The organism is Aliiglaciecola aliphaticivorans, assembly GCF_054782055.1.
In genome coordinates this window covers 1-57,671 of record NZ_BAAGTF010000016.1, presented here as the reverse complement: position 1 = coordinate 57,671, position 57,671 = coordinate 1, and the positions used below count along the sequence as shown (strand labels likewise).

Genomic DNA, 57,671 nt, shown 5'->3' with positions numbered 1-57,671 from the left:
AGACAATCTAGCGCGACTCACGGCTCCTTCCCATCCTACCCAAAAAAACTCAGCTAGACGCTGACAGTTGGCCTTTTTAGCAATTAAATTTTGCTGTTGCGCCTCAAGTAAGCAAGCTTCTATTCGCCCTTGCCAATCAATGAAGATATCGAGTAACAGCTGTCGATAACTTTCAGGCAAAACATCCACTTCTTGGCCAAGATTACCCACTAAACAACCACGCTTAAACTGATGTTTGCGCATGCCTGATTTAGCGTCTTCGACAAAATGGCAAATTCGTTGAATAGGGTCGAAATTCGTATTTAACAGGTGGCTGTCTAATTTATTAGCAAAGTAACTTGCATAGTTTTCTATCACTGCACGGCCAAACGCTTCTTTACTGGCAAAGTAATGATAAAAAGAGCCTTTCGGGACCCCCACTTTTTTGAGTATTTTATCAATACCCGAAGCGAAGAACCCTTGCTCGGTCAAAAGCTCTAAACCACTGCGAATGAGTTCAGCTCGTGTATCCTGATTTTCACGGGCCACTTTTGGTGGTCTTCCCCGCCTTGGCGTTTGTAATTTTGAAATGCTCATGGAAGTATAATAGACCGATCGTCTAGTAAAATGCAAATTAAAGCTTAAAATAACGCGAAGGGATACAATAGATGGAAAGATTGATGTGCTCTAATTTGACAGATTTTAGGTATCGTTTTGCCGTCAGGTGCGCAGAAACTACTGTCTTAACCACGCATATAGCCATGCACCTAAACCACTTCCCGCAACCAGTATGCTGGGGATATAACTGGAAACATAAAGGGGAAAAATTCCTGCCAGAATCAATAACGTAGAGCCGGTAAGAACGTAAAATAGGTTTTTCTGTGCCCGACGTTGCTGCAATTGCTGTTGCTCAAAATGTTTCTGTTGTAACGCGGGAAGCTGTTTAACTTGCTTCAAACTATCGTAGATTAAATCAGGGATCTCGGGCAACTTTTCTGACCAGAAGGGCAAGTTCGCATTAATTTTTTTCAGCATCGCCGCTACACCGATCTGTTCTTTCATCCACTGTTCCAAAAATGGCTTAGCGGTTTGCCAAAGATCTAGCTGGGGATAAAGCAATCTCCCTAAACCTTCCACATACAGTAAGGTTTTTTGTAATAGTACCAATTGCGGCTGCACCACCATATTGAAACGTCTGGCAGTATTGAACAGTTGCAACAACACATTGCTAAAAGAAATCTCCGCCAATGGCTTCTGAAAAATGGGTTCACAAACGGTACGAATAGACACTTCAAACGCTTCAATGTCTGTATCTGCAGGTACCCAACCAGAATCCACATGTAATTCGGCGACTTTGCGATAATCGCGATTAAAAAAGGCAATAAAATTTTCGGCTAAATAGCGTTTATCATCTCTGTTTAGAGTCCCTACGATACCAAAATCAATGGCAATGTATTGGGGATTATCGGGATTCATTTTCGAAACAAAAATATTGCCAGGATGCATGTCGGCATGAAAGAAGCTATCACGAAATACTTGGGTAAAGAAAACCTCTACGCCACGCTCGGCAAGCAATCTCATGTTGGTATTTTGCGCTTCTAGTGCTTGGATATTGGAAATGGGAATACCATAAATACGCTCCATAACCATAACATTGGTAGAGCAATAGTCGCTATATATTTCTGGAATGTATAGTGACTCCGCGCCTTCAAAATTACGCTTTAATTGGATCCCATTCGCCGCTTCTCTGGCTAAATCTAACTCTTCGACAATGGTTTTTCGATACTCATCAACCACTTCCACTGGTCTTAGGCGTTTGCCGTCAGGCAATAACTTCTGTACCGCAAATGCCAAGGAATGCATCAATTCAATATCAGCATGAATCGTTCCCGCAATATCCGGACGGATGACTTTTACGATAACTTCTTTTTGGTTACTTTTTAATACTGCACTGTGAACTTGTGCAATGGACGCTGAGGCCAATGGCGAAATTTCAAACTGGGAAAACAGCTCATTCAATTCAGATATATTCAGTGCGCGCTTAATTATATCTACTGCCACATCACTATCGAAAGGTTCGACTTTATCTTGCAAAATGGCTAGTTCATCTGCGATCTCTGCAGGCAATAAATCTCGACGGGTAGACAGCATCTGCCCAAATTTGATAAACACCGGCCCAAGGGTTTGCAGTGCTAAGCGAATTCGCACCCCTAGGGATTTATCAGGATGTTGATTACGCAACCAAAATTGACACGCCCTCCCCAACTTTGCGTACCACGGCAGCCAATGATCGGGAATTAACTCGTCCAAACCATGTTGCAACATCACTTTGTTAATTTTGTATAGGCGAAGGGTACGCATTGATTTAATTGCTCTGCTTATTAGGTGAGAGGGTGGATTGACTCTCCAACCGACTTATCTTTGCTGAAAGTCGATCGGTAGCGCTGCGCAACTCATTTACTTGGTCACAAAAATCAACGACTAAAATTGCGGGAGCGGCAATGCGCTTTTCTTCGATGGCTGCATCCCCTAAGGTAGCAGCTAATCGATTGGCCTGAGTTTTGGCGCTGTGTATAAGCTTTTTGCCGAGCCTAAATGTGTTGTGAGCAAGTAGATCCCCGGTATATTTTGATAGCTGCTCTTCCCAATCAATATCTAATTCAGTGATTAATTGGCTGAATTGTTGGGCAATGGCCACATCACCTTCCAGCACTAACTCACCATTTTGAATTAAACGAGTAATTTGGCTGGTGTCTTTTAGTTTTTGTAACGTGGAAAGAGATAACGCCAAATGACAATCGCTTAGGGGCTCTTCATCAGGCATCACAGTCAACACATCCACTTGATCAGAGAAACTAAACTTTAAAATCCAAGGTAATTCATGAATATCAACGCTAAGTTGTTTATTGCTCAATTTTTGCAACGGCAAAACTGAACTAGCATCCAGTTTCAGTAGTTGATTAATAATACGTTCAATGCCAGATGACACTAATTGAGCGGCTGGCATTAAAATTTAAACCCTCTATGCAGTGCCACTATTCCACCAGTGAGATTATGAAAGGTGGTTTGTTCAAAGCCCACAGATTCCATCATGGCTTTTAAGGTTTCTTGATCTGGGTGCATCCTGATGGACTCAGCCAAGTACTGATAACTTTCACTATCATTAGCCACTAATTTCCCCATTTTGGGCAGTAAATGGAAAGAATATAAATCGTAGGCTTTGCTTAACATCTCACTTTGCGGTTTTGAAAACTCTAGCACCAATAGGCGGCCACCGGGCTTTAATACACGATACATTGAAGCTAAAGCTTTGTCTTTATCGGTTACATTACGCAGTCCAAAAGCAATGGTAATGACGTCAAAATAGTTGTCGGGAAAGGGCAACATTTCAGCGTTAGCTTGAACATACTCCAAATTGCCAACCACGCCTTTATTGCGCAGTTTATCGCGCCCAACTTTTAACATCGCGTTATTGATATCGGCTAATACGACTTGACCTTTTTCACCCACAATTTTAGAAAACTTTGCTGCTAAATCACCGGTTCCACCCGCTAGGTCTAAGACTTTATGCCCAGCCCTTACGCCACTGCAATCTATGGTGAAGCGTTTCCATAAGCGATGAATACCCATGGACATCATGTCATTCATAATGTCATATTTGGCTGCTACAGAATGAAATACATCTGCCACCATGGAGGCTTTTTCGGTCTTATCAACTTGTTTAAAACCGAAATGAGTTTGAGAGTCGTCTTCTCCCGTGCCAGTTGGTTCCTGCGGTATAGGAGGTATGTTTGAATAATCCGCGTCCTTGGTTTTATGTTCAGACTGGGGGACTTGACTGTTGCTCATGGTATTTCCTTTTAAACTAATCTCGTCAGTTTACCGAAAATCTTCAAACATGACTATTAAAGCTGATACTAGAGTTAGTATTCAACTTGAACATGATTATCACCCACACTGTAAGAAATTATTTGGCTAATTTCCTGCAGTGAAAGATTACTTTGCTGATGAAAATCATTAAATGCTTGTTGAATCGCCGTCAAACTGCGTTTAGATGAAGCGGAACCGTTGATAAGGTTGCGTTGACTGAAATAAGCCACGACATCCTGGCTCAAAATAAAAGTGTCCTTGCCAACAGCGCGCAAAGCGTAGGGCCCCGTATTTCCACCTAAACGCGCACCATGCTTTTTGAGGTAAGCCCACAAGCCAATGATATCGTGACTGGGCCATTGAGCAACAAAGTTAGCAAAGCTACCTTTGTCCTGCTGCACGGCTTGGATCATTAATGCATTTTCGCGGATCGTTTTTACTTTGTTGTAATTGCGAATAATGCTCGGATCCTGTGCTTTTTTTTCAAGCATTTCATCTGGCATTAAAATCACTTTATCGATCTCAAAATTGAAAAATGCTTGTTCAAAATTAGGCCATTTATTGCGCACTACTCGCCACACAAATCCCGACTGAAAAACCTTTTTACTGAATTCGGCTAAGAAACGATCATCACCAATCTGTTGGATTTTTTTAGGCGGTAGAGGCTTTGACAACAATAAGCCTAAGTTTTTAGGACCACCTTTACGCTCACAGGCGCGTTGGTAAAGGTGGTCAAAGGTTTCTAAAGTCGGCAAAAGATATTGACCCTATTTGTAGATGTTTAAGCCGCAATGCCCGAATGGCGTAATAATGCGTCAACTTCAGGCTCTCGTCCGCGAAACGCGACAAATAACGCCATAGGCTCTTTACTTCCGCCCATTTCCAATACGTTATGCAAAAAGTCTGAGCCCACTTGGGGATTAAAAATACCTTCTTCTTCAAAGCGACTAAAAGCATCTGAACTCAATACTTCAGCCCACTTATAACTGTAATAACCTGCCGCGTAGCCACCAGCGAAAATATGCCCGAAACTATTTTGAAAACGATTAAATTCAGGCGCTTTGAGGACCGACACTTTTTCCCGTACTTTTTCAATAAAGCTTTGCACATTAACTGGGTTTTGCTGTTGGTATTGCTCATGTAAGCTGAAATCAAACAAGCTGAATTCCAACTGACGCATCATTTGCATCGCAGATTGGAAATTACGGGCTGCTAACATTTTATCTAGCAAATCTTTTGGTAGTGCTTCACCCGTTTCGAAATGCCCTGAGATAAACGCTAGCGCCTCAGGTTGCCAGCACCAATTTTCTAAAAATTGACTAGGTAATTCCACGGCATCCCAAGGTACTCCATTGATCCCGGAAACACCCGCCACATCAACCTTAGTTAACATGTGGTGAATACCATGGCCAAATTCATGGAACAAGGTTATCACTTCATCATGGGTAAATAGTGCGGGTTTGTTTCCCACTGGCCCGTTAAAATTACAGGTAAGATAGGCCACCGGATATTGTAATTGACCATCCACTCGGGTTCTACGAACCTGGCACTCATCCATCCATGCGCCGCCACGCTTGCGAGGTCTGGCATAAAGATCTAAATAAAAGCTTCCGCGCAATTCACCGTCGCTATCAACAATATCGTAGAATTTTACGTCTTTATGCCATACATCGACGTTTTCACGCTGCACAATGTCCACTTTGTATAAACGTTTGACGACTTCAAAGAGGCCAGAAACCACTTGTTTTTCAGGAAAGTAAGGACGCAATTGTTCATCGGAAATAGAATATTGCTGCTGCTTTAGTTTTTCACTGTAATAGGCAAGATCCCATGCTTGCAGGTCTGTAACTTGGAAGTGTTTTTTTGCGAATTCAGTGACATCTTGCAAATCTTTTTGGGCTTGAGGTTTCGAGCGTTTGGCTAAATCTTCTAAAAATCCTGTTACCTGCTGGGTAGATTCCGCCATTTTCGTTGCTAATGATCGTTCTGCATAGTTCTCAAAGCCCATAAGTTGCGCCAATTCATGACGCAACGCTAAGGTTTCTTCAATTATTTTCGTATTGTCGAATTCGCCCCCATTAGGGCCTAGTTCTGAGGCTCGGGTAGTGTATGCGCGATACATTTCTTCACGCAACGCACGGCTATCTGCATAGGTCATTACAGGTAAATAGCTTGGAATATCTAGGGTAAATAACCAGCCTTCTAGCTCTTTGCTTTCAGCCAATTGTTTCGCGGCTTCTAACGCTGAGTCGGGTAATCCAGCCAACTCTGCTTTATCAGTAATATGTTTTTGCCATGCCAAAGTCGCATCCATGACATTATTACTAAAGGTCGAAGATAAATCTGAAAGTCGGCTTTTAATCTCACCGTATCGTTGTTTTTTACTGTCTTCCAGGGCAACCCCAGACAGTGTGAAATCACGGATACCATTGTCGATCACTTTTTGCTGGGCAACCGTTAAGCTAGCAAATTCCGCTGAATTTTTAATCTGCATATAAGCGTCATAAAGACCTTTATGCTGGCCAACCCAAGTTCCATAAGAAGACAATAAAGGTAAACAAGCATCATGGGCTTCACGTAATTCATCATTACTCACTACAGAGTTCATATGTGACACTGGTGACCAAAGTTTCCCTAAAAGATCATCTATTTCGTCAATTGGTTGAATAACATTTTGCCAACTCACGGTCTCTTGCTCTAATACCCGATTAATGGTGTTTTTACAGTTGCTAATGGCCTCTTCTATTGAGTCTTTAATTTCAGCAATGTTAATTTGGCTAAATTGTGGCAAAGACTTGATATCTGATTGAGAATGTTGAGAGGCAATTTGATTCATAACTGTATCCAATAATATTTTAAGGGTTGGAACTTAGTAGGTGAGGCCTTATTAAGGTAATTACAAGAGATAAACAAAGATTTTTATTCCCTTCATGAACTTTTTGTTTGAAATTTGAATCTGCAGGCTTTGTACTTTTTGTTCATCTACAATAACCTAATGAAAATAACTAACTTCAGGATAAAACATGGCAGATTTTGATTATATATGTATCGGCGGAGGCAGTGGTGGTATTGCTTCAGCCAATCGCGCGGCTAGATATGGCAAGAAAGTAGCAATCATAGAAGCAACTGCCGTTGGTGGTACTTGTGTTAATGTGGGTTGCGTCCCTAAAAAAGTAATGTGGTTTGGTGCCCATGTCGCTGAAGCAATTAACTTATATGCGCCAGACTATGGTTTCGATGTCATCATCAATAAATTCGACTGGAAAACCTTAGTAGCAAGCAGAGAAGCCTACATTAAGCGGATCCATGGTAGTTATAGCAGCGGCTTTGAAAAAAATGGTGTGACCTTAATATCTGGTTTTGCCACTTTTGTTGATAAGAACACCGTTGAAGTAAATGGTAAACACTACACCGCGGATCATATTCTAATAGCCACTGGTGGCCGTCCCACCATTCCCAATATACCGGGTGCAGAATTAGGCATTGACTCTAACGGCTTTTTTGAATTAAACGAACAACCCAAACGCGCAGTGGTAATTGGCGCAGGATATATTGCTGTTGAACTAGCTGGGGTAATGCATGCCTTAGGCACGAAAACGGATTTAGCCGTGCGTAAACATGCTCCATTACGTAACTTTGATACCATGTTATCTGAAACCTTAGTGGAATTAATGGCCCAAGATGGCCCCACTCTGCACACCCATGCTACACCAACACAAGTGGTCAAAAATGCGGATAACTCATTAACCATTGAGTTTGAAAACGGAACAAAAATTGAGACCGATTGTGTGGTTTGGGCCATTGGACGTGAACCTGCTAATGATAAAATTGGCTTGGAAAATACCGGTGTAGAACTCACCGACCGTGGATACATCAAAGTCGACAAATTCCAAAACACCAATGTAGATGGTATTTATGCGGTAGGTGATAATATTGGCTATGTTGAACTTACTCCTGTTGCAGTGAAATCAGGACGTTTGTTGTCTGAGCGCTTATTCAATGGTCAAACAAATGCACAAATGGATTATTCTTTAATTCCAACTGTAGTATTTAGTCATCCGCCTATTGGCACTATAGGTTTGAGTGAAGACGAAGCAAAAGCACAATACGGCGAAGACAATATCAAAGTTTATACTTCTGGATTCGCGGCAATGTACACGGCAGTGACAAAACACCGTCAAATGACGCGGATGAAATTAGTCTGTGCAGGGAAAGAAGAAAAAGTCGTTGGCCTGCATGGTATAGGGGCTGGAATGGATGAAATACTGCAAGGATTTGGTGTAGCCATGAAAATGGGAGCAACTAAAGCTGATTTTGATGCCTGCGTTGCCATTCATCCGACTTCGGGCGAAGAATACGTGACTATGTAAACAAGCCAACTTAATTTTGAATGATGGCGTTTAACTCTAACTTTAGCGTATTTTCTAGCTAAAAATTAGAGTTGCCATCATTTTTTCGCTTTAGTTAAAAATCACTGAAATTATTCACTTTCGTTTAAATGCTTATTAATAAGACCAACGAAAATGTCATATTCCTGTTCCATTTTAACTAATAAACTATCAATCGCTGCAAAATTTGTTTTCAAGGCTTCAAGCTCTATATTGCCGAATATTCCATGCAATCTCATCCCCCCAAGATCACCGCTAACCCCTTTAAGTGAATGGCTTAATTGACTGGTTTGTTCTGCATCGCGATTAGCAACGCTTTCTCTAAGTGTTTGTATTTTTCCAGCCGAACTTTCTAAAAATATTCTGCAAATTTTGTTTAACAGAGTTTGATTATGCATCAATCGGGTAAGCGCCCCATCTTTATCCCACACTTCGCAAGTTGAGGCAGGGTGCTCTGTAGATAATCGATTCTCTTCACCTTCATCTATGACCTTCACGTCTGGTTTAAACACCGACAATACCCAACTAGTGAGTTTACTTATCAACTTTTCAGCAGAAATAGGTTTAGTCACATAGTCATTCATTCCTGCATCCAGACACTTTTGCCTTTCCCCTAGCATGGCATTTGCAGTCATAGCGATAATCGGAATATGACGATACTCTTCACCGGCTTCACCGTTTCGAATTTGTGTTGTTGCTTCATATCCATTCAACACTGGCATTTGACAATCCATTAGTACACAGTGAATAGCTTTCCCGTTAATCACCGATGCCTGGAGTTTTTGTATCGCCTCTTGGCCATTGGCGGCTCGCACAGTTTCGACTGTTGTCGGTTTTAAAATACCAACGGCTACTTCTACATTTATTTCATTATCGTCAACGACCAACACACGAGCGCCAGTCAATTTACTACCAGAATAGACGTCAAGGTTTAACATCTTATTTCTTTGTTGTTCAGTAACATTGCCTGGTGTTTGGTGTTTTTTATCTACGTACTTTAATAAAAACTCGGAAACTGAAACGGGTTTGGAAAGGTAAATAGGCTTCAAACGTTTAAACATTGTTTTCGCGTCAACAGCATTGAAAAGCATGACGACCTTTTCAGTATTCTTCGTTCCCTCATTAAGTTCTTCCCAACGATGTTCTAGCAATTGTGCACGCGGATCAACTTGGTCAACGATGACGATATCCGGCAACTGTTTGGGTATCTCAGCTTTTGATTCTAAATATTCACTAAGATCAGAATCAGGTAGCACAGTCGCCCCTAATTTATTGACTAAATTACTAAGGCTTTGATGGAGTTTCGAATTTTCTACTAAAATTGAAACAAATTGACCATTAAGGTATTTCTCGGCATTTTTAAAGGTCACATTGGCGTTTGGAATCTTTACTTCAAAACAAAAGGTACTGCCTTTACCCTTTTCAGATTCGAAGGTCACTTGGCCATTAAGTAAGTGACTTAACTGTTTACATATGGACAGACCAAGACCTGTCCCACCGTATTTCGAAGCAGTGCCACTATCTTCTTGAGAAAATGCATTGAATAAGCGTTGCTGATTTTCTTTAGCAATGCCAATTCCGGTATCAGATACTGAACATTCAAGAAGACAAAAACGACCATTCACTTGTTTTGATTTAGCTGTAACTAGGATATGCCCTTGTTCAGTAAACTTAATGGCATTGTTTAAAATATTAGTGACTATTTGTGCATAGCGATGGGGGTCACTTACAATGGATTCACACTCAATATCAATACTATCCAGTATAAATTCAAGCCCTTTTTCCTGGGCTTTGACCGCCATACTTCCACATAAACTTTCAATTAACTTACTCGGATTAAACGCTTTATGTTCAAGATCTAATTTCCCTGCTTCGATTTTCGACAGATCTAAAATATCGTTGATCAGCACCGCAAGAGAATTCACACTGACTTCCGTCATTTCCAGATACTGCATCTGCTGCTCACTAAGTGGCTCTTTTTTGATCAGATTTAATGTACCGATAATACCGTTGAGGGGCGTTCGCATTTCATGGCTTATATTGGAAATAAATGCGCTTTTAACGTTGCTGGCTTTTTCCAATTGTTCAGTCCGCTGCGCCACTTTAATTTCTAATTCAGCATTGGCTTTACGGATTTTTTCATCGGCTTTTCGCAAGCTAGTAATATCGCGAATAATGACGGCCACACCACTATACTCAACGCCGTCTTTTAGAATTTCAGACAATGATACTAGCAATTTAATATTTTCATTTTGTCGTAAGCTAGTTTCAAAAGGTTGCTGAACCTTACCTGCAGTTAATTTATTTAAGAGTTCAACAAAATTAAAATCTGGAAATAAAGATAGCTGATCAACAGGTTTACCTTTAACTCTGGCGAAATCTAATCCAAACAAACTTTTAGCCGCGCGATTCCAACTCGATATACGACCATCCTTAGTTAGGCCAAAAATAGCATCTTGGGAGCCGTTAACAATTGCATCCGATTCAGCCCTAGCTTCGGCAAGCTCTTGACTCTTCCGTAAGCCTCGCTGAAAAGCAGCTAAAACAACGGCTAAAACTGCGAGTATAATGAATAGGACAGTGTAAACATAAGTCCGTCTTTCCATTGCTAAAGCTTTGATAACCGACTCAGGGGTCATAATATGGGACACCAGAAAGCCGTCTTCAAAGTCCCCGCTGACAATTAACTTTTTAGCAGAAGAATAAAAATTTCCATTTGAGAAGTATTGCAAAGAGGAAAAGTCACTTTCACTGTCTAGCTCTAACTTTGCATTATGGTAATTATCCCAATTTGCGTCGGGGTTTAAATCTTTGCTAAACATTAATTCTGGTTTCGGATGAACTAAAAAAAAGCCATTACTGTCGGTCAATGCAAGCTGATTGGGCTTGTCGACAAGGGCTTGAATGGAGTTGAGAAACTCACTTGCATTGATATTAAGAATTAAAAAACCCAAACGTTCCATTTGATGATTAAAAAGTGGTATCGACAATCTGAGCATTGGGCGATAGGGAAATTCGATTCTGCCGAACTCGCGATTCAGTGAAATTCCGGACAAATAAATTTGTCCTGCCGATAATTGTGTACTTTGTGCGTAATAGTCTCGGTCACCTTTTTTCTGTAAATAGGCACTATTTACAACCTTTATCCCCCCGCCCGTGCGCTCAACTCGTACCAATTCTTTACCATCGTTTTCGGTGCCGATAAAACGCATTTGTTCATACTCTGAATTATTTTCGACAAAGGCCACAAAAATTGTTTCCAACCTTTTTTTCCACTGCTCATAGGTTGAACCATCGAATTGATTATTCTGTCCAATAGTATTTGCCACCCCTTCAATGGGTGGTGTACCAAATAAAAAACGTAAGTCGTTTCGATACTTAGACAAAGATTGCTGTATTTGTGTGTCTATTCGGTTGTTTGTTAGACGCTGAGTTTCTTCCACCGAAAGAAGAATATTGTTTTTGAGCTGAGTTTCAAAAATAACAACAGCGATCGCCATTATTGCTACAAACAGAAAAAAAGTAGGTACGAATAAGTTTTTTCTGTTGTACCAAGACTTTAATTTGGAGGGCCGAGGTTCAACTGACATTAATCACTCCAATGAAAAGCTACTGTTCAACATATAAAACTGTTGGAAAATTAAAAGAAAACGAAATTAAAATCGTAGGATTTCAATTCGCCTCTGCAAACTTTAGTTGCTCAGTAAAAACTAAGCAAATCAACAAACGAATTGATTACGTCCTTTTTGCTTTGCTAAATAAAGTGCTTTGTCAGCGCTACGAATAACTTCATTGGCCTTAAAACATTCATTGTGGACAGTAGAGCTATATATACCAATGCTTAAACTAACAATTCCATAAGGAGAAGATTCATGGGGTATGTTTAAATCTGCTACTTTTTGTAAGATTGTTTTAGCGATATGTTGGGCTCCAAGGCTGTCTGTATTAGGCAATAGACACAGAAACTCCTCACCACCATAACGAAATGACATGTCGACGGGTCGATGTAACACCTCTTTTAGTACTTTGCTGACCGCGATTAAGCATTGATCGCCGCTTAGGTGCCCATAACTATCATTAAATAATTTGAACCAGTCAATATCGAGCATAAACAATGACAAAGGCGATTGAGTCCGTTTTGACTGCAGAATAGACTTAGTCAACACTTCTTCAAGCAAATGCCGGTTATAAAGCCCGGTTAAACCATCAGTGAATGACATTCTCCTTAGAAAATCAGACTGCATTTTTAAGGTAAGATGGGCTTTAACACGGTTTAATAGGGTAATCCCATTAACCGGTTTATTTACAAAATCCACTCCACCAGCTTCCCAGCATTTATTTTCATCGTTTTGACTTTTTACAGAAGTAATAAAAATAACCGGTATATGTTGCAGACTTTGGTTATTTTTAATGGCGCGACATGTCTCTAAACCTGAAATCCCTGGCATCATTACATCCAACAAAATCAAATCTGGCGTCTGCTGCCGACAAAATGCTAAGGCTTCTTCCCCAGAATGAACCACTTTGGTTTGATACAAACTCGATAGCAAATCAGCGACCACCATCGCATTGATGGGTTCATCATCGACAATTAAAACCAGTGCCTCTTGCAAGGTACCTTGTTGAATATAATGTTTCCCAACCAACTACTTGACCTTTTAAAAATAGATTACGACGGTTTCTCTGCTTCTTATTGTAGTTCTGACAGATGAATTGTATGCCCCACGCACATTCAAAAATAAACTTCTTGGTATCTTTCATTACCATTGGACTGAGCTAAGAATTTAGCAACTCAATGTAATGATTTTATTTTGAAATTTCGAACCTCGACATAATATCAAAAAACACACTAAATTCCTGTGATATTGATCATATTATTACAAAGCTTCAAATAGAAACTTTCTCCAAAAGTTTGCATGAAAGCTTGGGGGTTTTATCGATTTTTCAGATACACAGAGGCCGGGGGAAATGACGTTTTATCCTGTTTGAGTTGAAGAGCTGAAATGATGAAATATTAACCCAAGGTCAGCGGGAAATTGAATTACCCAAAATATGAAGGTTATTAATTAAGCTATCTTGGTAAAACACAATGAAATCAATGAAAAAACTTTGAATTACACTCGTGAAGCGGTTGCAACATGTTCAAAATTCCACTAAGTTTTAAAACTCTGGTCTGCTCTTTCAATCAATCGATATGTAGATCAATAATTTGATTGTTCTGTCAGCAGTAGGAGACACGGTTGGGATGATTACGTCTGAGTATCTGGTAGACAGAATTGCCTCTGGCGAAACTCGAGCTGAACAACAATTAGTTAATAAATATTGGAAGAGCCTTTTTTTCATTTTAAAAAAGCAGTCTGATGATGACGAATTGGCCAATGATATTGCTCAAGATACCTTCCTCATCGTCATCGATAGTATCCGTAATGGTAAGATAGAAAATTCCTCTGCTTTGGGCGCATATATTCGTCAAACTGGCATTAATTTGCTGATTGCTCACTTTCGCAAAGAATCTCGCCGTAAAACCGAGTTTTCTGATTCCATCGACTTAGAATACCCGGATCCATCACAATCTCTAATCAATTCCCTTCATTCCGAAAAACTACTGGAAATAGTACAACAAATAATTAATGAGTTACCCGCTCAACGAGATCGCGATATGTTGTATCGCTATTTTGTATATGGCCAAACTAAAAAAGTCATTTGCAACGAATTTGATTTGAGTCCTGAGCATTTTGACAGAGTTTTGTATAGAGCACGCAATAGATTAAAACAACTAGTTCAACATAAGCTAGATATTGATTTCGATAAAACCAATTTAACCTCAATTTTTGCGTTTGCCTTGGCACTACAATTCTCAGCGTCTGAGCACAACCTTGCACTAGATATACCTGTAGATGATCCTTTATCTGCTCCCCCCCCTTCAATTGAAAAATTATTTCTCACTAAGGTGAGAGAAATTCAAGGCCCACAGCACTTAGTCATTAAGACCAACAAGGAAGATTAGTTCAGCCAGTTAATAACTATGTATATGTAGTTTATTGACCAGAGAAAATGAGAGGTGCTCATGAGACCAATGGATCAGGAATATATTCAAAATAACGATATTGCCAATCGATATATGCAAGGCAAACTTTGTGCAGAAGAAAGTGAAGAATTTGAAGTCTATTTAATGGAGAACTCTGAAATTGTTGATCAATTGGAGTTGGACTCAATGTTGATTAATACATTGCCATTAATTAATACAACTTCGAAACCTAAAAACAGTTTTTGGCAATCCTTATTTAAAACGCCAACTCGAGCAAGTTTAACGACCTTGGGCAGTTGTATTTTAGTGTTCACTTTAATGCTTAACTATAACCATTTTAGCTTTTTCGAGAAGACGCTAAGTTCGCCTTCAATGGTTTACGTTTCTTCGGTTAGAGGGAATACCACAAGTGTTGATGCAAGCTTCTCTCTTAATGAAATATCCTCATCAGTTTCTTTAGTCCTTCAAGACGAATTCAATGCCAACGATAAATATCAAGTTGATATTTACGCTAATACCGAAAAAAAGCCTTCGTACACAGGAACATACATACCCAATACCGATAGAGAAGTAATTATTTCTCTGTATAAAGAAATGTTGCAGCCTGGTTTGATGAAGATTGAATACTCTCTTGATGAGTCAAACACTAAAAAGAAAAAAGTACTGGTAGTAGTAGTAAGAGATTAGTTATGTTGGACTTTAGTTTCACCCATAAAATAAAAAAAATGTGGAAGAATGATTATTTAAGCGACCCTGTTTTACTGCAAATTGCAGAAAAGCTAATGGAAAATAACAACACGGTACCATCAAGTAACCTAGATGCGGGAATGACTTATTTTGGTCAAATGATCGCCCATGATATTGCTCCTCACACCACACTTCCTGAGCATGCAGTCAGAAATATCAGTAACGAACTTTTACTCGACAGCTTATATGGTGGTAATCAAAATATAGTTAACGATCGATTTGAAATGCGCTCAATTGAGTGGCAAGGAGTGAAAGGCTTCGACGTCGTAAGAGATGAACAGGGGCAAGCACTAATTCCAGAGCATCGCAATGATATAAACGATATTATTTGTCAACTTCATTGCTTCTGGCAAAATTTTCATAATCAACTCATTGAAGCGCCTTATCATTTTGATTTCGAAAATGCGAAATGTCATACCATTCTCAGTTTTCAGTTTGTGACTATCGAGTATTTTCTAAAGAACCTGTTGGATCCGCACATTTTTGACGTGTATTTTAATCAACAGGTAAAACCTGAATTGCCATTCAAGCCAGAGCAGCGTTTAGACTATTTTCATAATAGCGCATTTCGTTTTGGTCACAGTATGGTAAGAAATAGCTATGCACTTAGGCGTTTTCAACCTGAAGTACCGTTAACCTCACTCTTTACCTCTTCGCAAAAAATAAAAGATAGGCATGTCATCCAGTGGCATCGCTTTTTTGGTGACAATCAAAAAGCCAATAAAATTGATTTATCTTTATCCGATGCCATGTCGAGAATTCGATTTCCTTCGGATAATTCAGAAATGATTCGAATTATCTATAAAAATATGCTGGCTGGACTGAATAAGCAGCTCCCTTCAGGATATAACATCGTCAAAAAAATCAATTCTGATGACGCCCTTAGGGACATTTTCCAACTCATGCCCCTCACTCAACTTCCAAAGGAATTCGAGGGTATAGAAGAACTTAATATGCAAAATTTGCCACTATGGACATACATACTCCATGAGGCAGCAACTACTCATAATGGCGAGCGACTAGGTAAACTAGGGAGTATTCTTATTGCCGATGTTTTGCATGACGCCATAAATACTAAAGCATTAACCATCTTTAAAAATGGCACCTATGATAAACGCCACGCATTGAATGTACTGAGTGAAGTGAAAGATAAGTTGCTCGATGAGCACAACAATGTAGACTTGCAAAAGCTTTTCACTGTGAACTAAGGAAACTGCATGTCTGAACAAATTATAAGAGAGATCAAAGCGTTAGGTATTGAAGCCCTTGACCAATCCGCGGCAACTAAATCATTAGAAGAAATAGTTTCACAAATTAGTCCATGGTTTTTTGTTCCAGATCGAAGATACTTTATAGAGATCAGTAAGCAAAAAATAGGTGATTTGCTTTATGTACAGGAAACCGCTGTCAATCAAGATGGTTCAAGTGCTAATGAATGGCCGGAACTTTTCCGGCTAGCGTCGGATAATACAGTATTTGTGCTGAATGAAGATAAAACACAGCTCGTCAATATTAACGATGGTATCTCAACCATTATTTTCGACGATTTAGAGGGTTGGCATATTACAGAATGGACCAACTATCTACCTGCAGATGATAACCCCGAAAGTGAAATTGTGGCTCATGTGATTTGGCAAGATAAACATGGAAATATGGCTAAGTCTAAACACAGTTGGATCGTTTACCTCCTCGATTAAGTCTAGGTTATGATTAAAAGTGTCACTGTTTAATGGTGACACTTACCTCAAGTTTCTTATGGCAAACAGAATTTATAGGTTACAATGGCGCAACCATTGTTATATCAAGACGTGTTTTGCTAAGTATGTTTCGTATTCTGCCGTACTGTATTGTGTTGTTCTGTACCAGCTTTGTTTGCAGTGCAATGGAATCTACAACTTCCACCTTCACTCAAGTGAGCCAGTTTGCGCTATTCAAGCTTAGCGATGCAGAACAGCTATTAGATGTCGAAATTTTCGTAAATAATCAATCCATTGAGAAAAAACATCTCGATAATCGCGACCACCAGTACTTTTCTTTAATTCGATTACCTCAAACCAATATTGCACAGAGCTCTATCAGAGTCATTGTAAATTACAGTAAAGAAACGCCTAAAATAGAGGTAATACCGTTAGATAAAGAGGACTATGGCGCTCACAAAAATGCCTTAGCAGTGTTAACCGATTCATCGCCTAGCCATGATCAACAGCCTTATGAAATCATCTCTCGATTCACTACCCCAAATTTACAAACAGACTTTTCTGATTGGGCTCTTCGACACCTTTTGGTAGACGCGAACAAAGCTCAAAAAGGCCACCTTAGCTTTTTAATTAATTTTAATTTAAATAAGTTTAGAGCCGAAGACATTCTTGAACAATGTAATGCATGGACTAGGTACAGTGATCCAATAAAGCAATTAGAAACCGCTGTCGATGTAAAGTTTGCAGCGCAACTAGCCGCTACGCTTTATGTTTACTCTAAACACCACGGTAATCTAGTTGATGACCACAGCAGCCTATTTAATTCAGCAAAATTTATGTCCGGCTGCGGACGCATTTTCTCAGATATGCCCCCCAATCAACAAGCAGATATAGACCTTGATATCTACGCTAAAAATTTATATCAAAGGGTACTTGAAACGCTATCGAAAACACCGAATTGGTTAACTGCAGATATTCTTCATCACCTATGGTTTTATTATAATTTCGAAGATAAGCACAGTTTAGCCTTAGAAACCGTTAAAAGTGCGATTGCTAAAGCAGAAAAAGCCCCCCAATACCAGTTTTTGATGACAGAGCTGTATAGTAACGCGTTTTTGTCTTCTTATCGGCAAGGCGCATTCGCTCAAGCCCATAATTACTTAAATAAAGGGCTAAATATAGGCACTCCATCGAGTCAGTCCAATATCGCTCCATTGTTATATAGCAAAGGTTTTTTGCTCTTTCAAACCGGTGAGTTTGACACTGGCGAAAGTTACTTTTTCGATACCATAAAGCAAGTTCAAAAGACCTCGTCTAGTCAAAAATGGGAGCTCGCGAGCTGTTTAAAACTAGGCCCTCAGAACTTAATGATTGCACGAGCAGCGGTAATGATAGGAGCGACTAGTCGAGAACAGGGTAACTTTAAAGGGGCCAACCAATGGTTGCAGTGTGCTGAGCATTTATTAAAAGATCAGCACGATTATTATCAAATTGTATTGCAGGTAGAGCTTGCCAAAACAGCCATTAAACAGAAAGAGTTCAATAAGGCAAGCGCGCACTTAGATAAGGTATTCAATGATCCACGGACCCTTGACACCACTAAGATAGACGCCAAAATCCTACAATTGAAAGTAGATAATGTCCATTTAGCCAAACCAAGTAACCGCGAAGAACTAGATGAATTAGCCGCTTTGCTGGGCTACGATAGTTTTTACGATGAAAATGTTAGTAACATTAACGACGCCACACTTCCGATAAAGCAAATTGAAGTATTTACCCTATTGGTACAAATAAGTCAGCAAGAAAAATCCTTTAAATGGATAGATATATTTGCAGACAAAGCCATGTCATTAATAGAGAAAAGCCGCTCGAATGTGGCCAATCCTCAGGCTTGGAATGCTGCGAGGTTTAGCTTTATCAATACCTATATTAGTTCGTTACTCGACTCTAAACGATTTAAATACGAATCAAATACTCACTATTCGAAATTATTCGAAGTTTTAGAAAAGTTTTATTCTGTTGATCCTAAACAAGAAAAAAACCTATTTTCCATCGACGAGGCAGCCAAAGATAACGCCGAGCAAATTCAACTTTTTTATAATGTATGGCTAGCAGAAGAAAAACGAATGCTGTTAACCGACTCAGCAGATGAAAAGTTGCGTTTTTATGAAGCAAGAGATGACTATTTTGCCCAAGTGCTAAACCAACAAAATAATAACGTTGAAGTTTCGCATATATCATTAGATAGTTTTCAACAACTATTGCCACCAGAGCAAATGCTGGTTAGATATTTTTCTGATGGGCAATCCATGTATTCGCTTTATGTCACCCGCACTAGTATATCGGTCCAAAAAGTGGCGGAAATGACCTTACTTGCAAACATGGTAGAGAATTACGTCAAGGGTACTTCAGCATCAAGTAGGCCCTGGTTAAATGCCGAGTATCAAGATATTGCTTTGTTACCCCTAGATATCATTGAACAACAACACATCGATAAAATTCTAATTATTCCCGATGAAAGTTTACATAAGATGCCCTTTTCAATGTGGAATACCAATAGCAAAGGAGGTCGCTATAAGCCGCTAGTAGAAACATCACAATCTGTTTTTATTACATCTGCCACCTCATATTTTGAACAATTACATGCTTCTGACTCTGAAACCTTCGAAATATCGATATTTGCCAACCCTGATTTCAGCGGCTCAGAAAGTGAAGCCATGGGCACCTTACCTGAACGACTTTCTTTAGCATCGTTACCCGGCACGCTTAAGGAAGCAGAGTTTGTGGCGAATTTATTCTCTGAACAGCAAATTAATAAAGGTTTTGCAGAAAATGCAACTAGCCAATTTTTGATGTCAAATAAAGTACGAAACTCAAAAATATTACACATTGGAACCCATGGATATTTTGACAAGAAGTCGCCGGATATTGTGGGCGTATTAACTGCAGGGGAAACAATTGCAGGTAATATTACCCCCGGATTTTTGAGTTTGAGCCAACTTTTAAGCAAACCCGTATCTTCTGATTTAGTGTTTGTGAGTGGCTGCGAAACTATGGTAGGGAAGAATTATAAAGGCTCAGGAATGCGCAGTATTACCAGAGGCTTTTTAGCCCAAGGCGCAAAAACTGTAGTAGGAACTATCTGGGCAATTCAAGATAGACCTACCTCAGAGTTCGTTAAACAATTTTATGCAAATTTGCTGGAATTGAGTGGCGATGCACCAAAGGCCTTGCAGTTAACCCAATATAGGTTTCACTCATCAGGTAAATATAGACACCCTAAATATTGGGCTGGATTCGTTTTAACCTCGTCAAATCAGGGTGACAGTCAAATTTTTAGCTCAGCATTAGCGAAGAACACTCTGCACGATTAAAATCGTATAAAAATTTACCCTAAAACATTTCATAATTAATGATTTCAGACTAATCTATACTTACTTGTAATGTCCTAAACATTCCCTTTGTAATTGATTAATTTGGCTGAACTTTTATGAATGAACGGTTTTTATTTGCAGAAGATCTACCTGAAGAAAAAGATACCCTAGATAACAAATGGAATATTTTAGTTATTGATGATGAGCCTGAAGTTCATAATATTACCCGCATAGTTCTCAATGATTTGACCTTTGATAATGGCACATTACGCTTATACAGTGCTTATTCTGCTGCCGAAGCAAAAGAGCTGATCTTAACTAGTTCAGAAGACTTTGCCGTTGCCATTGTTGATGTGGTTATGGAAACGGTTCATGCGGGTTTAGATTTCGTTAAATGGGTCAGAGAAGTACAGAACGACCATAAAATTCGGCTGTTTTTGCGCACAGGGCAGCCTGGAGAAGCCCCCGAAGAAAGTGTGATCCGTGATTACGACATTAATGATTATAAAAACAAGACAGAGTTAACCGCCCTTAGATTAAAAACGTCAGTGTACTCTGCATTGCGCAGTTATAGAGATATATTAATCATTGAAAAACATAGGATTGGCCTTGAGAAAATCATCGCAGCCTCTTCCGAGTTTATAGAATGTGAAACCCTTCCCCAATTTGGCTCTGCTATCTTAAAACAAGTCGCCCTAGTGTTGGGTATTGATGAAGAAACTGTGATTTGTTGCGCAGTATCAAAAGACGCCAGTAACCATTTTAGCGACGTACATATACTCGCCATGAACCAAGCTCAATCTGATACTTCCTCGCCCTTAAATAAAGAGATTGAGGGACGTATCAAACGCGCCCTGGCCCTCAAGCAATCCATTTATGAAGAAGACTATTTCATTGGATATTTTACCACCAAACAGCATACCGAAAATGTACTTTACGTGGCTCAGAGTAAACAACTAGAGTCCATGCAACATAGCTTGTTGGAATTTTTTGCCAACAATATCGCCGTCATTCATGAGAATTTGAAGCTGCGTGATGTTATCAAAGAGTCTCAAAAGGAATTGTCTTATATTATTGGTGAAGCCGTTGAAATGCGAAGTAAAGAAACAGGTAGTCACGTTAAACGAGTCGCACAAACCAGTTTTATGCTCGCCAAACTCTACGGATTAAATGATTTCGAGTCCGAAATGATTAAACTGGCATCCCCTCTTCATGATGTAGGCAAAGTAGGTATTCCCGATTACGTGTTAAATAAACCTGACAAACTCAGTCAAGATGAATGGAAAGTCATGCAAACCCATGCGCAAATCGGTTATGAAATGCTTACCAGAACGGATAACCCCATTCTGCAGTTAGGTGCAACCATAGCCAGACAGCACCACGAAAAATGGGATGGTACGGGTTACCCTCAAGGTCTTAAAGGGGAAGAAATCCATATAGCCGGTCGCATTTCCGCACTGATGGATGTATTTGATGCACTAGGCAGTAAGCGTTGTTATAAAGATCCTTGGGGGCATCAGCAAATTATCGATTTTATTCAGGGGCAACGAGGTGAAGCATTCGAACCTAAATTGGTCGATTTACTACTCAGTAATATTAGTGAGTTTAATCAAGTTAGAGAACAATTCCCGGATAGCATTTAGTAAGTTGTTTACTCTAGTATTCAAGGTATTTTATCACCCCTTGATAATCTGAATGTTGCGACAGCCAGCAACCTCTAAGCACAAAGCATATCTTGTTGCGAACAGTAAACATAAAAAACGCATTCCTAGGAATGCGTTTTTTAATCTCAAAATAAGCGCTGAATTTATAGAATAAAGCGGCTTAAATCTTCATTATCGACAAACTTATCAAGATGCTCATTCACATACTGTGCATCCACAGATACCGACTCATCTTGCATTTCAGAAGCATCAAAAGAAATATCTTCCATCAGACGCTCCATCACAGTATGCAGGCGTCGCGCCCCGATATTTTCGGTTCGTTCATTAACCTGCCAAGCTGCTTCAGCAATGCGTCGGATGCCATCTTCAGTGAAACTGACGTTCACACCTTCTGTTGCCATAAGCGCGCTATATTGCTCAGTTAATGACGCATTGGGTTCAGTCAATATACGCACAAAATCTTCCACACTCAGGGCAGAGAGCTCAACTCGGATGGGTAAACGACCTTGTAATTCAGGAATGAGATCTGACGGTTTGCTCATCTGAAAAGCGCCTGATGCGACAAACAAGATATGGTCAGTCTTAATCATTCCATGTTTAGTCGAGACCGTAGAACCTTCAACTAAAGGCAGTAAATCGCGCTGAACTCCTTCACGGGAAACATCAGCACTACCAGTGCCTTCACGTTTACAAATTTTGTCTATTTCATCAATAAAGACGATGCCATTCTGCTCAGCATTAAAGAGTGCTTTTTCTTTCAGTTCTTCTTGATTCACTAATCGAGCGGCTTCCTCTTCTACAAGTAGTTTGAATGCTTCTTTAATTTTCAGTTTCTTTTTCTTTTTTTGCGAACCGGATAAATTCTGAAACATCCCTTGAAGTTGATTGGTCATCTCTTCCATGCCTGGAGGAGCCATGATTTCCACCCCCACTTGAGGCAGGGCAACGTCAATTTCGATTTCTTTATCATCCAGCTGACCTTCACGTAATTTTTTACGGAAAGTTTGACGAGTGCCTTTATCTTCAACTTTTTCTTTTTCACCCCAGGCATTTTCTGGCGGCGGTAAAAGTGCATCAAGAATACGGTCTTCAGCGGCTTCTTCAGCTCGATATTTCACTTTTTCAGTTTCTTGTTCTTTGGTCATTTTAATAGAGATATCCGCCAGGTCGCGAATAATACTCTCTACTTCTTTACCAACATATCCCACTTCAGTAAATTTCGTTGCTTCAACTTTAATAAAAGGCGCATTTGCCAGCTTCGCTAATCGACGGGCTATTTCCGTTTTCCCCACACCAGTGGGACCGATCATTAAGATATTCTTTGGTGTGACTTCTTGACGTAATTCAGCGTCTAATTGCATACGACGCCAGCGATTACGCAAGGCAATTGACACTGCTCTTTTGGCATCTTGTTGACCAATAATGTGACTGTCCAACTCGTGGACAATTTCTCTTGGAGTCATCTCAGACATAAAAAACCTTTAAAATGTGTCGCACTGAAGCAATTTAATCAGTGCTATTAAAATTAGTAATCTAACGTTTCTATAGTTTGGCTGTGGTTGGTAAAGACACAGATATCACCGGCGATCGTCAGGCTTTTTTCAGCAATTTCTTTGGCACTTAGATCTGTATTTGCTAATAGTGCAGTCGCGGCAGATTGAGCATAAGGCCCCCCGGATCCAATAGCGATAAGATCCTGCTCTGGCTGAACAACATCACCATTACCTGTGATAATAAAAGAAGCCGTATGGTCGGCCACCGCCAGCAGCGCTTCTAACTTACGCAGCATCCTATCTGTGCGCCAATCCTTCGCCAACTCTACGGCAGCTTTAGTTAAATGCCCCTGATGCATCTCCAATTTGCTTTCAAAACGTTCGAAAAGGGTAAAAGCGTCTGCAGTGCCTCCTGCAAAACCCGCGATGACTTTATCGTTGTAGAGTCTGCGCACTTTTCGTGCATTCCCTTTCATTACAGTGTTTCCTAACGAAACCTGACCGTCACCGGCGATGACGACTTGATTATTACGGCGTACGGATACTATGGTAGTCACGTCTGCTCCTTGTTTGGCTCAACTTTCGACTCACTTCATATGCGAGTCACGATTCATGCAGTATATGTGGGGAGCGGTAAGGAATTTTCAAGCGCTAAGGTCTAAGTATCTTAAAAAATGAAGGCGATATAGGTGGATTAGACTCGAATTTCTCTTTTTAGGCCTAACGACCATGCTACAAATAGGTAGGCGGCGACTTTAGCCCCGCGGCAATCATTACCGTGAAAAATCCCATGGCCTAAAGACCATGCTACAGGGGGGTTATAAATCCACGGGGAAATCTTGTAGGCGGGTGCTTTAGCCCCGCGAAAAAATCCATGGAATGTTAAACCTGTAGGCGGTGGCTTTAGCCCCGCGGCAATCATTGCCGTGAAAAATCCCATGGCCTGAAATCCATGGCCTAAAGACCATGCTACAGGGGGTTATCAATCCACTGGGGAATCTTGTAGGCAGGTGCTTTAGCCCCGCGAAAAAATCCATGGCCTAAAGACCATGCTACAGGGGGGTTATAAATCCACGGGGGAATCCTGTAGGCGGGTGCTTTAGCCCCGCGGCAATCATTGCCGTGAAAAATCCATGGCCTGAAATCCATGGCCCAACATCCCATGGCCTAAAGACCATGCTACAAATATGTTGATGAGTTTAAAGATCCCAATACCAAATTTGGCAAGATCCAATGCCGATGCGTTGGATAACATGTCGGTCGGTCTCAGCATCTCGTTTATAATCATAAGGACCCAGAATGACGCGATACCATAGACCACTTTTTCCTTCACTGGCTTTCACCAAAGATTCTAACCCTTGCAAAGCAAGCTGGGCACGCATTTTCTCGGCTTGTTGCTTCTGTCTAAATGAACCACATTGCATCAAATATGGGCGTGCTGACTTCTCTTGTTCTTTGCGATCTATCTCTACGCTACCGTGTTCCAGTTCTTCTGGATAGATATATTCCTCTTCTGGCATTTCAGGCAAGTCATCCTGCTCTTCGGTTTTTTCTTCTAGCTTTTGCGTCTGAGCTTTGTTTTGAGACGCTTTTGAAGATGCTTGCTGAATTTCAGTTTCAGGATCATCTTCTGAATTAGTTGGATGACTTATAGCCCATAAAAAATAAGCGAAACCACCCACAAGAATGACGGTAATGAAAAGCGGAAACCAAGGACGTTTTGGCTTTTCTACTTTTTTGGTGGGTTTCTTTTTAGGTGCTTGACCTCGTTTTACAAAATCTTTGTGTGCCATATTTTTAATTATTTTTATTAATGAGAGTCTGATTTCTAAGGTATTGAACTAATGAAAATGCAATTGAAATAGTTGAATTGGAATACCCAGTAGATGCATTTTACTTCTGAGTGAAGGCAAATAGTATCGTGAACCGCGTGATAAAACCAACAATAAAACCAAGATTTATATGAAATCCTGTGGATCTATATCAATTGACCAGCGAACTTTTCGAGCCGCCGGCAATGCTTCAATTTCAGCTGCAAAATGACCAATAATCTGGTTGAGTACAGCGCGACTTTGACTCTGCATTAACAGTTGCATTCGATACTTACCTTGACGTTTTTCCATAATAGCTGGAATAGGCCCAACCAGACGAACCTGCGGATGTTGCATCATCTGCGATACTTGCGATAGAAACTCAAACCCATCCTGGGCTTTTAAAGACTCAGTTCTAAACAACCCATGAAAACTAAACGGCGGTAGATTTGCTAACTTTCTTTCGCTGAGTGCAAATCGAGCAAAATGCCCATAGCCGTTATGAATTAAATCTTGTAAAAGTGGGTGTCCAGGTTGATGAGTTTGCAACCACATTTCTCCAGGTTTTTCTGCTCTGCCTGCTCTACCCGACAATTGCGTGATCAGCTGAGCAAGATGCTCTGAGGCTCGAAAATCTGCGCTAAAAAGAGCACCGTCTGCGTCTAGTATCACCACTAAAGTTACATTCGGAAAATGGTGGCCTTTAGATAAAATTTGGGTACCAATCAAAATCTGGTGCGCACCGCGATTAATTTCGGTTAGTAAATTATCTAACTTGGCTTTCCCTCTCACACTGTCGCTGTCAATGCGAACCGAACTGTATTGGGGAAATTGTTGCTGCAAATACATGGTTAGTTGTTCTGTCCCCACTCCCTGGGTGATTAATTCTTGATGGCCACATTCTTTACATTGCTTGGGTAACGATTTAGCCGCGCCACAATGGTGGCATTGCATCTTGTATAATGCTTTATGCACTGTGTAGGGTTTATTACATCGACGACATTCCTCTACATGACCGCATTGGTGACACAATAACGCCGGTGCAAATCCTCTGCGATTTACAAACAACATCACCTGATTACCGGCTTTTAGGTGCTGTTCAATACGTGTCAACATACCTGCAGCAAGACCAGCAGTAAGGGGTTGGTTAGTAATGTCTAATACATTCTGTTTTGCCGGAAGTGCATTTCCCGCTCTTTGATGGAGCTGTAATAACTGGTAACGTCCAGATAATGCATTGTTTAGAGACTCGAGGCTAGGCGTTGCAGAACCGAGTATAAGTGGGATCTGATGCTCTTTGGCACGAATTACAGCTAAATCACGAGCACTGTATTTCAGGCCATCCTGTTGTTTATAGGACGCATCATGTTCTTCATCAACAATTAGCATACCAGGACGGGCCATAGGTGTGAAAATAGACGAACGCGTGCCTATGATGATGCCTAACTTGCCTGAGCGGCTTTTTTGCCAAACCACTAAACGTTCGTTGTCAGTAAGATTGGAATGTAGAATGCCCACTTCAATCTCAAAACGCTTTTCAAAACGCTTTACGGTTTGCGGTGTTAAACCAATTTCAGGAACCAGTATTAAGACTTGCCGCTGTTTCTTAAGGACTTCTTCAATACTTTGTAAGTACACTTCCGTTTTACCACTGCCGGTAATCCCCTCCAATAAAAAGCATGTGTAACGAGATAACGATTGACTGATAGCAGTTATAGCTAAGGCTTGCTCAACATTAGGCTGAGGTTTTGAAATAGTTGCTGGGAGAATGAATTCTGCAGTCTCGCTTTGAGGATCTACAGAGTCTAATTTGGCGATATTCTTTTCAACCAACCCTTTGATCACGCCATCGGTGTATGTCTGTCGAATAGAACTTACCGCGATCGGATGCTCAAGTAGTTCAGTGTATAACTCTCGTTGTTTTTTAGCGCGATTAAGCTGTTCTGGAATTTCATCCTGATTAGCAACAATTAAACTTAGAACTTGGATAGGCTTTGGCTTGTCAGACTCGCCTTTGCGTAGTGCCACAGGCAAAACGGTGTGCATAACTTCACCAATGGGGTGATGATAATAACTAGCTAACCAATTAGATAAGGATAATAGGCTTTTGTCGATAACCGGTTGCTGGTCAAGAACCTGGCTAATGGGCTTCAATTTGTCTAAAAATGGCGAGTCATCTGTTGTAGAAATAACAATACCAATGAGTTCTCTTGGACCAAATGGCACTCGAACACGACACCCGGGCAGTAAACCACTCTGTTCACACAAATAATCGAATAATTGTCGCTTGGGCAATGGCAGGGCAACTTGATAAATGGGCATGGGCGAAATTCGATTATCCTAGACGGTTTAGTGCCATCAAAGACACTATATGGTTAACAAACAGTCAAAAAACAACTTGATCAATACAGTCCTTTACATTAATATGCGCGCCTCTTTGCGGCAAGCCGCTATTTAATTTAATTTGCGTATGGTGTGCAACTTCGGGTTGTATAGCGATACGGCCCAGAAATGAGGTAATCCATATGAAACAAGATATTCATCCAGAATACACTGAAATGACTGCAACTTGCTCTTGTGGCAACAAAATTGTTGTTCGTTCAACCCTTGGGAGAGACATGAACCTAGACGTATGTTCAGCATGTCACCCATTCTACACTGGTAAGCAACGTAACGTTGACACTGGTGGCCGTGTTGATAAGTTCAAGAAACGTTTCGGTGCATTGGGCAAAAAATAAGCCTAACTGCTACGAATTCGAAAAGGCGCTTCAAGCGCCTTTTTTTGTGCCTATTAGGTTTAGTCCAAAGGCAAGGTTATTGGGCAATTACATCATGAATATGTTTGAGTGATGGCAACTTTCTCTCTGATTGATAGAATAAACGATTTAATCGTCCTAACAAATTAATAGAGCGAGTCGGATCTTTCGGCTTGCGGCGATGTGAGCTTGCTGTTTGTAAAAACTCCCAAGGTTTTAAATTCATGCTAGCTATCTGCTCAGAAGTAATTCCCTGAGCATGAATGGCAGATAAAATACGTTCTGTCTTACTTTCTTGTATTGGAATTATCTGTTTGGTGTAAACCTGAGCAAGGGGATCGCCAATTGCTGAAAGTGTATTATTAATAACCTGCCAGACTGAATCATGCTCAAAGGGATGATTATGGGGTGCATAGTAGCCCATTATTTCCCATTCCAATTCAACATTGCTGATGGCTATTGAGCTTTGCAACTCTTGAGAAAAAGACAAATCTGGTCGGGCACCAATGTTGTACACATCAACAGAAAAACCTAAACAGATCACTAAATCACCAGTGACCTTAGGGTCATGATATAAGGCTTCAAATGCTGCCCGCTTTACCCCCATCCAGCCATGTACCATAGGTGTTTGGGTAGCAAAATCACGCACATCATCAGGTAAATCTTCGCCATACTTTTCAATATATAAAGGAAGTGGATCTTGCTGAAGCTGATCGTCTGGTACCCATATCTCATATTCCTGACGATTATCTCCTTTACCACGACTTTTGATCCCATAGGATAAATTTGTTGGTCGACAAATATTACGGTCTTCGCCCACACGGTGAAAATATTCTGAACGGAAACGTTTAATAAAAGGGGCATCTAAGCCCGCAAGAGCAGCGGTGGGATAACGAAAGCCTAAATCGCTTTTTGCCACTAAAGAGAGACCAGGTAATACCTTGGTCAGAACCGATTTAACCCCCTTTAGAATGGCCAAATTAGGCAAAACGATGCTACGTTCAGGCTCGATACATTGCCTCTGCCCATCTGAACTCATAAATTTAGGCGTTTTATGATAATCATATTCAGCAAAACCAAGTTCAGCAGCATGGGCATTTCTAATCAGCGCTAAATCGGTGAATAACGCATCATGGTTTTTTATGTGTTTGATTAACGGTCGGTTATCAGTCATAGGCTAAGGAAAATTAGATTAGTATTATGTTGCGTATGGTAATCACGTTATAAAGGGATATGGGTTCTAACACAAGTGAAAGATTTGAAGTATGACCTAATGAAACGATATATAAACAACTCAAACTTTTATAGCATAAAAGGATAGAATATGAGTCTGAATGTGCTTAGTTGCAAACTCATATCACATTCATGAATAGTATTCATAGTCTCATCTGATATGTGCTTTGGTTTGAGCTATGCTACATTCCATTAACAGGTGAAAGCCGCTTTGCCATATCTTTAAAGATATACAACAGCGTTAAAATTAAAATAATAAGCTGATACCAATTATTTACCCGTAACCAAACATACCACTAATGACTAATATAACAATAAGTGGATGTACCCTACAAAGTAAGGACCTAGACAGTTATGTCTGATTTTCGACAAAAAGCATTGGATTATCATTCCAAACCTATTCCGGGAAAAATTAGCGTAGAACTAACTAAACCAGCGGAAAGTGTAACAGATTTAGCATTGGCTTATAGCCCAGGTGTGGCTGAGCCGGTTAGAGAGATTGCCGCAGATCCAAGCGCAGCGTATTTATATACCGGCAAAGGTAATACTGTGGCAGTTATCACCAACGGCACAGCCATTTTAGGCTTAGGTAACTTAGGGCCGCTTGCATCCAAACCTGTAATGGAAGGCAAAGCATTATTGTTTAAGCGCTTCGCCGGTTTAGATTCAATCGATATTGAAGTCACTCACCGTACAACCGAAGAGTTCATCAATACAGTGGCAAATATCGCAGATACCTTCGGCGGCATTAATTTAGAAGATATTAAAGCCCCTGAGTGTTTTGAAATTGAACAAGAATTAATAAAACGTTGCTCAGTACCCGTGTTTCATGATGACCAACATGGTACAGCCATAGTCACGGCCGCTGGAATGCTAAATGCCTTAGAGATCCAGGGAAAAAATATCGGTGACGTCAATATTGTGTGCATGGGAGCGGGCGCTGCAGCTGTTGCCTGTATGGAATTATTGATTAAATGTGGTGCGCAACGTGAACGCATATATATGCTCGACACTAAAGGCGTTATTCATACCCGCCGTGACGACTTAACTCCCCATAAATTAATGTTCGCTAACAATACTGATAAACGTACTTTAGAAGATGTCATGGAAGGAGCAGATGTATTTGTGGGTGTATCAGGACCTGATGTTTTGCCAGCTGAAGCCCTTAAATTAATGGCGGACAATCCGGTCATTTTTGCTTGTTCAAACCCTGATCCGGAAATAAAGCCCGAATTAGCCCACCAAACTCGTGATGATATCATTATAGCAACGGGTCGTTCTGATTATCCCAATCAGGTTAATAACGTTCTGTGTTTTCCATTTATCTTCCGTGGCGCATTAGATGTTAGAGCCTCTAGCATAAATGATGAAATGAAGATTGCTGCCGTTAATGCCATTCGCAGTATTGCCAAAGAGCCCGTTCCACAACAAGTGCTCGATGCCAGTGACATAGACAGTTTAGAGTTTGGTCGTCAATACATCATTCCTAAACCTATGGATCCTCGCCTGTGTAAACGAGTGGCAACAGCGGTTGCACAAGCCGCAATCGATTCAGGAGTTGCAGCAATTACAGAGATTCCGGAAAACTATTTGGCTTGATGTTAGCCACAAAGGAAAGGCGCAATGCGCCTTCTTTTTTAGCTCATATAAGTGCGATTAGTTGCTTATGCGCCAATGTGCAAAAGCAACTATTGCGAATGCTAAAACATAACACTTGAATGGGCTTAGAATATCAGTGCACCCCAAGGGAATATGAGGTGCCTGATTTTAAGGTTTAATTAGTCTCTATTGCGACCAAACTTATCGTGGCTACTCACCCAATGACCGCCAATCACTGCACAGGCAAGGGAAATATCCCCAGCTAACACTGTTGCAGCAACTATCTCAGCAAGTTTATTGGCTTTACCTGTGCCGTAACAGCCCATTAATTCCAAACACTCTTTTTGCGTAGGCAACCCCGTACCGCCGCCGTAAGTTGCGACAATTAACGAAGGTAAAGTCACTGACAGGTAGAAGTCACCATTTTCTAGCAACTCATGAGAAAGTAAACCTGCGTGGGACTCCACCACATTAGCTTCATCTTGACCTGTAGCAATAAATAACGACGCGATCCCATTCGCTGAATGTGGACCATTATAGGCAGCACCCGCCATCAACGCACCAGTATTAGCCAGCACAGTAGCGCGAGCCAACATTTTAGTGTCTACCTTCATGATTTTTTTGAGTACGTCTTTTTTCAACACGATCTCGGCAATAACTCGTTTACCACGAGAATGCAGCATATTCAGATGAGAGTGCTTTTTATCCGTATCCATATTGCCTGACAACAGATATTCACATTTTTCAGGATAGTTCGCGACAATCCACTCGCAGGCAGCCAGAGTGGCCTTACCCACCATATTTTGACCCGCAGCATCTCCGGTGGTGTAGTTGAAACGTAGATAACGTGTTTTCGAAACAGACCACTGCATAATGTGTTCAAGCTTACCAATACTAGTGGTTGTTTCTGCGGCAGCTTTAATTGCTAGAAAATGTTCATCAACCCACTTGCCAAACTCTCGAGCTTCTCTGGCGTTTGCGAAGATAAACGCAGGGGCGCGTTGCATGAATTGTTCTACTACTGTGGTGTTAACCCCACCACACTCGTTAATCACCCGCATACCTCGGCTGTAACTAGCAACTAGCGTCCCTTCAGTGGTAGCTAGGGGTACATGAAATAATCCATTCGCATACTCACCATTTACTTGAACGGGTCCGGCAATGCCTACAGGCATCTGTACTACACCGATGAAATTTTCGATATTACCTGGGAGCGCTTCAGGGTCGATAGAAAAATGCCCTGTATGTGGCAGTTCCGTGCCAGTTTGCTCAGTAAGGTATTCACGACGTTTTTGGGCCCACTCGAGACTATGATCATTCATTGTGTTGCGCGGGATACGTGGTGTTTTTACCATGTTGGCTTGTCCTCAATTGGCGATATTTATATGACTATCTATTCATTTCGTTGATTTATAAATAAAACAACTCATGTCCTGTATCTAAATGCCTTGATGCAATCTACTTGCCAAGGCAAGATTAATACACAAAGATGAATAAATCATGAAATTCACTCGAATCTTGACTATTTTTGCACCAATATTGGGATTTTACAATTGAGTATTGACGCAAATAAAACATAGTTTACTAACTGAACCAATTATTCCTTGCTTTAGTCATCCACTTCTTTGACTTCTAACCCCATGGCTTCCATTAACTCTCTGGCTTCTTTTGGAATACGATTAGGGTTATCTTTGCGCAAATCGTCGTCATCTGGAAGCGGTTGCCCTGTAAAAGCGTGCAAAAACGCCTCACACAACAATTCCGAATTGGTTGCGTGTCTTAAGTTATTAACCTGTCGACGTGTTCGCTCATCCGTAAGGACTTTTAATACCTTCAACGGAATTGACACTGTCACTTTTTTTACGAGTTCACTTTTTTTACCGTGTTCAGCGTAGGGATGTATGTATTTTCCGTTCCATTTTGCCATACTGTTGCTCTTTTATCTTTCTTATAAGAGGAAAGTCTAACCTCAAGTCTATTAGATGTCTAAACATCTTGACGGCTTATCATTCTCAGTTTAGTTTAGACGTCTAAACGGCTAATATTAGTTTTCACTGAAAAGTACTGACTAATTGAATCGATATTATTATTTTTTTACCTATTGGAGTACAGCATGGTCTCTTACGCACAAGGTATTGAGTCACTCAATCAGTCGCTGTCTGAATTACGTGATATCAATGTTTCTTTTGAATTTTTTCCGCCTAAAACGGAACAAATGGAACAAACACTTTGGAAATCGGTAGAGCGCCTTGCGCCTTTAAAACCAGCCTACATGTCTGTGACCTATGGGGCCAACAGTGGCGAGAGAGATCGCACCCATGACGTGGTTAAACGAATTCAAAATGAAACAGGTATTGCAGCGGTTCCACATTTAACCTGCGTAGATGCGGGTAAAGAGGAATTAATCCAAATTGCGAAAGATTACTGGCAGTCAGGCATAAGACGAATCGTAGCGCTAAGGGGCGATTTGCCGGCAGGTACTGAAAAAACTGAGATGTACGCTGCAGATTTAGTCAGCTTATTAAAAGATGTCGCCGATTTTGATATCTCTGTTGCGGCATACCCGGAAAAACACCCAGAAGCCCCTAATGCGCAGTTTGATTTGCTCAATTTAAAGCGTAAAGCGGAAGCTGGCGCGACCCAAGCGATTAGTCAATTCTTCTTCGATGCTGAGGTATTTCTGCGCTTTAGAGACCGTGCTGCCGCAGCGGGAATCGACCTAGACATTGTGCCAGGCATCTTACCGGTGACAAATTATCAAACACTGAAGCGATTCGCTGGGTTTACTAATGTACACGTGCCTAGCTGGTTACATAAAATGTATGATGGGTTGGAGCAAGACGATCAAACAACGCGAAACCTGCTAGGCGCAAGTATCGCAATGGATACGGTTAAAGTATTGGCCAAGGAAGGAATTCGTGATTTCCACTTCTACACTCTCAATAGAAGTGAGTTAAGCTACGCCATTTGTCATTTATTAGGTGTTCGAGCACAAAACGGATAAACTAGTGCGGTGATAAGTTAACGACGAGAGTGGCATGACGGAGCAAAACGGGTTTGCACAATTAAAAGCATTCTTAGGGCACGTTTACATAATAGTGCGCAATGTGCTCTACCACTGCCAAAAAGACAATATCGGTGTATCCGCAGGCCACCTGGCTTATGTGTCTTTACTTTCGTTGGTGCCCTTTATTGTCGTATTTTTTAGTATTCTATCTGCTTTTCCTGCATTTTCAGAAGTGCGAGCTCACTTAGAAGAGTTTGTTTTTAATAACTTCATTCCTACATCAGGTGACGTTTTACAGAAACATATGACGGAGTTCGTCGATAACGCCTCTAAAATGGGGGCGTTGAGCATCGCGTTTCTGGTGGTGGTAGCGTTAACCCTCATTTCTAATGTCGATAAAACCCTCAATAGAATTTGGCAAGCTAAAAGTGAGCGCCCAGCCATTTACACCTTTGCCATATACTGGATGGTACTGACTTTGGCTCCTTTGTTAATAGGTGTCAGTGTTCTGGTCAGTTCGTATTTGGTTGGTTTGGCAAATTACGCCGATGAATATACCCCTGGTTTTAGTACGCTGTTGTTAAAAGTCGTTCCTTTTATCACCTCGGTAGTGGCCTTTTTTATCCTGTATATGGTGGTGCCCAACAAACAAATCAGTTACAAACATGCGTTGTCCGGAGCAGTATTGGCCGCCGGCTTGTTTGAGTTATCTAAAAAAATGTTTTCCATGTACGTCGAAAACTTTCCTTCATACCAAGTGATCTATGGTGCGATTGCAGTTATTCCCATACTATTCGTTTGGGTATATTTAAGTTGGATATTGGTGCTAGTGGGCGCTGAATTCACCCGCGCACTTGAGCGAGTGATGCCAGAAGAAGATACAGGCGAAGAACGTAATTTAATGCCGACTGACGAAAATTCTGAATAGACTATCTAAGTGAGAAAGTAAAATTCAGGGATAAACAACAGTGTTTAGTCAGCATAATTAAAAAGGGGCAACAGCCCCTTCTATTATGATTGAATGCTGCTGATAAAGGTATTGCTTTGGGAAATAGCGGAATTCATTTCTTGAATCAATACATCAATATCTTTTTTGATAAGATTAAACTCACCTTGTAAAGCCCCAACAGCGTTGGCATTAAGGTTATGTTTCAAATAAAGAACGTTATCTTGCAACGCTGAAAGCACAGGTGGCATTTTTGATTCAGCTTTGCGCATCGCAGTAATCAAGGTTTTATAACGTCGCTGTGTTTCTCTTAATTGTCTTTCACTGTCGCGTTTTAACTTAGCATTGGAATACTTTTCAAGTTCTTCAGCCCACTCGTCAAATAACGCTTCAGCAACGCTCTCAACCTTGTCAATACGGTTGGTCACGTTATCCGCAGCATCTTTGCTTGCTTCATATTGACTGCTGAGGTCTTCATAAACGTCTTGTAATTCACCACCGTCATAATTAATTAATTGACTGAATTCATCCAAGGCGGATGCAAATTGCTCTTGTGCATCTTCTTGAGAATCTTTTGCGTCTTCGACACGATCAACTAAGATATCGCGTTTCTCAACACCAAGTTTTTCCCAAGCTGCATAATATGCACTTTGGCAACCAAAGAGCACTAGACTAAAAAATATGATGATTAGTTTGTTCATATTATGGGCCTTTGTATTTAGCAGCATCAATGATAGCCCAAATATAAGCTATCCCCGCTATGACTCCTGGAACGACTAAGAACCACAAGGCCGCGCCACCAAAAAACACTATGGCGAAAATAAGCGCCGCCAAAATTCTGCCCTGCACCAGTTGTCCTAATCCAGGAAAAAAGATATTACAAATTGCAGCAATCACATTACCGCCAGATCCTTGTCCCGCCATTTTTGCCTCCAAAATCGCGTTATTGTTAAATAGAAAACTTATATTTTATCAATTAAGTGCTAAATTAAAGCAAATGGATTCAATAAACAAACAAAAGCGGAATTTATGAGCCATATATATCCACCTATAAAAACCTATCATAGCGAAATGTTAGACGTAGGAGATGGGCATCAAATTTACCTTGAACAATCTGGTAACCCTGAGGGCTTGCCGGTTTTGTACCTTCATGGTGGACCAGGTGCAGGTCTATCAGCAATGTATCGAAGTTTTTTTAATCCCGAAATTTACCGAATCATTGGCTTTGACCAGCGAGGTTGTGGTCAGTCACTGCCCTTTGCAAAACTCGAAAACAATACCACAAAGCACCTGCTCGAAGACATTGAACTTATTCGTCAACATTTAGCTATCAAAAAGTGGATGCTTTGCGGTGGCTCTTGGGGCACTACTTTAGCTTTACTTAGTGCTATCGCTAAACCAGAGACAGTGACTGCAATTATTTTACGAGGCGTTTTTTTAGGGCGAAAACAAGATTTCGAATGGTTCATTGAAGCAAATGGCGGTGCCGCCCAACTCTTCCCCGATTATTACACCGAATTCGTAGAGTTGGTGAAGAACGGCCCCAAAAACATGTCGATAACCGACCGCTTCTACCAGATTTTCTTGCATGGAGATGAACTCAGCCGCGTGCATGCTGCAAAATCTTGGTGTATGTGGGAAGAACGTATATCAGTGTTGAATAGCTCCATAAAGGAACACGACTTTCATCAAAACTTGAGTCGCGCTGCCAGTTTAGCGCTGCTGGAATGTCATTATATTAAAAATAACTGCTTCATATCGGAAAACCAAATTTTACAGAATATTCATAAAATCGATGCCATTCCAGGTACCATAATCCATGGGCGTTTTGATATCGTATGTAAGATGGAGAACGCATATACTTTGAGTAAAACTTGGCGTGAAGGCCAGTTGCTAGTTGTACCTGAAGCCGGACACAGTGCATCTGACCCAAGAATAAGCGATGCAATTTGTCACGCAACCGATAGAATGGCTAAATTTTTGAAAGAGAAACAATCTTGATAGCACTAATTCAACGGGTAACCCAAGCCCATGTAGAAATTGACAATAATATTGTTGGCCAAATAGACAAGGGCATGATGTTGTTGTTAGGAGTCGAAAAGTCAGACAGCGAAGAAACAGTTAAAAAGCTTGCCAATAAGCTGATGAAATTAAGAATATTTAGTGATGCTGAGGGTAAAATGAACCTTAATATTCAGCAATTTGGCGGAGCCATGCTAGTCGTTTCACAATTTACCTTAGTGGCTGATACTAGCAAAGGCAATAGGCCTGGTTTTTCCGATGCGGCTCCTCCAGAACAGGGGAAACATTTGTATCAACAATTTGTTGAATATTGCCAACAACAAGGTGTTGAATGCCAGACAGGCCAGTTCGGTGCCGACATGAAAGTATCGCTTACAAACGATGGCCCCGTTACATTTCATCTTCAAATAAATTAACCTATCTATTGTGCGTCGTCTGCGATTGCGTTTTAATGATGAACATTTTTCGCGGGCTAATATCTGTATCAAGTGAAGAGTTGACTGCGTCATTGGTTAAAATATCTTGCTTGAACTGACCTGTAATAAAAGAGACGACTTATTGTATGTATAGAATAGAAACACCTAAAACGGAGCAACAACTTGAAGAGTATTTCCATTTCCGCTGGGAAATGTTGAGAGAGCCGTGGAATCATCCATTAGGTTCGGAGAAAGATGAATACGAACAAGTAGGTGAGCATCGAATGGTGGTTGATGGAAACGGTAAAGTCGTTGCCGTAGGCCGAGTTCATTTGAACATGTCTGAAGAGGCCCAAATCAGACACATTGCCGTTGCAAAAGAATGCCAAGGCAAAGGATTAGGCAAGCTGATCTATTCTGCTTTAGAGGAAGTGGCGCGTCAGCAAGGTGCAAAGCGCTTAGTAACCAACAGCCGCCGTATTTCCATTGAGTTCTTCGAAGCGTGTGGATTTGTGGTTGAAAAAGAAGCGCCAACTGAAATGGGAAAACTAAAACGTTCTCAAATGATCAAAAAGCTGTCCGATGTAAACCAGGTCATGTTGCACCCCAAATGGTGCCAAGAGCTTCAAAACACCTGGCATGAAACTATTCCAATTAGTGAGCAAATGGGAATACAGCTTTATCAATATAGCGGCAAAACCCTAGAGGTTCGTGCTTCGTTAAATAAAAACATTAATTTGCATGGCACTATGTTCGCCGGCAGTATTTTCTCGTTAGCCACATTAACGGGCTGGGGCATGATCCACTTAAAACTCAAAGAAAAAGCACTAGATGGAGAAATAGTGTTGGGAGACGGCGATATTCATTACCACAAACCCATTACCATGCAACCTAGAGCTTTATGCAATATTGAGTCCCTAGAAGGTAAACTCGATTTGCTAGAAAGAAAGAAAAAAGCCGCCGTGAAACTACAGGTAGATATATTAGATGGTGAATCACCGGTAGCTGAATTTAAAGGGGTCTTCTGGATATTGCCGAGTAAAAACACTGAATTAGAACAAAAAGACTGAGCAAATAAGCAGACACAAAAAAGCGCGAATAATTCGCGCTTTTAAAAACTGCATTCAACCAAAATTGAACTCGTTAATTATGCTGCCATTGCAGACTGCAACTTTTTCATTGCATTCTTTTCAATCTGACGCACACGTTCAGCAGAGACTTCGTATTTATCAGCCAAATCTTGAAGTGTTAGTTTGTCATCTGACAACCAACGGGTTTGAATGATATGTTGACTACGTTCGTCTAAGGTTTTAATTGCCGAATGCAGACGTTTAGAAGCATTAGTATCCCAATCGGAATTAATCACTTCATTTTCTACATCGGTGGTTTTGTCTTCTAAAAATTGAACAGGAGCAAAACTGCCACTCTCATCATCATCAGCAGACAAATCGAAGGCTTGGTCTTGGCTACTCATGCGAGCTTCCATTTGCAGTACTTCTTTAGTACTTACACCTAGCTCTTCAGCTACTTTCTGCACTTCAGCATGGGTAAACCAACCCAAACGTTTTTTGTTTTTACGCAGGTTAAAAAACAATTTACGCTGTGCTTTAGTCGTTGCAACTTTAACAATACGCCAATTTTTCAGTACGAATTCGTGAATTTCTGCTTTTATCCAATGTACAGCAAAGGAAACTAGTCTCACACCCACAGTTGGGTCGAAACGTTTTACTGCCTTCATCAGACCAATGTTACCTTCTTGAATAAGGTCAGCTTGGGGTAATCCATAGCCAGAGTAAGATTTAGCAATGTGTACAACAAAACGTAAATGAGACATCACCAGCTTACGCGCCGCTTCAATGTCTTCATCTCGTTGCAACCGTTCTGCTAGCTGTCGCTCTTCTTCCACAGTGAGCATCTCAATGCTGCTAACAGCTTGAATATAAGATTCAATGCTACCACTGTGAGGAACGCTTAATGCCATAGCTTGCATATTTGTGCTCATGTTCACCTCGTTATTCGTTACAGCCCAGTATTCTATCAACACATACGGGCAAAGCCAATTATCTATTACGTATATAGACCGTAAAAGGTCAAAAATAATTCACTTAAACTGAAAAAATTTGTCTATATCACAGACATCCAAGTTATATGGGGACGAAGAATCATATTTAAAGGTTTAATTTTAAATTAAAATAGATCAATATACTCGTCTAAAATTCGATCAAGATGAACAAGTATTAGGCAAGGATAAATGTTTTCATACATTGCACGACAAGCTATTTTTGACAAACAGTTGCATGTATTTGCTTATGAGTTACTTTTCCGTGATGGTGAAGATAACGCGATCCCTGATATTGAATCTAATGAAAAAACGGCAAAAATAATTGCAAATAGTCATTTCTCCCTAGGGATCGAAGAAATCACTGATGGTAAAGGGGCCTTTATCAATTTTCAAACGGATACCTTACTCTACCGATTCCCCACCATGCTAGAGCCACACACTGTAATCGTTGAGTTAGCGAGTAATACAGAGGTATCAAAAACATTAATAGAAGCCTGTAGACACATTAAGGGTTTAGGCTATAGGTTCGCCATTAGCGAATATGATTTTGACGCCAAATGGGACCCCTTACTGGCCATAATTAACTTCATTAAAATAGATGTATCCAACACTGATTTAACATTAGTTGAAAATAATAAATCACGTTTTGATCAAGGAAAAATCAAGCTAGTCGCAACCGAAGTTGAAAGTCAGACGTTGTTTACACGCTGTTCGGAACTGGGGTTCGATTTTTATCAAGGGTACTTTTTCGCTAAACCTGAAACCCACAGACAAAAAAACATACCGAGTGCTAAGCTTAATTTACTCGATTTAATGCGTGAAAGCGCTAACCAAGAATTCGACTTCGATAAAATACGTCAGATAGTTGAAAAAGACGTTGCCCTTTCCTTCATGCTATTGCGCTTCATAAACAACCCAATTATGAATAAACGGAATAAAATTAACTCCTTAAGTCATGCATTGAATTACATGGGTGAAGTAGAAATCAAGAAGTTTATCGCTTTGGTCGCTATCGCAAATTTGAGTGATGAAAAGCCAACCGAATTAATTCAGTTATCTTTGGTGCGTGCTAAGTTATGTGAACTTATTTCTTTGGCTAAACAAAATGCTGACAATCCGCCCAAAGGTTATCTGGTCGGTCTATTTTCGCTGTTAGATGCGCTGTTAGATCAGGATATGTCAAAATTACTTAGAAAATTACCACTAAGCGACGACTTAAACGATGCGCTAAATGGGGTAAATGGACAACTTAGAGATTATTTAGTGGTTGCTCGCGCATTTGAATATGGTGATTGGAAAGGTGTCAGTCATCATTCAACTAAACTTGAACTTGATCAAGACATGTTGCATAGTTTTTACAATGAGTCGATAAAATGGGCATCCGCTTTAGCGAGCTCAATTCGTCAATGATCAGATGATCAGAAATAACAAATTAGATTTTGTATCAATGGAATAATAGGGGCTTTAGATGTTCGCTTTTGTGGCTCGGCAACCAATTTTAGACAGGGATAAAGAAGTATTTGCCTATGAATTGTTCTTCAGGGACGGCAAAAATAACTGTTTTCCTGACAAACTTGTTGATCCCTCTCAACCTCAACCACAAAATCAATCAAATTTAAAATTAGCCTTAGACGATATTTCCTGTCAGAAAACGTCTTTTATCAATTTTACCAATGAAACTATTTTAAAAGGTCTACCAAATAGCCTGGATCCCAACACCGTGGTGGTGGAAGTATCAGAAGCGAGCGATGGCGAAGATTCAATCATTGAAGCCTGTCAAAATATCCGCAACATGGGCTTTCAAATAGCCCTAAATGAACCAAAATTAACCACTAGTAGCGAGTTATTGAGCTTAGTTGATATTGTTAAAATTGACACTTTCCAACACTCCTTTCCTAATATCGCGAAACAAATGCCGCGGTTTTCCCATGCCAACGTGAAAATGGTTGCAGATAATGTAGATACACTTCAAAACTTTATATCATTCAATGATTTAGGATTTGATTATTTTCAAGGTTATTTCTTTTCGAAGCCGCTTAATATTAACCAAGCCCCTTTGCCTGTAAACAAATTGTCACTGGTCGAATTAATCGGCGAAACGGCCAATGAAAGTTTTGGTATTGATCGCATAAATGAAATTATTGAAAGAGATGTGGGGTTGTCATACATGTTGTTGCGATTCATCAACAACCCAATGATTAATAAACGTTTTAAAATCACGTCTTTGAAACATGCTTTAAACTACATGGGTGAAGTTGAGATTAAAAAATTCATCGCTTTGCTGGCATTAGCAAATCTTGCTGATGATAAGCCGATGGAGTTACTGCATATGTCTCTGGTGCGAGCCAAGTTCTGTGATTTAATTGCAAAGCACCGCAAAGTTGGAGATAACCCACCCACTGGATTCATGGCTGGATTATTTTCCTTATTAGACGCTTTGTTAGATCAAGACATGCAGGAACTCGTCACGAAAATGCCCATTGTAGATGAAGTGAAATTTGCATTGTGCGGCGGAAAAAACGATTTTTACCTGTACATTTTATTGGCCAGAGCATTCGAAAGTGCAACTTGGATGAAAGTCAGAAAAATCTCTGAAGTACTGGAAATTGAGCAAAAATACTTACATCACATGTTCAATCAAGCCGTTTTATGGGGCAATACTATTCGCCAGTCCATCTCTCCCCATTATCCCAAAGCAATCGCTTAGATAGTATAGAGCCATAATAGCTTTAACTATGTGACTAAGGGCCGAAAAAACCGCTAAACCTATTTTGGTTCGATACTTCTGACATGTTTTTGGACGGAAATCATTGAACCAGCTAAACCTAAAAAGATCGATACACCAAGCATAACGAGCAGAGAAGTCAGGTCTAAGCCAGTCAGGTCGAAATTCTTGTCATACTGCGCAGTCAATGCATCAATGCTTCCTCCCATCCACCAAAGCAAGAGAATGACTGCAAACCAAGCCATTAACCCTCCCAATAAGCCATACCACATTCCTGTGTACATAAATGGACGGTGAATGAAGCCATCGGTAGCACCTACCAGTTTCATGACCAAGATTTCATCCCGTCGACTTAGAATATTGAGACGAATGGTGTTGCCTATAATTAACACCACCGCAAGGAATAGCAGAAGGGCAACTGCGTAGATAAGTTCTTTAGCAATAGATAAAAAACCATGTAAGCGCTCCAACCATTTAATATCGAGCTTACCCACCTCTACATGGCGTTCTCGATTCAGTTTGTCTAGTAACTGTTTTGCCGCCAATGGCGATGTATTTTGCGAAGTAGGATTAACTAAAATAACATCAGGCAATGGATTTTCATCCAAATAGTTTAATGCTTCACCCAAGCCACTTTGTTGCTGAAACTCAATCAACCCTTGGTCTGCTGGAATATAAGTCACAGAATCTATTTCTGACCACAGACCAAGCCGTGTAACCAATTGATTGGCATCTTTAGATTGCGTTCCTTTACGCAGAAATAGTGTTATTTCAGAAGCCTGTTGCCAATTTTCAGCAATCGACTCTGCATTTTTAACTAAAATATAAAAAGTACTAGGCAATGTGATACTTAAACCAAGCACACCTACTGTCATCATTGATGCTAAAGGCGCTCGCCATAATTCACCTAAACTACCCAATGCTTGTCTAACGTGACTGACAAAAAACATGTTAATACGTTGCAGCATGCCAATTTTTGACGAATAAGCCCCCTGAGGTCGACCTTTAAACAGAATACTCATTAAAAATCGTACTCCTTAGTCTCTTCATTGTCCCATTCTTCACTCAAACCATCGGTGATCATTTGCCCTTGTTTCAAAGTTAAGGAACGATATTTCATTCTAGCTATTAAGCCTAAATCATGGGTCGCAATAAAAACGGACACCCCAGCTTGATTAAAATCTTCGAACAAACGAATGATTTCCATGGATAACTTAGGATCTAAATTACCTGTAGGCTCATCCGCCAACAACAATGGTGGTTTATTCACTACCGCTCTGGCAATCCCAACACGTTGTTGTTCTCCCCCTGAGAGCATCAATGGGAAGCTTCTAATTTTGTCACGCAAGCCTACCATTTCCAGGGCGGCATGCACTCGTTTGGTTGTTTCTTTGTGGGAATAACCTTCAATGACAAGGGGCAATGCAACATTATCAAAGACCGTTTTATCCAGCAGTAATTGATGACTTTGAAAGATCATTCCGATGTCTCGACGAATGTAGGCAATTTGTCGCCGATGTATGGTATTTAGATCATGGCCATTGATAAGTACTCGTCCCACAGTTGGGCGTTCCATGATGCTAATGAGTTTCAACAGAGTACTTTTACCCGCACCTGAATGGCCGGTCAAGAATGCCATTTCACCCGGCTCAACATGAAAGCTAACTTTACGTAAAGCTTGCTGTCCGCCCGGATAGGTTTTACTTACCTGTTCAAACTTGATCACGATATTACCTACACTTAACTTTCGTTATCTTGAAATAGCGCTTCTACAAACTGTTGACTTTCAAATGGACGAAGATCATCAATTCCTTCACCTACCCCAATATAACGAATAGGTACGTCAAACTTGTCGGCGAGTGCGAATATGACGCCACCTTTAGCGGTGCCATCTAACTTCGTCAACGTAATCCCACTTAGTCCTACTGCTTCATGGAATAGTTTAGTTTGGCTAATCGCATTTTGTCCGGTTCCCGCATCGATAGTAAGCATAATTTCATGGGGTGCTTGGGGATTGATCTTTTTCATCACCCGCACCACTTTTTTGAGCTCTTCCATCAAATGATCTTTATTCTGTAGTCGACCAGCAGTATCAGCAATCAAAATATCCATATTTTTGGCTTTAGCTGATTGCAACGCATCAAAAATGACCGAAGCACTGTCTGAGCCAGTTTGTTGTGCAACGACAGGAATATTATTACGTTCACCCCAAACTTGAAGTTGCTCAACGGCTGCGGCTCGGAAGGTATCTCCAGCGGCCAACATCACTTTTTTACCTTGTTGTTGGAATTGCTTTGCTAGTTTGCCAATGGTTGTGGTTTTACCCACCCCGTTAACACCCACCATAAGAATCACAAAAGGTCCGTCCGTCCCATCAATATCAAGTGGCTCACTGGCTTGTCCTAAGATATCCGACATTTGCTGTTTCAAAAGTTGATATAAGGCTTCGCCATCTTTGAGTTGTGAACGATTGGCACTTTCCGTCAATTCGTTAATAATTTTAGTGGTTGTATCCATACCTAAATCGGCAACTAACAGCTGAGTTTCAAGCTCTTCGAATAAGTCGTCATCAATGGTTTTGCCTTTAAACAAACTAACAAAACCACTGCCTAAATTTTGCTTAGTTCGTGATAGCCCACGTTTTAGCTTGCTGAAGAAGCCCTCTGGCTCTGGCTCTGGCTCTGGCTCTGGCTCTGGCTCTGGCTCTGGCTCTGGCTCTGGCTCTGGCTCTGGCTCTGGCTCTGGCTCTGGCTCTACAGCAGTTTGTAGCGGTGGGGGCAAATCGTCAACGGGTTTAGACGACTTAATGTTGTCATTGTCGACACGATTAGGAGTCTCAATTTCCCCCTCCGCAGCAGTGCTTGAAGTCTCATTAGGTACGGTTTCTTTAATCAGCTCTTCTGGCGTTTCCGACACGGAGGATTCTTGCGTCTCAACGTCTTTCTCATTGATATCCTGCAGCGCCTCATCTTGTTCGACGGACGGTGTTGATTTTTCATCTTTATCTTTATTGAACCAGCGGAAAAATTTAGACATGCTTAAGTTAATTCTCTTGATAATGTGAGTCTGCGAAATTGTCTTTCTAAGCAACAACAACCGACTTATATATAGTTTCTTGATAGCGACCTGACTTTTCACAAAGTGTGCATGCAGAAAAGTGCTTAAAGGTATACACTATCGTCCAATTTTGACAATCATAGCATTTCTTGGATTCATGAAGCGAGGCGTAAAAAAGCAAAATGCCATCACTGGCTCAATCAGGGTGATAAGTGGCAAGTGGCGAGGCAGAAAGTTAGCTGTTTTAGAGGCACAAGGTTTGCGTCCTACAACGGATCGGATGAAAGAAACCTTATTCAACTGGTTAATGCCCTACGTGCATGAAAGTCGTTGTTTAGATATGTTTGCAGGCAGCGGTAGCCTTGGCTTTGAAGCCCTTTCAAGACATGCAACTAGTGCAACCTTTATCGAATTAGATAAAATGGCTGCGAAGGTGATTAGCAGCAACCTTGAAAGGTTACAGGTATCCGAACAACAGACTCAGGTTATTCAGGGTAATAGTCTTGAGGTATGTAATCGCTTATCTGACAATTTCGATCTGATTTTTATCGATCCGCCCTTTAATGCTGGATTAGTCCCCAAGGCAATCGATGCCATTAGCATAAATAATTTAGCGACTACCGACAGCATTATTTACATCGAGTGTGAAACTCAAAACCAAGGATACTCAGTTCCAGAAAATTGGCAGTGTATCAAAGAAAAATCTACCCAAAGTGTGTCGAGTAAACTCTTTAAAGTGAATTAATTTCTAAACCAATATTTGACACACCTTCGCTTGTTGCCATTTCCCTAAGTAGTTTCACGCTCTTCGCCCCTTCAGGCAAGTCGCTGATTTGCTCTAATAATTCATTCTGAAATGCCACTTCCCACTGCATTAGAGGATGCTCTTTTATTTCTTGAGAGCTCAATGATTGTTCAGATACCAGTTCAACAAAAGCTTCTACACTACCTTGGGATAACTTCGATACTATGACAGCACCTTGAGGTTCATCATTGGTGATTAAAGAGATAATAGCCGCCAATGAAATGGCCGCATCAATAGCGGGATACACCCCAAAGCTATCGTGTTCCGCGGCATCAGGGGTCACATTCTCAATTTTTTCTAACTGTAAAGTGAAGTTGATTTTTGAGCCAGTGCGAGACAGCCACTGCCATATCGCTTCCATAGACTTATGGAATTGCCCTTCATCGTCGAACTCTGCCGTTTCACAAAACAATTGAAAGTTTGGCTTCATCCGCTCAGCTAGTGTTGCTGCGTAAGCAACTGCATGCCAGCCAGTTAACTCTCGAACTTTTTGAAATGTATTTAATTTAGCGCTCAATTCGTCACTCCAATTGAAAAGTAATTACCGACGCCATCGAGAAACATTTGTATCGACAACATAATAAGTATCATGCCCATTAAACGCTCTATGGCAATCAAGCCTCGTTCTCCAAGAATCTTAAAAAATACACCGGAAAACAATAAAATACTTGCCGACACAGCCCAAGCTGAAAAAAGCGCTAACGACCAATCAAACATTCTTAAGGGGTCCTGATTAGCCAGTAATATTAAAGCAGCCAACAGTGAGGGACCAGCTATCATCGGGATAGCTAAAGGAACAATAAAAGGTTCTTGCTCACCAACATCGTCGTCGTGGCAACCTTTGTTCGGAAAAATCATGCGAATTGCAATCAAAAATAAAATGATACCGCCAGCAATACTCACAGCTTGTTGTTTCACATTTAAGAAATCGAGTACAGCCTGCCCACTGAATAAAAAGATGAACATAATTAGCAATGATAAAATCAATTCTCGTGCTAATACTTTGCGACGCCGCTTGGGTTCTATCGATTTCAGGATGGACATAAATATAGGTAAATTTCCTAACGGATCCATGATAAGAAACAACATTACCGCAGCAGACCAAATATCCATTATACCTCCAAAAATCTCAAATTCGCGGCATTGTAAACCTATTTAGAGTTTATCCATAATCGAATATAAAACTATTGTAACTCCTTTGCCTAGTTAGCCTCTAATTCTGGAAAATTGCAAACAGCCAATCCCTTCAACAGACTCCCAAAGGCAATCCCGCCCACTTTGTATTACTTTTGTATATTTAAACAATGGATTGAAGTATCCATTTACAGCAGAATTGAGAACAAAACCTTAATGGCAGGATTAATAACATCTAACCCTAGATTCAGAATTGAATGGTAAAGCGGTTCAGCATAGTAGTGAACCGCTAGCAAGAGTAGAAATTGTCTTTTATGCCTCTAATAGAGCTTGCGCAATACCCCTGATGCCGATACCACTGCCCCCAGCGGGCATGTGACTGGTACCGCTACCATTATATGCAGCGGCTAAATCAACATGTATCCATCCTTTACCTTGGTTACCCACGAAACGAGATAGGAAACCTGCTGCATTTGACGCGCCGCCTGCACCTCCTCCTTTTTGTGCCCGACTGTTTGCTGTATCGGCGAACGGCGAAGGACATTTATCTTGATGCCAGAGTTCTAAGGGAAGCGGCCAAACTGGCTCATTTTGTTTTTCGGATTGAATAATAAATTGTTGTAGGGCAGGTTTATCTAGTGAAAAAACCGCATTGTAGTCACCACCGGTAGCTGCAACAGCTGCGCCAGTAAGAGTAGCCGCATCAATAATTAAAGGAGCATTGGTTTCACTAGCCGCCATTAAGCCATCGGCCAATACCAATCGCCCTTCTGCATCGGTATTCACAATTTCAACTGTCACGCCGTTTTTATAAGTTAAAATGTCACCGAGTTTGTATGCATGACCACTGACTAGGTTCTCAGCACAACACAAGAATAATTTAACTCGCTTGTTCAAACCTTGCATGATGGCAAGTCCCAGAGCACCTGTAACGGTCGCTGCGCCGCCCATATCGCACTTCATACTCAACATGCCTTCACTACTTTTCATGCTGTAACCGCCACTATCAAAGGTGATACCTTTACCTACAAGGGCTGCAGCCACTTCAGCATTTTCGTCTTCAGATGGGTTGTAGTCTACTTCTAACAATACCGGGGGACGTTCACTGCCCCTGCCAACGTTATAAATTCCTACCCAGCCAGCATCTGCTAGTTCTTCACCTACACAATATTTAACAGATACATGATCACCAGCCAGCTCAGTTAACCAGTCAACACTGCGTTTTGCCAACTCTTGTGGTGACAGTTGCTCCGGGGTTTCATTAATTAGGTCACGGGTGAAGCATAAAGCGGCATAACGTTGCTCTAAACTTTTCTTATCAGCACTGTCTAGCCAGGTAATTTTCCCTGCGTTTCGCGCTCGACGATAACTAGAAGCTAACGACCATTGTTGTTCTTCGCTCCACTCTCCACTAAAGGTGATACCTGCTAAATTCATCCCATCCAACTTACGGCCTACCACTGCGATTTTGGATAATTGCGTATCGATAGCATCGCCAGTGCTCAAGTGAATTGTCGCCTTACCAGCATCAAAACTCACAAGGGCATTCTCCCCCCATTGTGCAGGTGCTGTTTGATAACTGAGTTCGACTAAAAGATGTGACATACTGGTTTCCTTTTTCTTTGGCATCCGATACAGATTTCACTTAGTATCAGAGAAGTTTGCGCAGTCTAAAGCGCATGGTATGAGAGGTAATATGCTGTTCCCTAATCCACTTATCAAGGGCAAACTAATAAAACGCTACAAACGGTTCTTAGCCGATGTAGAACTTTCAGATGGTTCAATCGTCACGGCTCATTGTCCAAATACAGGTGCAATGACAGGTTGCGGCGACCCTGGTTTTGAAGTGTGGCTAAGTCCAGCTAACAATCCTAAGCGAAAACTTGCCTATACCTGGGAGCTAAGCAAGAACCAGCAAGGTGATTGGATTGGCGTGAATACCCAAAATGCGAATAAGTTGGTAGCGGAAGCTCTTGCCCTCTCCAAAATAGAAGAATTAGCAAAGTACCAAGACTATAAAGCAGAGGTAAAATATGGAGAAGAAAATAGCAGAATAGATTTTATGTTAACCTCCGATAATCTGCCCGATTGTTATGTTGAAGTAAAATCCGTTACCTTACTAAGGGGTGGGCAGGGATATTTCCCTGATGCAAAAACCCAACGCGGTAGTAAACATTTACGCGAATTAAGTGGAATTGCAAAAGCCGGAAAACATGCGGTTTTATTATTTTGCAGTCAACATACCGGGATTAAAAATATCCGCATTGCTGAGGATATAGATCCAGAATATTCGGCGACTTTACAAGCAGCAATTGATGCGGGGGTACAAATTATCGCCTATGGCTGTAAAATGTCTGAACAAAAAGTGCAATTAAATCAAAAGCTAAGTTTCAATCTGTAAAAAAAAGGTTGATTTTTTATTTAAGGAGTCTATGTTTGCGAGTCGTAAAAAACGGCACATCGTTTTTTATTCAATAAAATTGGTATCTACTAAGCCAATTTTACCGCTTTTAAAGCGTAACAGTTACATATATTCGACCGAGCCTAATTTGCTAGGATAATAGCAATCTGCTATATATCCTCATTCGCTAAACAACGTTTGTGTCGTAGTGTAGGAGAATTGGCACATGCCATCTGGAAAAGAAAAAAGTTTAGGATTAATAGCACTAGCTGGTCTAACTCCTTATCAGGAAAAAGACGGCGAAGAGTATATGAACGATGCTCAACTCGAGCATTTCCGTAAAATATTGTCAGCATGGCGCTCTCAACTTCGTGAGGAAGTAGATCGTACTGTTCACCATATGCAGGATGAAGCGGCTAATTTCCCAGATCCAGTAGATCGTGCTGCTCAAGAAGAAGAGTTCAGCTTAGAGCTTCGTACTCGTGACCGTGAACGCAAGTTAATTAAGAAGATTGAAAAAACCTTAAAACGAATCGAAGAAGACGATTTTGGTTTTTGCGATACATGCGGCATTGAGATTGGTGTAAGGCGTTTAGAAGCTCGCCCCACCGCTGATTTATGTATTGATTGTAAGACCCTAGCTGAAATTAAAGAAAAACAGCTGCAAGGTTAATTTTTTTAAGATAATTCAAAAGCCGCTAACTTGCGGCTTTTGTCGTTTCTAGGGCGTTAACTTTAAGTTGCTGATTATTTATGAACCAAACTAGTTATGTCGGCAGGTTTGCACCAAGTCCTTCTGGGCCTCTGCATATGGGTTCACTCGTCACGGCCATTGGCAGTTTTTTACAAGCCAAAGTAAATAATGGCAAGTGGCTACTGCGTATTGACGATATTGATCCGCCTAGAATTCAAGCTGGCGCGATTGAAAATATTCAGGCCACGTTAATTGCCCATGGCTTGTTTTGGGATAGCGACGCTATTTTTCAAAGCCAAAATAAGCTGAATTACGACACTATATTAAGCCAACTCCATAGCCAAAATTTGCTTTACCCATGTGAATGTACTCGTGGGCAAATTAAGGCTAAAGGTGAATTCTATACTGGCACCTGCAGAGACAAAGCCCAGGTCAAGCCACCTTTTTCCTTACGTATAAAAAATCAATTTGAAATTTCCCAGATTAACGACCGCCGGTTAGGGACACTCAAAGTCAATAACCAAGCAACCCAAGAAGATTTTATTGTGAAGCGCAAGGACGGTTTGTATGCATACCATCTCGCATCAGTGGCGGATGATATTCAGATGGGTATTACTGAAATTGTTAGGGGAGAGGATTTAATTACTGCAACGGCATGTCAATGGGCGTTATTTAAGACCTTAGGTAAGCCTGTACCAGGATGTTTGCATTTACCCCTAGTGACGTTTTCAGATGGGCGTAAATACAGCAAACAAAACCATGCGCCGAGTTTAGATTTAGGCAGGCCCGCGAAAAACCTTACTGAGGCTTTGGCTTATCTTAATTTAACCTTACCGAAGTCACTTCAAAGTAATCAACAGGTAGACGAAATTCTGGCTTGGGCGACCCAAGCTTGGACTGATTCATTGTCTAGGGTTAGAAAATAATCATCATTGCTAAGTCGACGTTATTTCCTAGCTATGACATAACTATGTTTGTATCGCTAAAACGAAACGGCCCTTAAACTGAAAAGAACGTTTCAAAATGTGGCGGGATTCTGCATTGTTTGCAAAGCAAAACAGGGATAATTTGTCACTGCCTGGTGCAGATGACACAAAATTAGCCATAACTTGCTATAGCAACAGATAGAAAATACTTTTCATCCAGTATATCATTGCGCGCCAATTAAAATAATTTGTGTTATCAGGAGCCAACGCATCATTTCTCGAGTGATCAAAAAGGTCAAAAACGCTTTGACAAAAAACACGGAAGAATATCATTCGGATTTACTCAATCCGAAGGTTATCACTCGCGCTGAGCATGGCATTTCTAGAAAAGGCATCAGTGACAACGCTTTAAAAGTTTTGTATCGCTTAAATGGTGCTGGATTCGATGCTTATTTAGTCGGCGGCTGTGTCCGCGATCTGATTTTGGGATTACAACCCAAAGACTTCGATGTTGTTACCAATGCCACTCCTGATGAAGTAAAAGCCCTGTTTAGAAATTGTCGATTAATCGGTCGTCGCTTTCGCTTAGCCCATGTGGTTTTTGGTCGAGAAATCATTGAAGTGGCCACCTTTAGAGGTCATCACCAAAACAGCACCGATGAAAAAGGTAAAAAAGCTGCCGAAGTACTCGGTAAACAAAGTCAAGAAGGTCAAATTCTTAGAGATAATGTTTTTGGTAGCATTGAAGAAGATGCCGAGCGCCGTGACTTTACGGTCAATGCCATGTATTACCGGGTAACCGATTTTACGGTGACAGACTTTGCCAACGGGATGCAAGCGATTAAAGACAAACGTCTAGAGCTAATTGGTGATCCTGAAACCCGTTATCGTGAAGACCCGGTGAGAATGTTACGGGCGGTGCGCTTTGCTGCCAAACTGAATATGCAAATCAGTCCAAAATCTGCCGAAGCAATACATCAATTGGGTAGTTTATTAAACAATATTCCCCCTGCCCGCCTGTTCGAGGAAGTCATTAAACTGTTTATTTCTGGGCAAGGGTTAAGAACCTTTGAATTAATGCAGGAATATGATCTTATTCAACCGCTTTTTCCACAGCTAGCGCCCCTGTTGAAAAGCAATGACAGCCGGGAAATTCAGTTTATTAGCAAGATGCTAATGAACACGGATAATCGTATTAATACCGGTCAAAGAGTCACTCCGGCATTTATGTATGCCGCATTTCTGTGGTACCCAATTGAAGAGCACTGTCAAAAACTCATGGACGAAGCCGGCTTGAATCATTTCGATGCATTTAATATCGCCGTTAACGACGTCCTGCACAGACAAATACAACGCATTATGATCCCCAAACGCTTTTCCAGCATGATGCGAGAAATCTGGTTATTGCAATTACGCTTGCCAAAGAGATTTGGGCGCAGAGCTTATCAAATGCTGGAACATGCTCGTTTTCGTGCAGCCTATGATTTCCTGCTCATCCGTGGTCAAATTGAGGGTGGAAAACTGCTTGAGCTAGCGGATTGGTGGACTGAATTTCAAGAGGTTTCTCCAGAACAACGCAAACAAATGCTAACTAAGCTTAGGGAAGCGGAAGGCGGCCCAGCTCGTCGTTCTCGCCGTCGCCCGAAAAGAAAGAAACCCAGCGCTTCCTAATGCACCCCGTAACTAGCTACATAGGTTTGGGCAGTAATTTGGCCAAGCCTGACCAGCAATTGCAAGAGGCGTTGCGGGCAATTCACGAACTGAAAGACACTCATGTAACAGAATGTTCTAGTTTTTATGCAAGCAAACCTATGGGTCCCCAAGATCAGCCAGATTATGTGAATGCCGTTGTCGAAATAGCCACAAAGCTGTCTGCCGAAGACTTACTCTCACAATTACAGGCAATTGAACAGACCCATGGACGCCAACGAAAATCCGAACGTTGGGGGCCTAGAACCTTAGATTTAGATATTATTTTGTACGGCAATGAGCAAATCCAAAGCAACGATTTGGTTGTGCCCCATTACGGAATGAAAACACGAGAGTTTGTACTTTATCCGTTACGTGAGATAGCCCCTGAACTCGTGTTACCATGTGGCGATTCTTTAGTTTCTGTATTAAAAAGTGTCCCTAAAAATGGCCTTGAAGTGATCAGAAAGGATGTGACTTGGAAATAAATAAAAGTGAGCAAGCTTCTAACTTTGTTGCACTTTTCAGTTAGCAGAAGGTGATTAATATGACTAAGAAAGTAACTACGTCAACCTTGTTTAAAATGAAACAAGATAAACAAAAAATTACAGCGCTAACAGCTTATGACGCTAGCTTCGCCAAGCTATTTGATGAGCAAGGGATTGATGTGATTTTAATTGGTGATTCTTTAGGAATGGTGCTGCAAGGTTGCGATGACACCTTATCCGTTACAATAGAAGATATCGCCTATCATACCGCATCTGTTCGCAAAGGCACCGAACGCGCTTTTGTCATCGCCGATATGCCTTTTATGAGCTACGCCACACCAGAGCAAACATATACTAACGCAGCTAAGCTGATGGCAGCGGGTGCGAGTATGGTGAAAGTTGAAGGCGGTGATTGGCTACTCGAGTCGATTAAAGGCCTCAATTTACGCGGCGTGCCCGTGTGCGGGCATTTAGGACTTACTCCCCAGTCTGTTCACGTTTTTGGTGGCTTCAAAGTCCAGGGTCGCGAAGACTTACAAGCAGAACAACTTTTTGAACAAGCGGAGGCCTTGGCTCATGCTGGTGTGCAATTGCTAGTTTTAGAGTGTGTCCCATCCTCTTTAGCTGAAAAAATTAGCAAGGCAATTAATATTCCTGTCATTGGTATAGGCGCAGGCGTACATACCGACGGACAAATCTTAGTCATGCATGACATGTTTGGTGTGAGTGCCAATTATATGCCTAAATTTTCTAAAAACTATTTGGAAATCACAGGGGATATGCGCGAAGCTGTAAAATCCTATATTGAAGAAGTTCAAAATGGCGTCTTCCCTAGCCCCGAGCATAGCTTTAACTAATCGCTAAGAATACACAGGACAAATTATGCAACAAATTAGTGATATAACTCCCTTAAGAGAAATACGTAGGAAGTGGCAAAACGATGGTAAAACCATTGCTTTTGTACCTACCATGGGGAATTTACATAAAGGACATTTACACCTAGTTGAGCAAGCAAAAGAACACGCAGACATTGTAGTGGTCTCAATTTTTGTGAATCCTTTGCAATTCGGACCTGATGAAGATTTAGCCTCTTATCCTCGCACCATGGAGCAGGATATGGCGGCATTGGAAGCCTTGGGTGTGGATGTTCTTTTCACCCCAAAAGCGGATGATATATACTCCCGGGGATTGGAAAAGCAAACCTTTGTAGAAGTACCAGGGGTATCCTATATGATTTGTGGTGCGAGTCGCCCTGGGCATTTTCGTGGAGTAGCCACCATAGTATGTAAATTATTTAATATGGTGCAGCCGAATATGGCTTTTTTTGGTGAAAAGGACTTTCAGCAATTACAAGTTATCAAAGCCATGGTGACAGATTTATCAATGAACCTGCAAATCTTTGGTGTGCCTACGGTGCGAGAGCATGACGGCTTAGCCATGTCGTCACGAAATAACTATTTAACTGAGTCTGAACGACAAAAAGCGCCCGCTTTGTATAGTTGCTTACAGAAATTGAGTGAAAACATTCAGTTGGGGCGACGAGATTTCAGTCGTTTAATTCATCAATCAACTGAAGAGTTAGCCGAAGCAGGTTTCACCGTCGATTATATCGACATTCGTTCAGTAGAATCCTTGTTAAGCCCGGGACATGAAGAAACAGAGTTAGTAATTTTAGGCGCCGCATTCTTAGGCAAAACCCGTTTGATTGATAATATTCAGGTAACCCTAGAATAGCTTAGTGCTAACCAACTGATCGTTTGGAATCCAGTAGAGCTTGATCCTCAAGCTCTTTCCAAACTTTAGTGCCTTTGGCAATCTGCACCTGTTCTTGCAAAATATTTTTCAAATCTTGATCCGTTGTTAATGGATTAGCGAGCACAACCCGAAATACAGTAAGTAACCTTGAACCATAATTTTCAACGGTTAAACGGGTTCTAGACACAAAAGATTTACCGGCTTCACGCTGTTGCTTCTGAACAGCGACATTTAACCTATCTAGCATTTCACTCTCTATTTCACCCTGTGCGTCAGTGTGAGGGGGCTTTACACGATAGGTAAGCAGTGACAAGGTTGGCGCTGTGATGAGTTCAAAATACTCATGTTGGTCTAATAGGGAAGCAAAACGTTGAGCTTTCTCGATACTTTGATCGATGAGCAATTCGTATCCTTCACGACCAAATATGTTAAATGCGGAATACACCATCATTGCCATACCATTTCGGGAACCTTCTAAGGTTGTCGCCCCGAGATCTTTAGAGCCAGCACGCAATATGTATTGCGCATGATGTCGCACAGCGTTGCTGTCTTGCGGATTTTTGAATACCACTACACCTGCGCCCATGGGAACATACATTTGCTTGTGGGCGTCAAGGGTCACCGAATCTGCTCTATGGATACCCTTGAGTTTAACTTTATTGCGGTTAGAAAATAAGGTAGCGCCTCCCCAAGCCGCATCAACATGGAAATGGCATTGTAATTCTTTAGCAACATCAGCCAGTTCATCTAGGGGATCAACATGACCTGTTTCTGTGGTACCTGCAATCCCCACAATGGCTAATAACTTATTGCCCTGACGTTCAAATTCCTGTCCTGTTGCTAAGGCTTTTTCGGGAGATAAGCGCTGGTTTAAACTATCCACTGTCAGCATTTGCTCACGTCCTAAACCTAAAACATCAACGGCTTTAGATAGAGAATAATGTCCTCGTTTAGAAGATAGTATGCCCATATTGGCATAGCCGTAATGTTTTAATCCTGCGGCTAAGCCTTGTTTCGCAACACCTCGAAAGCTTCCGTTCGGAGCCAAAGCTTTATTTCGGGCCACCCATAGGGCGGTAATATTTGCAATGGTTCCACCAGAGCAAAACGCCCCCAAAGAGTGTTTCGCACTGTGTAAGTGAGTTTGATAAAAGGCACTGGACTCACTGTAAACCAGTTCATGTAACATTCCGACAACTTGACGTTCTAGGGGCGTAAAGGCTTTTGAAGTCTCAATTTTGACTAAGTTTTGATTCAAGCCTACTAGCAGTTTTGCTAGGGGTAGATGGAAATAGGGTAATGCTGATGTCATATGCCCAATGAAGGTGGGTGCATAGGTATTAACCGAGTTGGCAACGACTTTTTCTAGTAGCATTTCTGCGTGTGCAGAAACAAACTCTGGAGATTCGGGTACTTTGTATTCTTGAAAATTTTGCTCAATATCTTCCAGAGATTTAGCTGTGGTCACAACATGTTGCGATAGAAAATCCGACAGATTATCTGACAAATGCTCTTCTATTTGCGCAAGTTTGGAATCTTTACCCTCTGGCATGGTAAATACCCGGAACATGTGTTCCAAACTGGCTGTCGCTTTAACCACTCGTTGTAACCCCTTGTGAAAACTTTCAGACGCGGACTTTAGCGCAAATCCGTCATATCGCCAAATTTTAAAACGAACTAAGTTAATAAAAAATACAGTTTTTTAACAAATCGCCAGAAGTTTCATTTTCTGAACTGAAAAAGTGATGCTATTGTTGTAAATCTGAGCAAAGATAAATTATGACTTAAAAATAAACGGACGCTCAGAGGACATAATGCTGTAACGAGGACACTTATGCACATTAAAGAAGTCACGGATAATTTTAGTCTGGATAGAATCGTTCCTTTTTTTCAACCCATAATGGATATATCTCATGAAACGGTTTGGCGTTTTGAGTGTCTTGCCAGATTAGTGACGCCTGACGAGCAAACCTTTGTGCCAAGTGAATTCTTGCATATCATCGAACAACAAGCCTGTATTTCGCAATTAACGGAAACAATTTTAAATCGTAGTGCTAATTATTTTAGAGATCTTAATGCTGCCTGGAACATCAATATCAATGAACAAGATATGTTAAATCCAGACTTAATCCAAACCTTGGCGGAAGCCCTTCATGATTACCCGAATCCTAAACGGATTGGATTAGAATTGACGGCTGCGGTAGTACTTGAGAATGTGGATAGCTTTGAGACCTTCGCCGCTCAATGTCGTGATTTAAATATTGCTATTTATATCGACCATTTTGGCGCTACACCTAGCAATATCAATAGTATCTTAAGCCTCCCCGTCAACGGTATAAAAATAGCCGGTGGGTTAATATCTCAGTTAATGGAAAATCAGCAAACCTACGAATTTGTTGAACATTTTACTAATTTAGCGAAACAAAAAGAAATTAGTGTTGTGGCCGTACATGTGGAAGATTGGGCAACCTTGGAAAAATTAAAAGAATTGGGGATTCAGTATGCCCAAGGCTATTACTTTAGTATGCCAAAACCCAACCTTTAAGTCCTTATTCAACCACCTCCACAAAAATACTCCATGTAGCATGGTCTTTAGGCCATGGGTTTGTCGGGAATTGTCGCGGAGCGGTAGCATGGTCTTCAGGCCATGGGGCATTTCCTCGGGGCTAAAGCACCCGCCTACAGGAAACCGATATGTATGTAACATGGTCTTTAGACCATGGGTTTATCGGGAATTGTCGCGGGGCGGTAGCATGGTCTTCAGGCCATGAGGCATTTCCGCGGGGCTAAAGCCTGAGGGATCCCCACAAATAAAGAAGATAAGTGCCTGTAATTGCGTTATTTTGTTTCTACCAAAAAATAAAAAAACACCAAAACAGGCACCTAAGATGACATTATTGAATAT

At 41.0% G+C, this 57,671-nt stretch carries 52 protein-coding genes (1 of these 52 running past the window's edge); 25 read left to right on the top strand and 27 right to left on the bottom strand.

Features of this window, described 5'->3' with window-relative positions:
* The 6 genes from acuR to prlC form a co-directional block, all read right to left on the bottom strand.
* Positions 1–576, bottom strand: partial view of an acrylate utilization transcriptional regulator AcuR gene (acuR, locus tag ACYVIL_RS09005; protein ID WP_303471549.1) — the 5' portion only. Its footprint begins 60 nt before the window's first position; 576 of the gene's 636 nt are visible here — the first part of the coding sequence; the start codon lies at positions 574–576; the stop codon falls past the left edge of the window.
* A gap of 138 nt (positions 577–714) precedes the next feature.
* Positions 715–2,340, bottom strand: coding sequence for a ubiquinone biosynthesis regulatory protein kinase UbiB (gene ubiB / locus ACYVIL_RS09000; RefSeq protein ID WP_460312252.1), 1,626 nt, complete (start codon positions 2,338–2,340; stop codon positions 715–717).
* Between the two features lie 4 nt (positions 2,341–2,344).
* Positions 2,345–2,986 (bottom strand): ubiquinone biosynthesis accessory factor UbiJ, encoded by a 642-nt coding sequence (locus tag ACYVIL_RS08995; RefSeq protein ID WP_460312251.1) that lies wholly within the window; start codon positions 2,984–2,986, stop codon positions 2,345–2,347.
* Positions 2,986–3,828 carry a bifunctional demethylmenaquinone methyltransferase/2-methoxy-6-polyprenyl-1,4-benzoquinol methylase UbiE gene (gene ubiE, locus ACYVIL_RS08990; protein ID WP_460312250.1) on the bottom strand — a complete coding sequence of 281 codons (843 nt, stop codon included), beginning with the start codon at positions 3,826–3,828 and terminating at the stop codon, positions 2,986–2,988. The genes ACYVIL_RS08995 and ubiE overlap by 1 nt, the downstream gene beginning before the upstream one ends.
* 74 nt (positions 3,829–3,902) lie before the next feature.
* Complete coding sequence (locus tag ACYVIL_RS08985) at positions 3,903–4,604, bottom strand: DNA-3-methyladenine glycosylase I (RefSeq protein ID WP_460312249.1); 702 nt, start codon at positions 4,602–4,604, stop codon at positions 3,903–3,905.
* Positions 4,605–4,630: 26 nt separating this feature from the next.
* On the bottom strand, positions 4,631–6,685 hold the full coding sequence (gene prlC / locus ACYVIL_RS08980) for an oligopeptidase A (RefSeq protein WP_460312248.1): 2,055 nt from the start codon (positions 6,683–6,685) through the stop codon (positions 4,631–4,633).
* A 187-nt stretch (positions 6,686–6,872) separates the two neighbouring features.
* On the opposite strand from prlC, the gene gorA reads away from it, so the two are divergent.
* Positions 6,873–8,219 carry a glutathione-disulfide reductase gene (gorA, locus tag ACYVIL_RS08975; RefSeq protein ID WP_460312247.1) on the top strand — a complete coding sequence of 449 codons (1,347 nt, stop codon included), beginning with the start codon at positions 6,873–6,875 and terminating at the stop codon, positions 8,217–8,219.
* 110 nt (positions 8,220–8,329) lie between these two features.
* Here the strand turns inward: gorA and ACYVIL_RS08970 are convergent, their stop codons facing one another.
* Entirely contained in the window at positions 8,330–11,827 is a 3,498-nt protein-coding gene (locus ACYVIL_RS08970; RefSeq protein ID WP_460312246.1) for an ATP-binding protein, read from the bottom strand.
* A 129-nt stretch (positions 11,828–11,956) separates the two neighbouring features.
* On the bottom strand, positions 11,957–12,883 hold the full coding sequence (locus tag ACYVIL_RS08965; RefSeq protein ID WP_460312245.1) for a GGDEF domain-containing response regulator: 927 nt from the start codon (positions 12,881–12,883) through the stop codon (positions 11,957–11,959).
* 599 nt (positions 12,884–13,482) lie between these two features.
* Between ACYVIL_RS08965 and ACYVIL_RS08960 the strand changes: the two genes are divergently transcribed.
* The 6 genes from ACYVIL_RS08960 to ACYVIL_RS08935 all read left to right on the top strand — a co-directional run bounded on the left by ACYVIL_RS08960 (position 13,483) and on the right by ACYVIL_RS08935 (position 21,726).
* Complete coding sequence (locus tag ACYVIL_RS08960) at positions 13,483–14,244, top strand: RNA polymerase sigma factor (protein WP_460312244.1); 762 nt, start codon at positions 13,483–13,485, stop codon at positions 14,242–14,244.
* Between the two features lie 60 nt (positions 14,245–14,304).
* On the top strand, positions 14,305–14,952 hold the full coding sequence (locus ACYVIL_RS08955) for a hypothetical protein (RefSeq protein ID WP_303471568.1): 648 nt from the start codon (positions 14,305–14,307) through the stop codon (positions 14,950–14,952).
* Between the two features lie 2 nt (positions 14,953–14,954).
* Positions 14,955–16,220, top strand: a complete 1,266-nt coding sequence (locus tag ACYVIL_RS08950) for a peroxidase family protein (RefSeq protein ID WP_460312243.1) — start codon at positions 14,955–14,957, stop codon at positions 16,218–16,220.
* Between the two features lie 9 nt (positions 16,221–16,229).
* Positions 16,230–16,709, top strand: a complete 480-nt coding sequence (locus ACYVIL_RS08945; protein ID WP_303471571.1) for a hypothetical protein — start codon at positions 16,230–16,232, stop codon at positions 16,707–16,709.
* Between the two features lie 32 nt (positions 16,710–16,741).
* Entirely contained in the window at positions 16,742–20,083 is a 3,342-nt protein-coding gene (locus ACYVIL_RS08940; protein WP_460312242.1) for a CHAT domain-containing protein, read from the top strand.
* A 116-nt stretch (positions 20,084–20,199) separates the two neighbouring features.
* Positions 20,200–21,726 carry a DUF3369 domain-containing protein gene (locus ACYVIL_RS08935; RefSeq protein ID WP_460312241.1) on the top strand — a complete coding sequence of 509 codons (1,527 nt, stop codon included), beginning with the start codon at positions 20,200–20,202 and terminating at the stop codon, positions 21,724–21,726.
* A gap of 164 nt (positions 21,727–21,890) precedes the next feature.
* On the opposite strand, the gene hslU is transcribed toward ACYVIL_RS08935, so the two are convergent.
* The 5 genes from hslU to priA all read right to left on the bottom strand — a co-directional run bounded on the left by hslU (position 21,891) and on the right by priA (position 27,373).
* Entirely contained in the window at positions 21,891–23,219 is a 1,329-nt protein-coding gene (gene hslU, locus ACYVIL_RS08930) for an HslU--HslV peptidase ATPase subunit (RefSeq protein ID WP_303471576.1), read from the bottom strand.
* Between the two features lie 53 nt (positions 23,220–23,272).
* Positions 23,273–23,797 (bottom strand): ATP-dependent protease subunit HslV, encoded by a 525-nt coding sequence (hslV, locus tag ACYVIL_RS08925; protein WP_303471578.1) that lies wholly within the window; start codon positions 23,795–23,797, stop codon positions 23,273–23,275.
* Between the two features lie 137 nt (positions 23,798–23,934).
* The gene (locus ACYVIL_RS08920) at positions 23,935–24,180 is read right to left on the bottom strand and encodes a hypothetical protein (protein WP_460312240.1); all 246 of its coding nucleotides are present in this window, start codon (positions 24,178–24,180) and stop codon (positions 23,935–23,937) included.
* A gap of 259 nt (positions 24,181–24,439) precedes the next feature.
* Complete coding sequence (locus tag ACYVIL_RS08915) at positions 24,440–25,033, bottom strand: SPOR domain-containing protein (protein ID WP_460312238.1); 594 nt, start codon at positions 25,031–25,033, stop codon at positions 24,440–24,442.
* Positions 25,034–25,198: 165 nt separating this feature from the next.
* Positions 25,199–27,373, bottom strand: a complete 2,175-nt coding sequence (gene priA, locus ACYVIL_RS08910) for a primosomal protein N' (RefSeq protein ID WP_303471583.1) — start codon at positions 27,371–27,373, stop codon at positions 25,199–25,201.
* Between the two features lie 203 nt (positions 27,374–27,576).
* Between priA and rpmE the strand changes: the two genes are divergently transcribed.
* Positions 27,577–27,789, top strand: coding sequence for a 50S ribosomal protein L31 (rpmE, locus tag ACYVIL_RS08905; protein WP_216049138.1), 213 nt, complete (start codon positions 27,577–27,579; stop codon positions 27,787–27,789).
* A gap of 76 nt (positions 27,790–27,865) precedes the next feature.
* Here rpmE and ACYVIL_RS08900 read toward each other — a convergent pair whose 3' ends face one another.
* Positions 27,866–28,981, bottom strand: coding sequence for a hypothetical protein (locus ACYVIL_RS08900; RefSeq protein WP_460312237.1), 1,116 nt, complete (start codon positions 28,979–28,981; stop codon positions 27,866–27,868).
* A gap of 413 nt (positions 28,982–29,394) precedes the next feature.
* Here ACYVIL_RS08900 and ACYVIL_RS08895 point away from each other — a divergent pair, with 413 nt between their 5' ends.
* Complete coding sequence (locus tag ACYVIL_RS08895) at positions 29,395–30,639, top strand: malic enzyme-like NAD(P)-binding protein (protein ID WP_460312236.1); 1,245 nt, start codon at positions 29,395–29,397, stop codon at positions 30,637–30,639.
* Positions 30,640–30,818: 179 nt separating this feature from the next.
* Here the strand turns inward: ACYVIL_RS08895 and ACYVIL_RS08890 are convergent, their stop codons facing one another.
* A complete protein-coding gene (locus ACYVIL_RS08890) occupies positions 30,819–31,994 on the bottom strand; it encodes a hydroxymethylglutaryl-CoA reductase (protein WP_303471591.1) in 1,176 nt (391 codons plus the stop codon).
* A 254-nt stretch (positions 31,995–32,248) separates the two neighbouring features.
* Positions 32,249–32,566 (bottom strand): met regulon transcriptional regulator MetJ, encoded by a 318-nt coding sequence (gene metJ / locus ACYVIL_RS08885; RefSeq protein WP_303471594.1) that lies wholly within the window; start codon positions 32,564–32,566, stop codon positions 32,249–32,251.
* A 186-nt stretch (positions 32,567–32,752) separates the two neighbouring features.
* Here metJ and metF point away from each other — a divergent pair, with 186 nt between their 5' ends.
* Both metF and ACYVIL_RS08875 read left to right on the top strand, forming a co-directional pair.
* Positions 32,753–33,643 (top strand): methylenetetrahydrofolate reductase, encoded by an 891-nt coding sequence (gene metF, locus ACYVIL_RS08880; protein WP_303471595.1) that lies wholly within the window; start codon positions 32,753–32,755, stop codon positions 33,641–33,643.
* Positions 33,644–33,677: 34 nt separating this feature from the next.
* Positions 33,678–34,574: a virulence factor BrkB family protein gene (locus ACYVIL_RS08875; RefSeq protein WP_460312235.1), complete on the top strand. Its 897-nt coding sequence runs from the start codon at positions 33,678–33,680 to the stop codon at positions 34,572–34,574.
* 83 nt (positions 34,575–34,657) lie between these two features.
* Here the strand turns inward: ACYVIL_RS08875 and ACYVIL_RS08870 are convergent, their stop codons facing one another.
* Together ACYVIL_RS08870 and ACYVIL_RS08865 are read right to left on the bottom strand one after the other, a co-directional pair.
* A complete protein-coding gene (locus ACYVIL_RS08870) occupies positions 34,658–35,293 on the bottom strand; it encodes a DUF2959 domain-containing protein (RefSeq protein WP_303471600.1) in 636 nt (211 codons plus the stop codon).
* A 1-nt stretch (position 35,294) separates the two neighbouring features.
* Positions 35,295–35,516, bottom strand: coding sequence for a hypothetical protein (locus ACYVIL_RS08865; protein WP_303471603.1), 222 nt, complete (start codon positions 35,514–35,516; stop codon positions 35,295–35,297).
* A 105-nt stretch (positions 35,517–35,621) separates the two neighbouring features.
* Here ACYVIL_RS08865 and pip point away from each other — a divergent pair, with 105 nt between their 5' ends.
* From pip to ACYVIL_RS08850, 3 genes are all read left to right on the top strand, one after another.
* Positions 35,622–36,593, top strand: coding sequence for a prolyl aminopeptidase (gene pip / locus ACYVIL_RS08860; RefSeq protein ID WP_460312234.1), 972 nt, complete (start codon positions 35,622–35,624; stop codon positions 36,591–36,593).
* Entirely contained in the window at positions 36,590–37,030 is a 441-nt protein-coding gene (gene dtd / locus ACYVIL_RS08855; RefSeq protein WP_460312233.1) for a D-aminoacyl-tRNA deacylase, read from the top strand. Before pip ends, dtd begins: the two co-directional genes overlap by 4 nt.
* Positions 37,031–37,176: 146 nt before the next feature.
* Entirely contained in the window at positions 37,177–38,100 is a 924-nt protein-coding gene (locus ACYVIL_RS08850; RefSeq protein WP_303471611.1) for a bifunctional GNAT family N-acetyltransferase/hotdog fold thioesterase, read from the top strand.
* 77 nt (positions 38,101–38,177) lie between these two features.
* Here the strand turns inward: ACYVIL_RS08850 and rpoH are convergent, their stop codons facing one another.
* Positions 38,178–39,032, bottom strand: coding sequence for an RNA polymerase sigma factor RpoH (rpoH, locus tag ACYVIL_RS08845; protein WP_303471613.1), 855 nt, complete (start codon positions 39,030–39,032; stop codon positions 38,178–38,180).
* Positions 39,033–39,281: 249 nt separating this feature from the next.
* Here rpoH and ACYVIL_RS08840 point away from each other — a divergent pair, with 249 nt between their 5' ends.
* Both ACYVIL_RS08840 and ACYVIL_RS08835 read left to right on the top strand, forming a co-directional pair.
* Positions 39,282–40,502, top strand: a complete 1,221-nt coding sequence (locus ACYVIL_RS08840; RefSeq protein ID WP_460312232.1) for an EAL and HDOD domain-containing protein — start codon at positions 39,282–39,284, stop codon at positions 40,500–40,502.
* Between the two features lie 58 nt (positions 40,503–40,560).
* On the top strand, positions 40,561–41,799 hold the full coding sequence (locus ACYVIL_RS08835; protein ID WP_460312231.1) for an EAL and HDOD domain-containing protein: 1,239 nt from the start codon (positions 40,561–40,563) through the stop codon (positions 41,797–41,799).
* 59 nt (positions 41,800–41,858) lie between these two features.
* On the opposite strand, the gene ftsX is transcribed toward ACYVIL_RS08835, so the two are convergent.
* The 3 genes from ftsX to ftsY are packed head-to-tail and all read right to left on the bottom strand — an operon-like array spanning position 41,859 to position 44,853.
* Complete coding sequence (gene ftsX / locus ACYVIL_RS08830; protein ID WP_460312230.1) at positions 41,859–42,839, bottom strand: permease-like cell division protein FtsX; 981 nt, start codon at positions 42,837–42,839, stop codon at positions 41,859–41,861.
* Positions 42,839–43,543, bottom strand: a complete 705-nt coding sequence (gene ftsE / locus ACYVIL_RS08825; protein WP_303471624.1) for a cell division ATP-binding protein FtsE — start codon at positions 43,541–43,543, stop codon at positions 42,839–42,841. Before ftsE ends, ftsX begins: the two co-directional genes overlap by 1 nt.
* A 14-nt stretch (positions 43,544–43,557) precedes the next feature.
* Positions 43,558–44,853, bottom strand: coding sequence for a signal recognition particle-docking protein FtsY (gene ftsY / locus ACYVIL_RS08820; protein WP_460312229.1), 1,296 nt, complete (start codon positions 44,851–44,853; stop codon positions 43,558–43,560).
* A gap of 178 nt (positions 44,854–45,031) precedes the next feature.
* On the opposite strand from ftsY, the gene rsmD reads away from it, so the two are divergent.
* Entirely contained in the window at positions 45,032–45,619 is a 588-nt protein-coding gene (gene rsmD, locus ACYVIL_RS08815; protein WP_303471629.1) for a 16S rRNA (guanine(966)-N(2))-methyltransferase RsmD, read from the top strand.
* Here rsmD and ACYVIL_RS08810 read toward each other — a convergent pair.
* The 3 genes from ACYVIL_RS08810 to pepB form a co-directional block, all read right to left on the bottom strand.
* Positions 45,606–46,196, bottom strand: coding sequence for a YjaG family protein (locus ACYVIL_RS08810; protein ID WP_303471631.1), 591 nt, complete (start codon positions 46,194–46,196; stop codon positions 45,606–45,608). The genes rsmD and ACYVIL_RS08810 overlap by 14 nt on opposite strands.
* Positions 46,193–46,792: a YhgN family NAAT transporter gene (locus ACYVIL_RS08805; protein WP_460312228.1), complete on the bottom strand. Its 600-nt coding sequence runs from the start codon at positions 46,790–46,792 to the stop codon at positions 46,193–46,195. The genes ACYVIL_RS08810 and ACYVIL_RS08805 overlap by 4 nt, the downstream gene beginning before the upstream one ends.
* 333 nt (positions 46,793–47,125) lie before the next feature.
* Positions 47,126–48,418 carry an aminopeptidase PepB gene (gene pepB, locus ACYVIL_RS08800; protein WP_460312227.1) on the bottom strand — a complete coding sequence of 431 codons (1,293 nt, stop codon included), beginning with the start codon at positions 48,416–48,418 and terminating at the stop codon, positions 47,126–47,128.
* A gap of 91 nt (positions 48,419–48,509) precedes the next feature.
* Here pepB and sfsA point away from each other — a divergent pair, with 91 nt between their 5' ends.
* The 7 genes from sfsA to panC all read left to right on the top strand — a co-directional run bounded on the left by sfsA (position 48,510) and on the right by panC (position 54,745).
* Positions 48,510–49,214: a DNA/RNA nuclease SfsA gene (gene sfsA, locus ACYVIL_RS08795; RefSeq protein WP_460312265.1), complete on the top strand. Its 705-nt coding sequence runs from the start codon at positions 48,510–48,512 to the stop codon at positions 49,212–49,214.
* Positions 49,215–49,440: 226 nt separating this feature from the next.
* On the top strand, positions 49,441–49,887 hold the full coding sequence (gene dksA, locus ACYVIL_RS08790) for an RNA polymerase-binding protein DksA (RefSeq protein ID WP_303471639.1): 447 nt from the start codon (positions 49,441–49,443) through the stop codon (positions 49,885–49,887).
* 80 nt (positions 49,888–49,967) lie between these two features.
* Complete coding sequence (gene gluQRS / locus ACYVIL_RS08785) at positions 49,968–50,834, top strand: tRNA glutamyl-Q(34) synthetase GluQRS (protein ID WP_460312226.1); 867 nt, start codon at positions 49,968–49,970, stop codon at positions 50,832–50,834.
* A 357-nt stretch (positions 50,835–51,191) separates the two neighbouring features.
* Complete coding sequence (pcnB, locus tag ACYVIL_RS08780) at positions 51,192–52,505, top strand: polynucleotide adenylyltransferase PcnB (RefSeq protein ID WP_303471684.1); 1,314 nt, start codon at positions 51,192–51,194, stop codon at positions 52,503–52,505.
* Complete coding sequence (gene folK / locus ACYVIL_RS08775; protein WP_460312225.1) at positions 52,505–53,011, top strand: 2-amino-4-hydroxy-6-hydroxymethyldihydropteridine diphosphokinase; 507 nt, start codon at positions 52,505–52,507, stop codon at positions 53,009–53,011. The genes pcnB and folK overlap by 1 nt, the downstream gene beginning before the upstream one ends.
* Positions 53,012–53,070: 59 nt before the next feature.
* Complete coding sequence (gene panB, locus ACYVIL_RS08770) at positions 53,071–53,868, top strand: 3-methyl-2-oxobutanoate hydroxymethyltransferase (protein WP_460312224.1); 798 nt, start codon at positions 53,071–53,073, stop codon at positions 53,866–53,868.
* A 25-nt stretch (positions 53,869–53,893) separates the two neighbouring features.
* Positions 53,894–54,745 (top strand): pantoate--beta-alanine ligase, encoded by an 852-nt coding sequence (gene panC, locus ACYVIL_RS08765; RefSeq protein ID WP_460312223.1) that lies wholly within the window; start codon positions 53,894–53,896, stop codon positions 54,743–54,745.
* Positions 54,746–54,752: 7 nt separating this feature from the next.
* On the opposite strand, the gene panP is transcribed toward panC, so the two are convergent.
* Complete coding sequence (gene panP, locus ACYVIL_RS08760) at positions 54,753–56,366, bottom strand: pyridoxal-dependent aspartate 1-decarboxylase PanP (protein ID WP_460312222.1); 1,614 nt, start codon at positions 56,364–56,366, stop codon at positions 54,753–54,755.
* A gap of 234 nt (positions 56,367–56,600) precedes the next feature.
* On the opposite strand from panP, the gene ACYVIL_RS08755 reads away from it, so the two are divergent.
* Complete coding sequence (locus tag ACYVIL_RS08755; RefSeq protein ID WP_303471654.1) at positions 56,601–57,311, top strand: EAL domain-containing protein; 711 nt, start codon at positions 56,601–56,603, stop codon at positions 57,309–57,311.
* A gap of 180 nt (positions 57,312–57,491) precedes the next feature.
* Here the strand turns inward: ACYVIL_RS08755 and ACYVIL_RS08750 are convergent.
* Positions 57,492–57,671 (bottom strand): hypothetical protein (locus ACYVIL_RS08750; protein ID WP_460312221.1); only part of this gene is annotated, 180 nt, incomplete at its 5' end.

Bases quoted from the DNA above. Each gene is read 5' to 3' on its own strand.
- ubiB (WP_460312252.1), bottom strand. From the start codon at position 2,340: ATGCGTACCCTTCGCCTATACAAAATTAACAAAGTGATGTTGCAACAT.
- ACYVIL_RS08995 (WP_460312251.1), bottom strand. From the start codon at position 2,986: ATGCCAGCCGCTCAATTAGTGTCATCTGGCATTGAACGTATTATTAAT.
- ubiE (WP_460312250.1), bottom strand. From the start codon at position 3,828: ATGAGCAACAGTCAAGTCCCCCAGTCTGAACATAAAACCAAGGACGCG.
- prlC (WP_460312248.1), bottom strand. From the start codon at position 6,685: ATGAATCAAATTGCCTCTCAACATTCTCAATCAGATATCAAGTCTTTG.
- gorA (WP_460312247.1), top strand. From the start codon at position 6,873: ATGGCAGATTTTGATTATATATGTATCGGCGGAGGCAGTGGTGGTATT.
- ACYVIL_RS08970 (WP_460312246.1), bottom strand. From the start codon at position 11,827: ATGTCAGTTGAACCTCGGCCCTCCAAATTAAAGTCTTGGTACAACAGA.
- ACYVIL_RS08960 (WP_460312244.1), top strand. From the start codon at position 13,483: ATGATTACGTCTGAGTATCTGGTAGACAGAATTGCCTCTGGCGAAACT.
- ACYVIL_RS08955 (WP_303471568.1), top strand. From the start codon at position 14,305: ATGAGACCAATGGATCAGGAATATATTCAAAATAACGATATTGCCAAT.
- ACYVIL_RS08950 (WP_460312243.1), top strand. From the start codon at position 14,955: ATGTTGGACTTTAGTTTCACCCATAAAATAAAAAAAATGTGGAAGAAT.
- ACYVIL_RS08945 (WP_303471571.1), top strand. From the start codon at position 16,230: ATGTCTGAACAAATTATAAGAGAGATCAAAGCGTTAGGTATTGAAGCC.
- ACYVIL_RS08940 (WP_460312242.1), top strand. From the start codon at position 16,742: ATGGTGACACTTACCTCAAGTTTCTTATGGCAAACAGAATTTATAGGT.
- ACYVIL_RS08935 (WP_460312241.1), top strand. From the start codon at position 20,200: ATGAATGAACGGTTTTTATTTGCAGAAGATCTACCTGAAGAAAAAGAT.
- hslU (WP_303471576.1), bottom strand. From the start codon at position 23,219: ATGTCTGAGATGACTCCAAGAGAAATTGTCCACGAGTTGGACAGTCAC.
- ACYVIL_RS08920 (WP_460312240.1), bottom strand. From the start codon at position 24,180: ATGGGATTTTTCACGGCAATGATTGCCGCGGGGCTAAAGCCACCGCCT.
- ACYVIL_RS08915 (WP_460312238.1), bottom strand. From the start codon at position 25,033: ATGGCACACAAAGATTTTGTAAAACGAGGTCAAGCACCTAAAAAGAAA.
- priA (WP_303471583.1), bottom strand. From the start codon at position 27,373: ATGCCCATTTATCAAGTTGCCCTGCCATTGCCCAAGCGACAATTATTC.
- rpmE (WP_216049138.1), top strand. From the start codon at position 27,577: ATGAAACAAGATATTCATCCAGAATACACTGAAATGACTGCAACTTGC.
- ACYVIL_RS08900 (WP_460312237.1), bottom strand. From the start codon at position 28,981: ATGACTGATAACCGACCGTTAATCAAACACATAAAAAACCATGATGCG.
- ACYVIL_RS08895 (WP_460312236.1), top strand. From the start codon at position 29,395: ATGTCTGATTTTCGACAAAAAGCATTGGATTATCATTCCAAACCTATT.
- ACYVIL_RS08890 (WP_303471591.1), bottom strand. From the start codon at position 31,994: ATGGTAAAAACACCACGTATCCCGCGCAACACAATGAATGATCATAGT.
- metJ (WP_303471594.1), bottom strand. From the start codon at position 32,566: ATGGCAAAATGGAACGGAAAATACATACATCCCTACGCTGAACACGGT.
- metF (WP_303471595.1), top strand. From the start codon at position 32,753: ATGGTCTCTTACGCACAAGGTATTGAGTCACTCAATCAGTCGCTGTCT.
- ACYVIL_RS08875 (WP_460312235.1), top strand. From the start codon at position 33,678: ATGACGGAGCAAAACGGGTTTGCACAATTAAAAGCATTCTTAGGGCAC.
- ACYVIL_RS08870 (WP_303471600.1), bottom strand. From the start codon at position 35,293: ATGAACAAACTAATCATCATATTTTTTAGTCTAGTGCTCTTTGGTTGC.
- ACYVIL_RS08865 (WP_303471603.1), bottom strand. From the start codon at position 35,516: ATGGCGGGACAAGGATCTGGCGGTAATGTGATTGCTGCAATTTGTAAT.
- pip (WP_460312234.1), top strand. From the start codon at position 35,622: ATGAGCCATATATATCCACCTATAAAAACCTATCATAGCGAAATGTTA.
- ACYVIL_RS08850 (WP_303471611.1), top strand. From the start codon at position 37,177: ATGTATAGAATAGAAACACCTAAAACGGAGCAACAACTTGAAGAGTAT.
- rpoH (WP_303471613.1), bottom strand. From the start codon at position 39,032: ATGAGCACAAATATGCAAGCTATGGCATTAAGCGTTCCTCACAGTGGT.
- ACYVIL_RS08840 (WP_460312232.1), top strand. From the start codon at position 39,282: ATGTTTTCATACATTGCACGACAAGCTATTTTTGACAAACAGTTGCAT.
- ACYVIL_RS08835 (WP_460312231.1), top strand. From the start codon at position 40,561: ATGTTCGCTTTTGTGGCTCGGCAACCAATTTTAGACAGGGATAAAGAA.
- ftsX (WP_460312230.1), bottom strand. From the start codon at position 42,839: ATGAGTATTCTGTTTAAAGGTCGACCTCAGGGGGCTTATTCGTCAAAA.
- ftsY (WP_460312229.1), bottom strand. From the start codon at position 44,853: ATGTCTAAATTTTTCCGCTGGTTCAATAAAGATAAAGATGAAAAATCA.
- rsmD (WP_303471629.1), top strand. From the start codon at position 45,032: ATGAAGCGAGGCGTAAAAAAGCAAAATGCCATCACTGGCTCAATCAGG.
- ACYVIL_RS08805 (WP_460312228.1), bottom strand. From the start codon at position 46,792: ATGGATATTTGGTCTGCTGCGGTAATGTTGTTTCTTATCATGGATCCG.
- pepB (WP_460312227.1), bottom strand. From the start codon at position 48,418: ATGTCACATCTTTTAGTCGAACTCAGTTATCAAACAGCACCTGCACAA.
- sfsA (WP_460312265.1), top strand. From the start codon at position 48,510: ATGCTGTTCCCTAATCCACTTATCAAGGGCAAACTAATAAAACGCTAC.
- dksA (WP_303471639.1), top strand. From the start codon at position 49,441: ATGCCATCTGGAAAAGAAAAAAGTTTAGGATTAATAGCACTAGCTGGT.
- gluQRS (WP_460312226.1), top strand. From the start codon at position 49,968: ATGAACCAAACTAGTTATGTCGGCAGGTTTGCACCAAGTCCTTCTGGG.
- folK (WP_460312225.1), top strand. From the start codon at position 52,505: ATGCACCCCGTAACTAGCTACATAGGTTTGGGCAGTAATTTGGCCAAG.
- panB (WP_460312224.1), top strand. From the start codon at position 53,071: ATGACTAAGAAAGTAACTACGTCAACCTTGTTTAAAATGAAACAAGAT.
- panC (WP_460312223.1), top strand. From the start codon at position 53,894: ATGCAACAAATTAGTGATATAACTCCCTTAAGAGAAATACGTAGGAAG.
- ACYVIL_RS08755 (WP_303471654.1), top strand. From the start codon at position 56,601: ATGCACATTAAAGAAGTCACGGATAATTTTAGTCTGGATAGAATCGTT.